This is a genomic window from Pseudomonas sp. Root329, assembly GCF_001424925.1.
Lineage (GTDB): Bacteria > Pseudomonadota > Gammaproteobacteria > Pseudomonadales > Pseudomonadaceae > Aquipseudomonas > Aquipseudomonas arabinosi.
The window spans coordinates 55,354-110,810 of record NZ_LMCV01000004.1; the positions used below are offsets into that span (position 1 = coordinate 55,354).

53 protein-coding genes and 3 tRNA genes (1 of these 56 running past the window's edge) are annotated in these 55,457 nt (G+C 59.3%); 31 read left to right on the plus strand and 25 right to left on the minus strand.

Going from position 1 to position 55,457, the window contains the following annotated elements:
* Positions 1-52: 52 nt before the first annotated feature.
* Complete coding sequence (locus ASC74_RS06370; protein ID WP_056740212.1) at positions 53-418, minus strand: hypothetical protein; 366 nt, start codon at positions 416-418, stop codon at positions 53-55.
* A gap of 245 nt (positions 419-663) precedes the next feature.
* On the opposite strand from ASC74_RS06370, the gene ASC74_RS06375 reads away from it, so the two are divergent.
* Both ASC74_RS06375 and ASC74_RS06380 read left to right on the plus strand, forming a co-directional pair.
* Complete coding sequence (locus tag ASC74_RS06375; RefSeq protein WP_056740214.1) at positions 664-1,515, plus strand: shikimate 5-dehydrogenase; 852 nt, start codon at positions 664-666, stop codon at positions 1,513-1,515.
* A 12-nt stretch (positions 1,516-1,527) separates the two neighbouring features.
* On the plus strand, positions 1,528-2,046 hold the full coding sequence (locus tag ASC74_RS06380; protein ID WP_033057334.1) for a cupin domain-containing protein: 519 nt from the start codon (positions 1,528-1,530) through the stop codon (positions 2,044-2,046).
* An 11-nt stretch (positions 2,047-2,057) separates the two neighbouring features.
* Here the strand turns inward: ASC74_RS06380 and ASC74_RS06385 are convergent, their stop codons facing one another.
* The gene (locus tag ASC74_RS06385) at positions 2,058-2,705 is read right to left on the minus strand and encodes a YceH family protein (RefSeq protein ID WP_056740216.1); all 648 of its coding nucleotides are present in this window, start codon (positions 2,703-2,705) and stop codon (positions 2,058-2,060) included.
* A 307-nt stretch (positions 2,706-3,012) separates the two neighbouring features.
* Here ASC74_RS06385 and ASC74_RS06390 point away from each other — a divergent pair, with 307 nt between their 5' ends.
* From ASC74_RS06390 to ASC74_RS06415, 6 genes are all read left to right on the plus strand, one after another.
* Positions 3,013-3,990 (plus strand): NAD-dependent epimerase, encoded by a 978-nt coding sequence (locus tag ASC74_RS06390; protein ID WP_056740453.1) that lies wholly within the window; start codon positions 3,013-3,015, stop codon positions 3,988-3,990.
* A gap of 48 nt (positions 3,991-4,038) precedes the next feature.
* The gene (locus ASC74_RS06395; protein WP_056740218.1) at positions 4,039-4,779 is read left to right on the plus strand and encodes a glycosyltransferase family 2 protein; all 741 of its coding nucleotides are present in this window, start codon (positions 4,039-4,041) and stop codon (positions 4,777-4,779) included.
* Positions 4,776-5,054, plus strand: a complete 279-nt coding sequence (locus ASC74_RS06400) for a lipid-A-disaccharide synthase N-terminal domain-containing protein (RefSeq protein WP_008148397.1) — start codon at positions 4,776-4,778, stop codon at positions 5,052-5,054. The genes ASC74_RS06395 and ASC74_RS06400 overlap by 4 nt, the downstream gene beginning before the upstream one ends.
* A 3-nt stretch (positions 5,055-5,057) precedes the next feature.
* Positions 5,058-6,578 (plus strand): ArnT family glycosyltransferase, encoded by a 1,521-nt coding sequence (locus ASC74_RS06405; RefSeq protein ID WP_056740220.1) that lies wholly within the window; start codon positions 5,058-5,060, stop codon positions 6,576-6,578.
* Positions 6,575-7,513 carry an SdiA-regulated domain-containing protein gene (locus ASC74_RS06410; RefSeq protein ID WP_056740222.1) on the plus strand — a complete coding sequence of 313 codons (939 nt, stop codon included), beginning with the start codon at positions 6,575-6,577 and terminating at the stop codon, positions 7,511-7,513. Before ASC74_RS06405 ends, ASC74_RS06410 begins: the two co-directional genes overlap by 4 nt.
* Positions 7,514-7,667: 154 nt before the next feature.
* Positions 7,668-8,177, plus strand: coding sequence for a DUF1993 domain-containing protein (locus ASC74_RS06415; RefSeq protein WP_008148402.1), 510 nt, complete (start codon positions 7,668-7,670; stop codon positions 8,175-8,177).
* Between the two features lie 74 nt (positions 8,178-8,251).
* Here the strand turns inward: ASC74_RS06415 and sstT are convergent, their stop codons facing one another.
* Entirely contained in the window at positions 8,252-9,484 is a 1,233-nt protein-coding gene (gene sstT / locus ASC74_RS06420; protein ID WP_056740223.1) for a serine/threonine transporter SstT, read from the minus strand.
* A gap of 281 nt (positions 9,485-9,765) precedes the next feature.
* On the opposite strand from sstT, the gene ASC74_RS06425 reads away from it, so the two are divergent.
* A complete protein-coding gene (locus tag ASC74_RS06425; protein ID WP_056740225.1) occupies positions 9,766-10,920 on the plus strand; it encodes an MFS transporter in 1,155 nt (384 codons plus the stop codon).
* 4 nt (positions 10,921-10,924) lie between these two features.
* Here the strand turns inward: ASC74_RS06425 and nhaR are convergent, their stop codons facing one another.
* Positions 10,925-11,824, minus strand: coding sequence for a transcriptional activator NhaR (gene nhaR, locus ASC74_RS06430; protein WP_008148408.1), 900 nt, complete (start codon positions 11,822-11,824; stop codon positions 10,925-10,927).
* Positions 11,825-11,958: 134 nt separating this feature from the next.
* On the opposite strand from nhaR, the gene ASC74_RS06435 reads away from it, so the two are divergent.
* A complete protein-coding gene (locus ASC74_RS06435) occupies positions 11,959-12,201 on the plus strand; it encodes a hypothetical protein (RefSeq protein ID WP_056740227.1) in 243 nt (80 codons plus the stop codon).
* A gap of 28 nt (positions 12,202-12,229) precedes the next feature.
* Positions 12,230-12,979, plus strand: coding sequence for a TerC family protein (locus tag ASC74_RS06440; RefSeq protein WP_046054156.1), 750 nt, complete (start codon positions 12,230-12,232; stop codon positions 12,977-12,979).
* 77 nt (positions 12,980-13,056) lie between these two features.
* Here ASC74_RS06440 and ASC74_RS31815 read toward each other — a convergent pair whose 3' ends face one another.
* Positions 13,057-13,224: a hypothetical protein gene (locus ASC74_RS31815; protein ID WP_177338836.1), complete on the minus strand. Its 168-nt coding sequence runs from the start codon at positions 13,222-13,224 to the stop codon at positions 13,057-13,059.
* A 224-nt stretch (positions 13,225-13,448) separates the two neighbouring features.
* Here ASC74_RS31815 and ASC74_RS06445 point away from each other — a divergent pair, with 224 nt between their 5' ends.
* The 3 genes from ASC74_RS06445 (at position 13,449) to ASC74_RS06455 (ending at position 14,651) form a co-directional block, all read left to right on the plus strand.
* Positions 13,449-14,117, plus strand: coding sequence for a hypothetical protein (locus ASC74_RS06445; RefSeq protein ID WP_056740229.1), 669 nt, complete (start codon positions 13,449-13,451; stop codon positions 14,115-14,117).
* Between the two features lie 94 nt (positions 14,118-14,211).
* The gene (locus ASC74_RS06450) at positions 14,212-14,418 is read left to right on the plus strand and encodes a DUF6021 family protein (protein ID WP_056740231.1); all 207 of its coding nucleotides are present in this window, start codon (positions 14,212-14,214) and stop codon (positions 14,416-14,418) included.
* Positions 14,419-14,435: 17 nt separating this feature from the next.
* Positions 14,436-14,651 carry a hypothetical protein gene (locus ASC74_RS06455; RefSeq protein ID WP_056740233.1) on the plus strand — a complete coding sequence of 72 codons (216 nt, stop codon included), beginning with the start codon at positions 14,436-14,438 and terminating at the stop codon, positions 14,649-14,651.
* Positions 14,652-14,706: 55 nt separating this feature from the next.
* On the opposite strand, the gene pbpG is transcribed toward ASC74_RS06455, so the two are convergent.
* From pbpG to folD, 3 genes are all read right to left on the minus strand, one after another.
* On the minus strand, positions 14,707-15,645 hold the full coding sequence (gene pbpG, locus ASC74_RS06460; protein ID WP_056740235.1) for a D-alanyl-D-alanine endopeptidase: 939 nt from the start codon (positions 15,643-15,645) through the stop codon (positions 14,707-14,709).
* Between the two features lie 175 nt (positions 15,646-15,820).
* A complete protein-coding gene (gene mddA / locus ASC74_RS06465; RefSeq protein WP_056740237.1) occupies positions 15,821-16,621 on the minus strand; it encodes a methanethiol S-methyltransferase in 801 nt (266 codons plus the stop codon).
* Positions 16,622-16,825: 204 nt separating this feature from the next.
* The gene (gene folD, locus ASC74_RS06470; RefSeq protein WP_008148421.1) at positions 16,826-17,680 is read right to left on the minus strand and encodes a bifunctional methylenetetrahydrofolate dehydrogenase/methenyltetrahydrofolate cyclohydrolase FolD; all 855 of its coding nucleotides are present in this window, start codon (positions 17,678-17,680) and stop codon (positions 16,826-16,828) included.
* Positions 17,681-17,959: 279 nt separating this feature from the next.
* Between folD and ASC74_RS06475 the strand changes: the two genes are divergently transcribed.
* The 10 genes from ASC74_RS06475 to ASC74_RS06520 all read left to right on the plus strand — a co-directional run bounded on the left by ASC74_RS06475 (position 17,960) and on the right by ASC74_RS06520 (position 28,289).
* Positions 17,960-18,036 (plus strand) — tRNA-Arg (locus ASC74_RS06475).
* Positions 18,037-18,076: 40 nt separating this feature from the next.
* Positions 18,077-18,152 (plus strand) — tRNA-His (locus ASC74_RS06480).
* Between the two features lie 54 nt (positions 18,153-18,206).
* Positions 18,207-18,291 (plus strand) — tRNA-Leu (locus ASC74_RS06485).
* Between the two features lie 422 nt (positions 18,292-18,713).
* A complete protein-coding gene (gene tig, locus ASC74_RS06490) occupies positions 18,714-20,024 on the plus strand; it encodes a trigger factor (protein ID WP_056740239.1) in 1,311 nt (436 codons plus the stop codon).
* 92 nt (positions 20,025-20,116) lie between these two features.
* On the plus strand, positions 20,117-20,752 hold the full coding sequence (gene clpP / locus ASC74_RS06495) for an ATP-dependent Clp endopeptidase proteolytic subunit ClpP (protein WP_056740241.1): 636 nt from the start codon (positions 20,117-20,119) through the stop codon (positions 20,750-20,752).
* 112 nt (positions 20,753-20,864) lie between these two features.
* Positions 20,865-22,148, plus strand: a complete 1,284-nt coding sequence (clpX, locus tag ASC74_RS06500) for an ATP-dependent Clp protease ATP-binding subunit ClpX (RefSeq protein WP_007946893.1) — start codon at positions 20,865-20,867, stop codon at positions 22,146-22,148.
* A gap of 161 nt (positions 22,149-22,309) precedes the next feature.
* The gene (gene lon / locus ASC74_RS06505; RefSeq protein ID WP_027926069.1) at positions 22,310-24,706 is read left to right on the plus strand and encodes an endopeptidase La; all 2,397 of its coding nucleotides are present in this window, start codon (positions 22,310-22,312) and stop codon (positions 24,704-24,706) included.
* Between the two features lie 148 nt (positions 24,707-24,854).
* Positions 24,855-25,127: an HU family DNA-binding protein gene (locus ASC74_RS06510; protein ID WP_002552737.1), complete on the plus strand. Its 273-nt coding sequence runs from the start codon at positions 24,855-24,857 to the stop codon at positions 25,125-25,127.
* A gap of 233 nt (positions 25,128-25,360) precedes the next feature.
* On the plus strand, positions 25,361-27,232 hold the full coding sequence (locus ASC74_RS06515; protein WP_056740243.1) for a SurA N-terminal domain-containing protein: 1,872 nt from the start codon (positions 25,361-25,363) through the stop codon (positions 27,230-27,232).
* Between the two features lie 229 nt (positions 27,233-27,461).
* Positions 27,462-28,289: a DUF2242 domain-containing protein gene (locus tag ASC74_RS06520; protein WP_056740245.1), complete on the plus strand. Its 828-nt coding sequence runs from the start codon at positions 27,462-27,464 to the stop codon at positions 28,287-28,289.
* Positions 28,290-28,639: 350 nt separating this feature from the next.
* Here the strand turns inward: ASC74_RS06520 and ASC74_RS06525 are convergent, their stop codons facing one another.
* Together ASC74_RS06525 and ASC74_RS06530 are read right to left on the minus strand one after the other, a co-directional pair.
* Positions 28,640-29,680 (minus strand): AraC family transcriptional regulator, encoded by a 1,041-nt coding sequence (locus tag ASC74_RS06525; RefSeq protein ID WP_056740246.1) that lies wholly within the window; start codon positions 29,678-29,680, stop codon positions 28,640-28,642.
* Between the two features lie 3 nt (positions 29,681-29,683).
* Positions 29,684-30,814, minus strand: a complete 1,131-nt coding sequence (locus ASC74_RS06530) for a carbon-nitrogen hydrolase family protein (protein ID WP_056740248.1) — start codon at positions 30,812-30,814, stop codon at positions 29,684-29,686.
* Between the two features lie 209 nt (positions 30,815-31,023).
* Between ASC74_RS06530 and ASC74_RS06535 the strand changes: the two genes are divergently transcribed.
* Together ASC74_RS06535 and ASC74_RS06540 are read left to right on the plus strand one after the other, a co-directional pair.
* On the plus strand, positions 31,024-33,063 hold the full coding sequence (locus ASC74_RS06535) for an oxidoreductase (RefSeq protein ID WP_056740250.1): 2,040 nt from the start codon (positions 31,024-31,026) through the stop codon (positions 33,061-33,063).
* A gap of 156 nt (positions 33,064-33,219) precedes the next feature.
* A complete protein-coding gene (locus tag ASC74_RS06540; protein WP_056740455.1) occupies positions 33,220-34,137 on the plus strand; it encodes a 1-aminocyclopropane-1-carboxylate deaminase/D-cysteine desulfhydrase in 918 nt (305 codons plus the stop codon).
* A 10-nt stretch (positions 34,138-34,147) separates the two neighbouring features.
* Here the strand turns inward: ASC74_RS06540 and ASC74_RS06545 are convergent, their stop codons facing one another.
* From ASC74_RS06545 to ASC74_RS06555, 3 genes are all read right to left on the minus strand, one after another.
* A complete protein-coding gene (locus ASC74_RS06545; protein ID WP_056740251.1) occupies positions 34,148-34,696 on the minus strand; it encodes a cytochrome b in 549 nt (182 codons plus the stop codon).
* Between the two features lie 186 nt (positions 34,697-34,882).
* On the minus strand, positions 34,883-35,710 hold the full coding sequence (gene phnX / locus ASC74_RS06550) for a phosphonoacetaldehyde hydrolase (RefSeq protein ID WP_056740253.1): 828 nt from the start codon (positions 35,708-35,710) through the stop codon (positions 34,883-34,885).
* Between the two features lie 150 nt (positions 35,711-35,860).
* On the minus strand, positions 35,861-36,970 hold the full coding sequence (locus tag ASC74_RS06555) for a 2-aminoethylphosphonate--pyruvate transaminase (protein WP_056740255.1): 1,110 nt from the start codon (positions 36,968-36,970) through the stop codon (positions 35,861-35,863).
* 109 nt (positions 36,971-37,079) lie between these two features.
* Between ASC74_RS06555 and ASC74_RS06560 the strand changes: the two genes are divergently transcribed.
* Complete coding sequence (locus ASC74_RS06560) at positions 37,080-37,943, plus strand: LysR substrate-binding domain-containing protein (protein WP_056740257.1); 864 nt, start codon at positions 37,080-37,082, stop codon at positions 37,941-37,943.
* Positions 37,944-38,054: 111 nt separating this feature from the next.
* Here the strand turns inward: ASC74_RS06560 and ASC74_RS06565 are convergent, their stop codons facing one another.
* On the minus strand, positions 38,055-38,927 hold the full coding sequence (locus ASC74_RS06565; protein ID WP_056740259.1) for a LysR family transcriptional regulator: 873 nt from the start codon (positions 38,925-38,927) through the stop codon (positions 38,055-38,057).
* 268 nt (positions 38,928-39,195) lie between these two features.
* Here ASC74_RS06565 and ASC74_RS06570 point away from each other — a divergent pair, with 268 nt between their 5' ends.
* Both ASC74_RS06570 and ASC74_RS06575 read left to right on the plus strand, forming a co-directional pair.
* Positions 39,196-40,521 (plus strand): MFS transporter, encoded by a 1,326-nt coding sequence (locus ASC74_RS06570; RefSeq protein WP_056740261.1) that lies wholly within the window; start codon positions 39,196-39,198, stop codon positions 40,519-40,521.
* Between the two features lie 10 nt (positions 40,522-40,531).
* Positions 40,532-41,923 (plus strand): FAD-dependent oxidoreductase, encoded by a 1,392-nt coding sequence (locus ASC74_RS06575; protein ID WP_056740263.1) that lies wholly within the window; start codon positions 40,532-40,534, stop codon positions 41,921-41,923.
* A gap of 3 nt (positions 41,924-41,926) precedes the next feature.
* Here ASC74_RS06575 and ASC74_RS06580 read toward each other — a convergent pair whose 3' ends face one another.
* Positions 41,927-43,351 (minus strand): type VI secretion system Vgr family protein, encoded by a 1,425-nt coding sequence (locus tag ASC74_RS06580; RefSeq protein WP_056740458.1) that lies wholly within the window; start codon positions 43,349-43,351, stop codon positions 41,927-41,929.
* A gap of 232 nt (positions 43,352-43,583) precedes the next feature.
* Between ASC74_RS06580 and ASC74_RS06585 the strand changes: the two genes are divergently transcribed.
* The gene (locus ASC74_RS06585; protein ID WP_046032546.1) at positions 43,584-44,291 is read left to right on the plus strand and encodes a YebC/PmpR family DNA-binding transcriptional regulator; all 708 of its coding nucleotides are present in this window, start codon (positions 43,584-43,586) and stop codon (positions 44,289-44,291) included.
* A gap of 27 nt (positions 44,292-44,318) precedes the next feature.
* On the opposite strand, the gene ASC74_RS06590 is transcribed toward ASC74_RS06585, so the two are convergent.
* The 9 genes from ASC74_RS06590 to ASC74_RS06630 all read right to left on the minus strand — a co-directional run bounded on the left by ASC74_RS06590 (position 44,319) and on the right by ASC74_RS06630 (position 53,886).
* Positions 44,319-45,632, minus strand: a complete 1,314-nt coding sequence (locus tag ASC74_RS06590; protein ID WP_056740266.1) for a leucine-rich repeat-containing protein kinase family protein — start codon at positions 45,630-45,632, stop codon at positions 44,319-44,321.
* 195 nt (positions 45,633-45,827) lie between these two features.
* Positions 45,828-46,958, minus strand: a complete 1,131-nt coding sequence (zapE, locus tag ASC74_RS06595) for a cell division protein ZapE (RefSeq protein ID WP_056740268.1) — start codon at positions 46,956-46,958, stop codon at positions 45,828-45,830.
* Between the two features lie 277 nt (positions 46,959-47,235).
* Positions 47,236-48,282 carry an ABC transporter substrate-binding protein gene (locus ASC74_RS06600; protein WP_056740270.1) on the minus strand — a complete coding sequence of 349 codons (1,047 nt, stop codon included), beginning with the start codon at positions 48,280-48,282 and terminating at the stop codon, positions 47,236-47,238.
* 18 nt (positions 48,283-48,300) lie between these two features.
* Positions 48,301-49,416, minus strand: a complete 1,116-nt coding sequence (locus ASC74_RS06605; RefSeq protein WP_056740271.1) for an NAD(P)/FAD-dependent oxidoreductase — start codon at positions 49,414-49,416, stop codon at positions 48,301-48,303.
* A complete protein-coding gene (locus ASC74_RS06610) occupies positions 49,413-50,768 on the minus strand; it encodes an FAD/NAD(P)-dependent oxidoreductase (RefSeq protein ID WP_056740273.1) in 1,356 nt (451 codons plus the stop codon). The genes ASC74_RS06605 and ASC74_RS06610 overlap by 4 nt, the downstream gene beginning before the upstream one ends.
* 133 nt (positions 50,769-50,901) lie before the next feature.
* Positions 50,902-51,192 (minus strand): (2Fe-2S)-binding protein, encoded by a 291-nt coding sequence (locus ASC74_RS06615; protein WP_056740276.1) that lies wholly within the window; start codon positions 51,190-51,192, stop codon positions 50,902-50,904.
* A 7-nt stretch (positions 51,193-51,199) separates the two neighbouring features.
* Positions 51,200-51,994, minus strand: coding sequence for an ABC transporter permease (locus ASC74_RS06620; RefSeq protein WP_056740278.1), 795 nt, complete (start codon positions 51,992-51,994; stop codon positions 51,200-51,202).
* Positions 51,995-52,000: 6 nt separating this feature from the next.
* The gene (locus tag ASC74_RS06625; RefSeq protein ID WP_056740280.1) at positions 52,001-52,870 is read right to left on the minus strand and encodes an ABC transporter permease; all 870 of its coding nucleotides are present in this window, start codon (positions 52,868-52,870) and stop codon (positions 52,001-52,003) included.
* Entirely contained in the window at positions 52,867-53,886 is a 1,020-nt protein-coding gene (locus ASC74_RS06630; protein WP_056740282.1) for an ABC transporter ATP-binding protein, read from the minus strand. Before ASC74_RS06630 ends, ASC74_RS06625 begins: the two co-directional genes overlap by 4 nt.
* Before the next feature lie 244 nt (positions 53,887-54,130).
* Here ASC74_RS06630 and ASC74_RS06635 point away from each other — a divergent pair, with 244 nt between their 5' ends.
* Entirely contained in the window at positions 54,131-54,967 is an 837-nt protein-coding gene (locus tag ASC74_RS06635; RefSeq protein WP_008148459.1) for an IclR family transcriptional regulator, read from the plus strand.
* 34 nt (positions 54,968-55,001) lie between these two features.
* On the opposite strand, the gene ASC74_RS06640 is transcribed toward ASC74_RS06635, so the two are convergent.
* Positions 55,002-55,457, minus strand: partial view of an anti-sigma factor family protein gene (locus ASC74_RS06640; protein WP_056740284.1) — the 3' portion only. Its footprint extends 297 nt past the window's final position; only the last 456 of its 753 coding nucleotides appear in the window; its start codon lies off the right edge, out of view — the gene reads right to left on this strand; the stop codon is at positions 55,002-55,004.

Genomic DNA, 55,457 nt, shown 5'->3' on the forward strand with positions numbered 1-55,457 from the left:
ACGGACGGTCACAAAAAAGGCCCCGCTGTTGAGGCGGGGCCTGATGATTCCGTTACCAGCGGCCATAGCCGTGGGGAGGGCCGTAGTAACCGCGCGGTGGACCGTAATAACCACGTGGCGGGCCGTAATAAACCGGCGGCGGGCCGTAATAGACCGGTTGTTGCACGTAGACCGGTGCCGGCTGGTAATAAACCGGTGGGGGTTGTTGCACATAAACCGGTTGTGGCTGAGCGTAAACCGGTTGCTCTACATAGACCGGGCGGTTGCTGTTGATGATGGCCGAACCGACGATGGCCGAGCCAACGATCGCGCCAAATACCGCTGGACCTTGCCAACCGCCACCGCCATGCGCTTCTGCCTGCCCTGCGATAGCAAGAGCACCGATCAGCAAGGCTACTGTGGGGATTTTACGGATCATGATAGTTCCTCGGTTCTTCGACCCGGCGCTTGTGTCTGCAATAGACCCAAGGATTGTCGCGGGGATACTTCTAAGACAGCGTTTTTTTCAAAATCAGCACAGCCGTTGGGTAAATTTTGTGTAAGGTCTGTACTGGCTTCTTTACAGTTCAGTGAGGCCGCGTGCAGACACACCGTTATGATCGATCAGACCCGATGGATTGGCTAATCCCGTCCATCTGAAAGTGCTATTCAAGGAGATTTTTCATGCAGATGAACCCCGACAGAGACACCCAGCTGTGCATGTCGCTTTCCGCACGTCCCGGGAACTTCGGTTTGCGGTTTCACAATCATCTGTATGAGCAATTGGAGCTGAATTTTTACTACAAGGCCTTCAGCAGTCAGGATCTGCCAGGCGCCGTTGGCGGTATTCGTGCCTTGGGGATTCGTGGTTGCGGCGTGTCGATGCCGTTCAAGGAGGCCTGCATTGCCCTGGTCGATGAACTGGACGCCTCCGCTGCGGCTATTCAATCGATCAACACCATCGTTAACACTAACGGCCATCTCAAGGCTTACAACACCGACTACATCGCGATCGCCCAGTTGCTTGACACCCACCAGGTGCCGAAGGAATTGACCTTTGCCCTGCGCGGCAGCGGCGGCATGGCCAAGGCTGTGGCCAGCGCCTTGCGCGATGGTGGCTACAAAAATGGCCTGATCGTCGCCCGTAACGAGCGTGCCGGACGGGCGTTGGCCGACTCGCTGGGCTATCGATGGCAAGCGGAGCTGGGCTCAGAGCGGCCGCAGATGCTGATCAACGTCACACCGATCGGCATGAACGGCCCTGAGGCCGATCAGCTGGCGTTCGATGCTGAAACCATCGCTGCTGCCGAGATTGTCTTCGATGTCGTGGCAGTCCCCTCGGAAACACCGTTGATTGTGCGCGCTCGTGCTGAAGGCAAGCGAGTGATCACCGGGCTGGAAGTGATCGCGATCCAGGCGCTGGAGCAGTTCGTGCTGTACACCGGCGTACGGCCGACCGATGAGCAGTTTCACAAAGCCGTGGAATTTGCCCGCAATGGCCTTGGCTATTCTGGTGCCCGGCAAGCGAAACCGTGACTGAGGTGACTCATGCATCCTGCCATTCTTAATCTGGATCAGGCCGAGCTTGAACCGCTGCCCGAAGCGTTTGCCCCGACGGGAGACACCGCCGACCGCTATCGGCAACGACAGGCGCGCATCGGCCAGCAACTGGGTGCGCAGAAGCTGGGTTATCGCCTGTACGCGCTGGAACCGGGGATGCGAGGCAGCCCGTTTCACAGTCATCGGGTCAACGAGGAGATGTTTTACATCGTGGCCGGGGAAGGGGAGATTCGCTTGGGCGCCGAGCGCTTTCCCGTTCGCGCCGGTGATGTCATTGCCTGCCCGCCGGGCGGCCCTGAAGCCGCGCACCAGATCATCAACACCAGCAACGCTGAGCTGCGCTACCTGGCGGTCAGCACCCAACAATCACCCGAGATTTGCGAGTACCCGGATTCCGGCAAGTACGCGGTGATGGACGACTTCAAGGTCGACGCCGAGGGCAATGCCTCGGGCTTCGTCGCCGTCGCCAGGCCGGCCGACGGCGTGGATTATTGGGACGGCGAATAATCGCGCGTTGTTTATTCGAGGCGGGCCAGACGCTCTTCCAGCGCCGCAATTCGCGCCTCCAGCTCTTCGATCCGCTCAACCGATACGCCGCCACCCGCGCCACGCTCGGTCGGGTTCTGCCGTGCTGCCAGGATCACTTCGATGTCCGTCGGGTCGCCCAAGGCGTGCATGTAGCGGTCTTCACGCTGACCGGCCTGGCGCGGAATCAACAGCGCCAGACCGCGAGCGATCAAGCGTTCCAGTTGATGCACCACCTGTTCGGCATCTTCGAAGTCATGCATGCGGCCGCTGCGGGTCAGCAGTTCATTGACCGTTTGCGGACCGCGCAGGAACAGCAGCCCCGCAAGAATGACCTGAGCCGGCACCAGTTCCAGTGCCTTGTCGACTTTGTGTTCCCAGCGATCCGCACGGCTGCCCATCACCAGTTTGGTGAAGCCGCGTCCTTCGAGGGCGCGCAGGCTCTGGCCGACCTGACCCTGGGTCAGGTTCATCACCGGCTCGCGGCTGGTTTTCTGGTTGCAGGCAATCACCAGCGCATTGAGCGTCAGCGGATAGGTTTCCGGGCTGGTGGCCTGTTTCTCGATCAACGAGCCCAGTATGCGGATTTCCGTGCTGTTAAGCCGCGGCTCGTCTAAGGTCATCTCTTGCTCAGTACTCATGGTTCTTTATCCTTCCCGGAGGCAATTTTTGCTCCTGCTGGCATGCACTTTAGATTGACGTGTGTCAATGGCAACTGAATTCGTCACGCCTTCTTGGCAATCATCACAAAACCTAAATGAATAATTAACGCTATTTTTACAATCCGACGAGCAACGTATGCAGGGCCGAGAACTGGCGGACCTCATTGTGGGCATCCGGTAGTTCTCCCATCGACGATATAAGCCTTATTGACTGGACTATGGAGCAAAGCATGAAGCTGACGTGGGTATTGGCCAAAAACAGTGCGCTGACCGGCGCGTACTCCTGATGACCGTTCTGGTCACTGGCGCTGCCGGTTTCATCGGGTATCACACTGTTAAGCGTTTGTGCCTGGAAGGCCTTGAAGTCATCGGAATCGACAACCTCAACGACTATTACAGCGTTGAGCTTAAACGCGCACGGCTCAACGAGCTTGCATCCTTGCCAGGCTTTCGTTTTCAGACCCTGGATATCGTCGACAAACCGGCACTGATGGCGTTGTTCAAAGAACATCGTTTTACCGAGGTTGTGCACCTGGCGGCCCAGGCGGGAGTTCGCTATTCACTGGATAACCCGGACGTCTACGCGCAATCGAACCTGGTGGGTTTTCTGAATGTGCTGGAAGCGTGCCGTCACTATCGCCCCGAGCACCTGATCTATGCATCAAGCAGCTCGGTGTACGGTACCAACAGCAAAATGCCGTTCAGTGTTGAAGACGCTGTCGATCATCCCATTTCACTGTACGCGGCCAGCAAACGTGCCAATGAGTTGCTGGCTCACAGCTACTGTCATTTGTATGGGCTGAAGGCCAGCGGCCTACGCTTTTTTACCGTTTACGGACCTTGGGGGCGCCCCGACATGGCGCTGTTCAAGTTCACCGAAGGGATCCTCAACGGCTTGCCGATCGATATCTATAATCACGGCCAGATGGCGCGCGACTTCACTTACATCGATGACATTGTCGAAAGTGTCGCCCGTTTGCGCCCACGGCCGCCGATCCCGGACGGGGAGGGCGACGGCGTTAACCGGATTTTCAATATCGGGCGTGGCATGCCGGTAGCACTGCTGGAGTTCGTCGATTGTCTGGAATCGGCGCTGGGGATCAAAGCGCAGCGCAACTTTTTACCCTTACAGCCTGGTGATGTGGTCAAGACCTGGGCTGACGTGTCGGCATTGACCCAATGGGTCGACTTCCACCCTCAGGTGACGGTGGAAGAGGGTGTAGCGGAATTTGTGAAATGGTATCGCCACTTTTATCAGAGATGAAATGTTCGCCCTTGATAATAAGAAACCAAGGATTAAAGGGGGGACCCTATGAGTCATGAAATTTTTGTATCTGTACTGATTCCGGCAAAAAATGAAGCAAACAACCTAAAGCCCTTGATTGAAGAAGTGCGCATGGCCTTGGCCGATGAGGCGTACGAAATCATCGTCGTGGACGATGGCAGTACCGATGCCACTTTGCACGAACTGCGGCAGATCAAAAACAACGGCCTGAGCACGCTGCGTATCCTGCGTCATGAGCGTTCGCTTGGGCAAAGTACCTCGCTTTACCATGCGGCAATTGCTGCCAAGGGGCAGTGGCTGGCCACGCTCGATGGCGACGGCCAGAACGATCCTGCGGACATCCCCGGGATGTTGGCGTTGGTGCGCGGTGAACAGGGGCTGGCCGGCATTCAGTTGGTGGCCGGACACCGGGTTAATCGTCGAGACAACGCGAGCAAGCGCTGGGCTTCGCGTTTTGCCAACGGGTTGCGCAGCCGCATGCTCAAGGACGCAACTCCGGACACCGGCTGCGGGCTGAAACTGATCGAGCGGGCGGCGTTTCTGCGACTGCCGTACTTCGACCATATGCACCGGTACATTCCGGCGCTGATCCAGCGCCACAACGGCCGAATGATCACCCATCCGGTCAACCACAGGCACCGCACAGCCGGGGTCTCCAAATACGGCAACCTCGACCGTGCCCTGGTGGGCATTCTCGACCTGATCGGCGTCTGGTGGCTGATCCGGCGCACGCGCCTGAACGCCAATGCGCAGGAAATCGAAGGATGAATCTCTCCCGTGAAACCCTGTGGCTGGTGGTCGGCTTCGCCGGCCAGATAGCCTTTACCGGTCGCTTCGTCCTGCAGTGGCTGTACAGCGAATACAAGAAACGCAGCGTGATTCCAGTGAGTTTCTGGTACCTGAGCATCGTCGGTAGCGCCCTGCTGCTCGCTTATGCCATTTACCGGGAGGACCCGGTGTTCATTGCCGGTCAAGCCTTTGGCTCGATCGTTTATCTGCGCAATTTGCAGTTGATTGCCCGCAGCAAACACTTAAAGGACTGAGTCATGCGCAGAACGTTATCACCCCGGGTCGAATGCCTGGGTTTGATGTTGCTCGCCCTGGTTTTGATCGGTGCCGGGCTGGGGCTACGTCAGCCGCAGAATGTCGACGAGGAGCGATTCCTTGGCGTTGCGCTCGAGATGCTGCAGCACGGCTCGTGGCTGATTCCGCACCGTGCGGCAGAGATCTATGGCGACAAACCGCCGATTTTCATGTGGACCGTGGCGTTCTTCGCCTGGCTCACCGGTAAACCCTCCATCGCCCTGTACCTGCCGGGGCTTCTATCGGCCGTGACGGTCACCGCAGTGGTCTATGACCTGGGCCGCCGGTTATGGAATCAACGTGTCGGCCGGATGGCGGCGCTCTTGTACCTGGCGACATATCAGACGTACAGCATCCTGCAGACCGGCCAGATCGACAGCTTTTTGATTCTGTTCACCTCCGTGGGCATGTACGGCCTGGCGCGGCACCTGTTGCTCGGGCCGGCCTGGCGCTGGTTCTACCTGGGTTGCGCCGCCATGGGTATTGGTGTGATCACCAAAGGGGTTGGTTTCGTCCCGGCCCTGATGCTGATTCCGTATGCCTACGCGGTACGCAAAGGTTGGCCCGGTGTGGTGGCCATGCCGGGCGAGGCGCGCAAGTGGCTGCTGGGTCTGTTGGTCATGCTGGGTGCCATCGCGATCTGGTTACTGCCCTTGGCCTTGTCCATCGCGCTCAATGGCACTGCTGACGAGATCGCCTATGCGCGAGAAATTCTGCTGCGCCAGACCGCCGGACGCTATGCGGCCGCCTGGGACCATCGCGAACCGTTCTGGTATTTCTTCGTTCACGTGATCCCGCAATATTGGCTGCCGCTGGTACTCGCGTTGCCATGGCTGGTGCCCGCTTGGCGCCGGCAACTGCACAAGCGCGACGGCCGAGTGCTGGTGCTGCTGGGCTGGGTCGTGCTGGTGGTGCTGTTTTTCTGTATCAGCAGCGGTAAGCGCAAGTTGTACATCTACCCGGCGCTGCCTGGGCTGGTGCTGGTGGCTGCACCGCTGATTCCCTGGCTGCTCAAGCGCTGGTTCAGTCAGCGTCCGCGGGGTCGGCGAGTATTCCAGGCGCTGGTCGTGACCTGGTTTGCGCTTTGGATTGCCCGCGGTTTCATCGAGCCGATCAAGGACGGTCCCAACCCTCATGAGGCGCTCATGGCGCAGGCGGCGACCATGACTCAAGGCGCCGACCTGGTGTTGGTCAATTGGCGCGAGGGCCATTGGCTGTTCGCGCGACAACCGATCGTGCACTTCGGGATGGTCGGCTCCACGGTCGAGCAGGCGGCTCTGTGGCTGCGCGAACACCCTCAGGCGTACGCCTTGGTCCCCGACGAACTGTTGAGCCAGTGTTTCAATCCCCAGGCCGCGCGTGAGTTGGGCGAAACCTCCCGTGCACAGTGGTCGATCGTCGGTGCCGATGCCGATAACGGCCAATGTCATCCGGCAAAACCCGTCAATGTCTATCGATTTACTTGGGATCGGAAAAAAGCATGAGCAAAACAGGGAAGGTTGGAGTTCTGCTGATCGCCGTGCTGGTCGGCGTTAGCGTGGCTTCCGTTCATTTTAGCTGGCACGGGCAGTTGTACGCGCACTGGCATAACAGCTGGTATGGCAATCAGGCGCCCGACAAAAATATCTGGCTGCCAGACTACAAGGTCGCGATCGAAGGCAAACCGATCCCGGGCATCACCGATTTGTCCGGTCTCGCCTATGACCCTGATCACGACCGCTTGTTGGGTATCACCAATGGTGTGCCTATGGAAATTCTGGCGCTGACCCGTGACGGCGATTTGATCGAACGCTACCCATTGATCGGTTTCGAGGACACCGAAGGCATTGCTTACATGGGCAAAGGGCGGGTGGTCATCGTTGATGAACGAAAGCAGCGGCTGCACATTTTTACCCTTCCGGACACCGCTGGACCCATCCGTGAAGAGCAAACCGAATCACTCGCCATTGAGATCAACCTGAGCCAGCATAACAAGGGGTTTGAAGGTGTGACCTATGACCCGGCCAATGACCGCATCTTCGCCATCAAGGAGCGTGATCCGCGGCAACTGTACTCAATCACCGGCATGCTCGGCTCCATCGGCAGCCGAATGCAGATCCGTATCAAGGACTTGACGACCTGGGTCGACCGCGGCGTTTTCAGCAAAGACCTTTCCGAGGGTTACTACGATCCTCGGACCGGCCACTTACTGTTGCTAAGCGAAGAGTCCAGCAACCTGACCGAACTGGACCAGCAGGGTAACTTCGTCAGTATTCTCTCCCTGCGCGCCTTGGCGGGTGACCTCAAGCATACGCCGCCGCAAGCCGAAGGCATGACCATGGACAACGCAGGCGAGCTTTACATTGTGAGCGAGCCCAATCTGTTTTACCGGTTCACTCGATCGAAGGCCGGTCTGTCGGCGAGTGCAGAAAAACACTGATGAAGTTGAAGTTTTCATGCCGGCAAGGGGCTAACGTGCGCAGATCGTTCAGAGGTGCGCTGCGTTTCCCCACCGGATAAAAGACCCGCCGCAGGGGGGCCGCGCATGGCTATAATCGCCCCACGTTTCCCTCCTGTCACAACACGAGACTGCCATGACTATTTCCCTGTACGCCGCTTCCGTTCCGGTTTTCAAACAAATGCTCAACGCCCTGAGCGACGTTTTGAACAAGGCCGAAGCCCACGCCACCGCCAAGAACATCGATCCAAATGCTTTCCTGCAAGCCCGTCTGTACCCGGACATGTTCCCGTTGGTTCGTCAGGTGCAGATCGCCGTTGATTTCGCCAAGGGCGTTTCCGCGCGTCTGGCCGAAGTTGAACTGCCGAAGTACGACGACACCGAAACCACCTTCGCCGAGCTGCAAGCGCTGATCGCCAAAGTGCTGGCCTTCATCGGCGAGATCAAACCAGAACAGATCGACGGCAAGGAAGGCATCGAAATCATCACCCGTCAGGGCACGCCGAAAGAGAAGCGCTTCACTGGCCAGGCTTATCTGCTGAGCTACGGTCTGCCGCAATTCTTCTTCCACGTCACCACCACCTACGCACTGCTGCGTCACAACGGTGTGGAAGTGGGCAAGCGCGATTACATGGGCGCGTTCTAAGCCGCCCGGATATACAAAAGCCCGCCAAGGTTCGCACCTTGGCGGGCTTTTTTGGGTGAGTCTTTTGATCTTTGTTACGCCAGACGTTGGGCTTTCTCGTCTTCACCCAGGCACGCCGCCGCGGTGAACAGTACGTCGGTGGAGGAATTCAGTGCGGTTTCCGCCGAGTCCTGCAACACCCCAATAATGAAACCGACCGCCACCACCTGCATGGCGATTTCACTGGGGATGCCAAACAGGCTGCACGCCAGTGGAATCAACAGCAACGAGCCGCCAGCCACGCCCGAGGCCCCACAGGCACAGATCGCCGCGACGACGCTCAGCAGGATGGCCGTCGGAATGTCCACGGCGATGCCCAGCGTATGCACGGCCGCCAGGGTCAGCACGGTAATGGTGATCGCCGCGCCGGCCATGTTGATGGTCGCGCCCAACGGGATCGAGACCGAGTAGGTGTCTTCGTGCAGGCCCAGGCGCTTGCTCAATTCCAGGTTGACCGGAATGTTCGCCGCCGAGCTGCGGGTGAAAAACGCAGTGATACCGCTTTCGCGCAAGCACATGATCACCAGTGGATACGGGTTGCGGCGCAGCTTCCAGAACACGATGACCGGGTTCATCACCAGCGCTACAAACAGCATGCAGCCCAGCAACACCGCCAGCAGATGCACGTAGCCGATCAAGGCACCGAAACCGGAGGTGGCGAGGGTCGACGCCACCAGGCCGAAAATGCCCAGCGGCGCAAAACGAATCACCAATCGCACGATCAAGGTCACGCCATTGGACAGGTCACCCAGCACCTCGCGAGTGGTGTCACCGGCATGGCGAATGGCAACGCCCATCCCGATCGCCCACGCCAGAATGCCGATGAAATTGGCATTCATCAGCGCGCTGACCGGGTTGTCGACCACGCTCAGCAGCAGACTTTGCAGCACTTCACTGATCCCGCCCGGCGCAGTGACCGCAACGTCGTGAGTGGCCAATACCAGGCTCGACGGGAACAACGTACTGGCGACAACGGCCACCACCGCCGCCGCAAACGTTCCCAGCAGATACAGAAACAGAATCGGCCGGATGTGGGTTTCCTGGCCGTGCTTATGGTTGGCAATCGAGGCCATGACCAGCACGAACACCAGAATCGGCGCGACAGCTTTAAGCGCCGATACGAAGACTTTGCCGATAAACGCGGTGGACTTCGCCACCTCCGGCGCGAACAGGGCCAGGGCAATCCCGGCGATCAGGCCAATGATGATTTGTGTGACCAGGCTTAAGCGTTTCAGGCGTAACCATAGCGAAGGGGATGAAGCGGTCATAAAACGGCATCTCTGATTTTTTTAGGTGCGGGGGTATCGCGACATCAATGCCAATCAATGGCCGATGAATAAGGTGTACATATCGCAGGGCGCGGACTTTATCACAGCGTGGTCTTCATCCTTCAGACCTGTGACGATCTGCCACCCGCGGGGTCAACGAGATCGGCAGGTTCGTGCAACCCTGATCGGAAACACTCTGTTAAGATTCGCCATCCTCATTTTCAAGTCATGCCAGTGGGCCTTCGGGCTAGCGCTGGTGTCGTCGTTTTCTGGAGTTCTGCATGCTGTTGCCCATCCTTCTGTTGTCTGCTGCCGGTTTCACGGTGCTGACCACGGAATTCATCATCGTCGGCCTGTTGCCGGCGATCGCTCGAGACCTTGAAGTCAGCATCCCCCAGGCGGGTTTGCTGGTGACCTTGTTCGCCTTCACGGTCGCCGCATTCGGGCCGTTCCTGACCGCCTATTTCGCAAGGTTCGAGCGCCGCAAATTGTTTATCTCGGTGCTGATCATGTTCGGCCTGGCCAACACCCTTGCGGCGTTTGCCCCGAACATCTGGGTGATGTCCGTCGCCCGGTTGATCCCCGCGTTGGGGTTGCCAGTGTTCTGGGCGCTGGCCAGTGAAACCGCGGTGGACATTGTCGGCCCGGACTACGCGGGTCGCGCCATCGCCAAGATTGGTTTCGGCATTGTCTGCGCCACGGTGTTTGGCATTCCGGTGGGCACACTGATCTCCGATGCGTTCGGCTGGCGCAGTGCCTTCGGCATTCTGGCGGTGATCGCGTTTGCCAAGGCGTTGCTGCTGTTTATCTACCTGCCGAAAACCAATCTGCATCAGCATCAGGTGAGCTTTCGCTCGCAGTTCAGAATCCTGCGCAGCCCGCTGATGGTGGGGCATGTGCTGCTGTCGATCCTGGTGTTCAGCGGCATGTTCACCGCTTACACCTATCTGGCGGACATTCTTGAACGCCTGGCCGGTTTCAACGGCACGGTGGTCGGTTGGTGCCTGATGGGCTTCGGCGCGGTCGGGCTGATCGGCAACTCACTGGGCGGCCGCGCGGTGGATCGTCATCCGTTGATCGCCTCGATGATGTTCTGCGCGTTCATGATCGCCGGCCTGGTGGCGTTGGTGCCGAACATTCATTCGCCGCTGGGTCTGGCTGCGGCGATGGGGATTTGGGGCGTGACTCAGGCGGCGTTGTTCCTGGTCAGCCATGTGCGATTGATGAAGGCTGCACCCGAAGCACCGGCGTTCGCGGCATCGCTGAACATTGCCGGGGCTAACCTCGGGATAGGCCTGGGCGCCATGATCGGCGGTAGGGTCATCGACGGTGTAGGCCTGCAAGGTCTTGGTTTCGCGGCGGCCGCTTTTATCCTCGCCTCGATCCTCTTGGCCATCGCGCTGATGACCTTCAAGCCCCGCGAAGTCTGCGCCTGACACCTCACATCTCGGTGAATAGCTCGCGTCGGGCACCTTCGGTAATCGCGACAATGCCGGGGTGCTTGACCTTGCGTTCCACCGAAATGGCGTAGAACGACTCGGTCACCGCGTCGGTCTGGCCAATCAACTCCACGCCGTATTGGCGTATCACTTCATCGGCAATCACACTCGGGCCGATGAAGATCCCGCTGCCGGATTGGCCGAACGCCTGCATCAAGGCGCTGTCATCGAACTCGCCGACGATGCGCGGCTGGATCTGCTGCTCGGCAAACCAGCGCTGCAAGCGACTGCGCACCACGGTCTCCGGCCCTGGAATCAGCAGCGGTGCGCCGTGCAGGCTGCGGGGGAAATCCTGACCGTACTGCGCCGCCAGTTCAGCCGTGGCGAAGAAACTGATCCCGCATTCCCCGAGTTTCTGGCTGTAGCCCTTGATGTCCAGGTGCGAGGGCATCGGGCTGTCGGAGATCACCAGATCGAGCCGCTGGATCGCCAGGTCGGCGAGCAGGCGTTCCAGTTTGTCTTCGCGACAGGTGATGCGCAGCGGCTCGCTCAATTCCATGGTCGGCGCAATCAGGCGGTAGACGATGGATTTGGGCACCACATCGGCCACCCCTACCCGAAACAGAATCTGCTGTTCGTTGGGCTGTGCTCGCAGCATTAGCTCCAGTTCGCCGCCGAGCTGAAACATTTGCTCGGCGTAGGGCAGGGTCTGACGCCCGGCTTCGGTGAGTTCCAGCTGCCGGCCGACCCGGCGAAACAGCTCGATGCCATAGGTTTGTTCGAGCAGGGAAATCTGCCCGCTGATGGTCTGCGGCGTCAGGTTCAGCTGCTCGCAGGCGCGCACGATGCTGCCGGTCTTGGCCACCACCCAGAAGTAATGCAGCTGTCGATAGTTGAGCATGGCGACCTACAGTTCGTTAAAACCGAAGTATAACCGCTAAAAATACGAATTTTCCTGAAGTGTTTGCCTCCTTAGAATGCCCAGCTATCGACGGGTGGCCTTTTCGCCCTGTCTGTTCTATCGAGGAAAGCATCATGAAGCTTAAAACCACGGCACTGTTGATCACGTCTTTACTGGTATTGGCCGGTTGTGACCAGGCCGAAAAAAGCGCTCAGCAACTGATGGGCAAGGCTGCCGAAACCGCCAAGCAAGCGATCGACGACACCCACAAAGCCGCAGAGCAGGCAATCAGTGATGCCGCGGGCGGGCTGATCAGCAAGAAAGAACAACCGGCCAAAGAAACGGACAAAACCGAATCTACGTCCCAGGAAATCTAAACCGTCTTAAAAGAGTCAGGACTGACCCATGGAATACCTTTTAGAACTTGCTGCAAGCCCCACCGCCTGGGTTGCCCTGGCCACGTTGATCGTCATGGAAATCGTACTCGGCATCGATAACCTGATCTTCATTTCGATCCTGACCAATAAACTGCCCGAGCAGCACCGGCAGAAGGCGCGGCGCATTGGTATCGGCATGGCGCTGATCCTGCGACTGGCGCTGTTGAGCACCATCGCGTTCATCGTCCAGTTGACTGAGCCTGTGATCGATATCTTCGGCCAGACGTTCTCCTGGAAGGACATGATCCTGATCGCCGGCGGCCTGTTCCTGTTGTGGAAGGCGACCACCGAGATCCATCACAGCATGGACCCGGCACCGGATGATCCGACGTCGGCCACCTCGACCGTGACCCTGGGCTTTGCCGCCGCGATCGGTCAGATCCTGCTGCTGGACATGGTGTTCTCCATCGACAGCATCATTACCGCTGTCGGCATGACCGAACATTTGCCGATCATGATCATCGCGGTGGTGGTGTCGGTACTGGTGATGTTGCTGGCGGCTGATCCTCTGGCCAAGTTCATCAACGACAACCCGACGGTGGTGATGCTGGCGCTGGGCTTCCTGATCATGATCGGCATGACGCTGATCGCCGAAGGTTTCGGCGCCCATGTACCGAAAGGCTACGTGTATGCGGCCATGGCGTTCTCGGCGACGATCGAGGGTTTGAACATGATGTCGCGACGGGCAAAGCAGAAGCGTATCGCCGCTGAAGCATAACCTGCGTTAAACGAAACGGCCGCCTGCGCTCGAAAGAGCCAGGCGGCCGTTTTTGTTTGAATACATAAGGGTGTCGGTCAGTGCGCGGTAGCGTGCTGTTCAGCGGTTTTATCGGGTTTCGCCACCGGCGTCGACTGAGCCGGATGATGGTGCCGGCGAGTAATGCGCAGGACTCCCCATAACATGGCGGTGGCAACGGCCAGCCAGCCAGAAATCAACATCACAATGGTCATTGTCAGGCTCATCAGTGCCTCCTCTTCGCCCTGCTGCGGGCACACACTCTTTGCACATGACAGTCTAGTCGCTGCTGTGTTTCAGGCTATTGACCAAAAGTCAGCTGTCACCAATCAGTTCGCTCTATCGAATCCCGTCATCTGCCGGTTAAGGCTATACCGCTGCCGCGCGGCGTCCTATGATCGACGGCCAAGCCGGGAGCCGAATGCCTGGCGTCTAGATCAAGAGAGTGATGATGGTGCGGGTATTTTCTCGAATTCGATCGTTAGTGCTGGTCGTTGGCTGCGTGGCAGGTCTGGCTGGCTGCGCGGGTGTGGCGCCTGAAATCAAACGCCTGCCGGAGCGTGTCGAGCTCAGTGGCACGTTCTACCGTGGCGTGGCGAATCAGAGTGGGCCGCAAGTGCTGGCCAGCATGTTGTCCCAGCAAGGCATTGTGATTACGCCAGGTTTGCTCGAAAAACCGTTGCATTTGCCGGGTGCCGAAGCCCAGTTGCAGCAGAACATGCAGAACCTCGCTCGCGAGTACGGCATGGTCGTCTATCCCCTCGACAGCAATCTGCCTGCACTGTTGACCCAGGTGGCGGCCGGTTACCCGGTAATGGTGCGTTTCACGGAAGGCTCGGCGTTCTGGGCTGAACCGCGTTACGCCATTCTTGCCGGGTACAACCGCCAGAAGCAGACGGTGCTGCTGCGCTCGGGCATGAATCGTCGGGAGTTGATGGGCTTCGGTTCGTTTGAATCGGCGCTCAAGGATGCCGGTGGCTGGGCCGTGCTGATCCAGAAGCCGAATCAACTGCCGGCCAATGTCGATCAACAACGATGGCTCAAGGCAGCGAGCGACCTTGCTCAGGCAGGTCAGGAGCAGGCGGCTGCCAGGGCGACGAAAGCGCTGAACGCACAATAAGTCCGTTCGTCATCTGTCGGGCACCCCTGGACTTTGCCGACCTCTAATGAAGTAGGGCCCGGATTTCTCCGGGCCAGATTCAAAGGAGGCGCCCATGGCACATTCCACTACCCCCGTCGGCCCGCACTCGTCGGAGCATTCTTCGGGTGATGAGTTGGGTTTCGATCCCGATTCACCGGACCTCGCCGATCCTCAGGTCGACCCCATCGGACCTGCCAAGGCGCCCAGGGATGTGAAGCCGGGCGACAATTTCAAGGCTCCCGCGAAGCCTTACGATCCACTCGCCGATCTGAAACCCTGAGCCTGAGTGAGGTGCGTATGTCTACTGATTCGAGTTTCAACGACAAACGTCCGGACAGCGTTCCAACCACCCCGGAAAAGGACATCGATCCCGTGATGGATCCGAACGATCCGTTAAGGGATCCCTTGGCGCGTCCGATGGTAGTGCCAACGGAACATCCCTACGGCACGAGAGATCCGAGTGCCGGGGATGGCATTCCAGATGACGACCAGATGCCGTTGCCCAATGACTGACGCCGGACGAAAAAAAGCCCCGAATATTCGGGGCTTTCTTTTATCCGTCGTTTAGTTATTTCGACGCTTCAACCACGCCGCTCTGACGATGCTTGAGGTTCTTGTCGGACTTGTACTGCAAGGCTACAGACGGCACTTTCGTGCCTTGGCCGGTTTCCACCCAGCTGCGAATACGGCTGGCATCGGCAAAGTGCGTGTACTTGCCAAAGGCGTCGAGGATGACCAGCGCAACCGGGCGATTGCCCATGCTGGTGACCAGCACCAGGCAGTGACCGGCCTCGTTGGTGAAGCCGGTTTTCGTCAGCTTGATGTCCCAGTTCGGCTTGTTGACCAAATGGTCGGTATTACGGAAACCCAGGCTGTAGTTGGGTTTACGGAACGAGACGGTTTTTTCCTTGGTGGTACTTAGCTCAGTCAACAGTGGGTACTTGTGCGCAGCGATCAGCAGTTTGCTCAGGTCGCGAGCCGTGGACACGTTGCGAGGGGAGAGACCGGTGGGTTCGACGAAGTGCGTGCTGGTCATGCCCAGTGCTTTCGCTTTGGCATTCATTGCGGCAATGAACGCGACGTAGCCACCCGGATAGTGATGGGCCAGGCTTGCGGCAGCGCGGTTTTCCGAGGACATCAGGGCAATCAGCAGCATTTCCTTGCGCGGCATTTCGCTGTTGAGTTTCACCCGGGAAAACACACCTTTCATTTCCGGGGTGTCACTGATGTTGATGTTGATGTATTCGTCCATGTTCTGTCTGGCTTCAACCACGACCAGGCCGGTCATCAGCTTGCTGACGGAAGCGATCGGTACAACCACGTCAGGATTGCTGGCATAGATGACTTTGTTGGTCTGCAGATCCATCAGCAATGCGCTGCCGGAAGCGATCTTCAGTGTTGACGTATCTCGCGGCGCCGAAGTGGTGTCGGCAGCGTTGACCATTGGCGTGGTGAAAGTCCCTGTAAATGCAAAAAAAAGGCTCAGGATGGAAAGACGGATTTTCACGCTGGCGAACTCATAAGGGTGGATATGCCGTTTTGTTACGGGCTGTTTCTTAAAAACGACGCATTTTAGGAGTATGAGCCACGAAAGCGCTAGGCGCCTGTATGGCGATTGCATTATATGAAAAAAAATTTAAAGTTTTTGCTGTCTGCCCTTGGTGAGCAGGCGCCGGATTGACTTACTTTTGATCGTTGCGCCGTGGGTCGGGTTTGCGTTTGGTCAGAGGCACCAGCATTGCGACGTTCTGCTGATAGCGTCGGTATTGCTCCCCAAACAGATCCACCAGATCTTTCTCTTCAAAATGCACCCCAATCAGGATGTAGAGAGTGTTGAGCAGCGCAAACAGTAGATGTCCGGCTGTCATGTCGGGTGTCGCCCAGAACACCATCACAAACCCCAAGTACATCGGGTGGCGAACCAGCTTGTAGAGTAATGGGGTTTTAAAGGCGGGGTTCTCGGGGCTGGCGGGGTAAAAGGCGTTGAGTGCCTGCTTTATGCCGAACAGTTCGAAATGGCTGATCAGGAACGTCGCCAGCACGACCACGCCCAGGCCCAGCCAAAATAAAGCCATGAGTAATCCGTAGCCCCATACAGACGTTAGGCGCCAGATGGACGTTTCCATGGGTTGCCATAGCCAGAACAGCAGCGCGAGCGGCAGGCACGTCGACAATACGTAGGTCGCGCGCTCGATGGGGGGCGGGACGAACCGGGTCCACCAGCGCTTGAAGCGTTTTCGCGCCATGCCGCTGTGCTGTACGGCAAACAGCGTAATCAGCAAGGTGTCGACGAGGGCAGCCACGGGCCAGTCGAGGCTGGAGCCGGAGTTAATGTCTTTGGGCACTCCGATGCCTGAGAGAAAACCCGTCAGGTAAAGCGCGGTGAGCAGAAAACACAGGTAACAGAAGAGGCTGTAAAGCAGGCCAGCGAGTTTTCCAGTGAAAACGAAAAAGCGATGTTGAGTCAGGCCGCGGGGGTTCATAAATGATGCCTTTTCAGCGTCGCGCGTACTTCCCGATTCGCGTCTACGGTTTATGGGATGTTTCGATAGTCAGTCTAGGACGATTTACGGTTTTCGCCGTTGCCCTGTCTGGCAGTCCTTCAGGGGTATTACTTGTTCCATGGCTGAAAACAAGAAACCCCGCCAGCGGCAGGGTTTCTTGTTTGTTCGGCGTAGCCGGTGGAATCAGCTGTGCAGTGTTTCGGCTGCGTACAGCGTGTTTTCCAGCAGGCAAGCACGGGTCATCGGGCCAACGCCACCCGGGACTGGAGTGATCCAGCCGGCGCGGGGCAGGGCGGTGTCGTAGATCACGTCACCGACCAGTTTGCCGTCTTCCTGGCGGTTGATGCCGACGTCGATCACGATCGCGCCTTCCTTGATCCACTCACCCTTTACCAGCCCCGGCTTGCCGGCGGCGACCACCACCAGATCGGCGCGACCGACGTGGCCTGCCAGATCCTTGGTGAAGCGGTGGGTGACGGTCACGGTGCAGCCGGCCAACAGTAATTCCATCGCCATCGGGCGGCCAACAATGTTGGAAGCCCCGACAACCACTGCGTCCATTCCGTAGAGATCGACACCGGTGCTTTCCAGCAACGTCATGATGCCTTTAGGCGTGCACGGACGCAGCAGCGGAATACGCTGAGCGAGGCGGCCGACGTTATAAGGGTGGAAACCGTCGACGTCCTTGTCTGGACGAATGCGCTCCAGCAATTTGGAGGCGTCCAGGTGTTCAGGTAAAGGAAGCTGAAGCAGAACGCCATCAATCGCCGGGTCGTCGTTCAGGCGATCGATCAGATCGGTCAGCGCTTCTTGAGTGGTTTCGGAAGGCAGGTCGTAGGCTTGGGAAATGAAGCCGACCTCTTCACAGTCTTTACGCTTGTGCGAGACATAAACCTGAGAGGCAGGATCGCTGCCGACCAGGATCACCGCGAGGCCGGGCGTGCGCAGACCTTGCTGGCGACGCTCGTTGACGCGTTTGGCGATCTGCTGGCGCAGGCTGGCGGCGATCGATTTGCCGTCGATTAGTTGTGCAGTCATTGCGCGTGATTAACCATCGAGAGGGGAAAAAAAGAGAACGCATTCTCGCATGTCATGAGGTGAGGGCAAAGGCGCTTGGTCTGCAAATTCCCCTAACCCCTTTAATTAAATGAATTTTTTTTAAAAAAGAGTTGACGACCTTCAGGGTCACCTATAACATTCGTCGCACTTGTCGGGCACAGCCTAGCACTGGTTAAGAAGGTCGAGCAGAGTTGATGTTTAATTCGGTGAGACTGAAAGCACTTAGTTTGTAATCGTCCAAGAATACAGATTAACAAGGCGCCCGTAGCTCAGCTGGATAGAGCATCCGCCTTCTAAGCGGATGGTCGCAGGTTCGAGTCCTGCCGGGTGCGCCATTAGGCAGCTTTGGCACAAGTAACGCAACATGGCAATATGGTGGGCGTAGCTCAGTTGGTAGAGCACGGGATTGTGACTCCCGTTGTCGAGGGTTCGATCCCCTTCGTCCACCCCATATTTAGAAAGGCGCCAGATTAACAGTCTGGCGCCTTTGCTTTAAAAGCTTGATGCGGATGTGGTGGAATTGGTAGACACACTGGATTTAGGTTCCAGCGCCGCAAGGTGTGAGAGTTCGAGTCTCTCCGTCCGCACCATTACAAACAGCTATTTAATAGCAGAAAACGGCGCAGCACCTGAAAAGGGCTGCGCCGTTTTTGTTTTAGAAGTCTGAATTTTCAAAGCGGCCGCAGGTTCTGGGTCGAGAGGGTGGCTCGGATCGTCGGATTTATGTTTCTCGATGATGCTGGCTCGCCCGTTGGTCCCCTCGTGGGGTCGACTGTCAGGGATGGATTGCCGATGCCTTCTATATATAGAAGGATTGGTGCAGAGCCCTGGCATGATTGGCTGTATTTGCTAACAGGGCGAGGCACAACCGTTTGTCCCCGCCTATAAATTGCCTGCTGCTTTTTTACCCGTTTTCAGTAGGGTGACTTCTTGAGTTTGACCCACTAGAATGCATGCCCTTGATTCTGGGGTCGGAAACGGCCGGCTAACGTCTGTGCAACGAGGAATATCCATGCAAGTTTCTGTTGAAAATACTTCTGCTCTTGAGCGCCGCATGAGCATCACCGTGCCGGCTGAGCGCATCGAGACTCAGGTCAACAAGCGTCTGCAGCAGACTGCCCAAAAGGCCAAGATTGCTGGCTTCCGTCCAGGCAAAGTGCCAATGAGTGAAATCAAGCGCCGTTTCGGTGCTGATGCACGTCAGGAAGCTGTTGGCGACGTGATCCAGTCTTCTTTCTACGAAGCTGTTGTTGAACAAAAGCTGAACCCGGCTGGCGCTCCTTCGATCGAGCCGAAATCGCTGGAAGCTGGCAAAGACCTGGAATACGTCGCGATTTTCGAAGTGTTCCCTGAGTTCACCGTTGCCGGTTTCGAAGGTATCGCGGTTGAGCGCCTGAGCGCTGACGTGGCTGATGCCGATCTGGACAAAATGCTGGAAGTGCTGCGCAAGCAGAACACCCGTTTCGAAGTGGCCGATCGCGCTGCTCAAAACGAAGACCAGCTGAACATCGATTTCGTTGGCAAGGTCGACGGTGAAGTGTTCGCTGGCGGTTCCGCCAAAGGTACTCAGCTGGTTCTGGGTTCCGGCCGCATGATCCCTGGCTTTGAAGGCGGTCTGGTTGGCGCTAAAGCCGGCGAAGAGCGCGTTCTGAACCTGACCTTCCCAGAGGACTATCAGAACCTCGACCTGGCAGGCAAAACTGCTGAGTTCACCGTGACCGTGAACACTGTTTCCGAGCCAAAACTGCCAGAACTGACCGAAGAATTCTTCGCTCAATTCGGCATCAAGGAAACGGGTCTGGAAGGCTTCCGCACCGAAGTTCGCAAGAACATGGAGCGTGAACTGCGTCAGGCGATCAAATCCAAGGTCAAGAATCAGGTAATGGATGGTCTGCTGGCCACCAACCCGATCGAAGTGCCTAAGGCTCTGCTGTCCAACGAAGTTGACCGTCTGCGCGTGCAGGCTGTTCAGCAGTTCGGTGGCAACATCAAGCCTGAGCAACTGCCGGCCGAGCTGTTCGAAGAGCAAGCCAAGCGCCGCGTTGTGCTGGGTCTGATCGTGGCTGAAGTGGTCAAGCAATTCGACCTCAAGCCTGACGAAGCCCGCGTTCGTGAAATGATTCAGGAAATGGCTTCGGCTTACCAGGAGCCTGAGCAGGTTGTGTCTTGGTACTACAAGAACGACCAGCAACTGAACGAAGTTCGTTCTGTTGTGCTGGAAGAACAAGTTGTGGATACTGTTCTGCAGAAAGCTAGCGTGACCGACAAATCGGTCTCTTACGAAGAAGCAGTCAAGCCGGTAGAAGCTCCACAAGCCGACTGATCGTTTTTGCGGTAAGAAGTACACACATAAGCCAGCCTTCGTGCTGGCTTATGCGTATTCAAGACATAACTATTTGGGAGTGACTGCAGAGCATGTTCCGTAATTCGTATATTCAGCAGAACTCTGATATCGAGGCCGCAGGCGGCTTGGTCCCGATGGTTGTCGAGCAGTCTGCTCGTGGCGAGCGCGCCTATGACATCTACTCGCGCCTTCTCAAGGAGCGAGTGATCTTTCTGGTTGGTCCGGTAGAGGACTACATGGCCAACCTGATCTGTGCGCAACTGCTGTTCCTTGAAGCGGAAAACCCGGACAAGGACATCCATCTCTATATCAACTCCCCGGGTGGTTCGGTGACGGCGGGCATGTCGATCTATGACACCATGCAGTTCATCAAGCCAAACGTGTCGACCACCTGTATCGGTCAAGCGTGCAGCATGGGTGCGTTTCTATTGACGGCCGGTGCCGCTGGCAAGCGTTACTGCCTGCCGAACTCACGTGTGATGATTCACCAGCCACTGGGCGGTTTCCAGGGCCAGGCTTCGGATATCGAAATCCATGCCAAGGAAATCCTCTTCATTCGTGAGCGTCTCAACACGCTGATGGCCAAGCATAGCGGGCACACTCTTGAAGAAATCGAGCGCGATACCAACCGCGATAATTTCATGAGTGCAGAAGCAGCGCGTGAATACGGGTTGATCGATGAAGTGATCAGCCAGCGCCCCGCTTAAATTAAGCAGCTCAAAATAAGGTTGGTCGGCGCGTCCGATCACTAGCGGGCTTGAAAAAGCCCGCAATAGCCTTCATCTTGTGTTGCAAGCCTATCGGATTTGGATCGAACGAATGACTGACACCCGCAACGGCGAGGACAACGGCAAGCTGCTCTATTGCTCCTTCTGTGGCAAAAGCCAGCATGAAGTGCGCAAATTGATTGCCGGCCCCTCGGTCTTTATCTGCGACGAGTGCGTCGACCTGTGCAATGACATCATCCGTGAGGAGGTGCAGGAAGCCCAGGCCGAAAGCAGCGCGCATAAATTGCCTTCGCCTAAAGAAATCAGCGGCATCCTTGATCAGTACGTGATTGGTCAGGAGCGTGCGAAAAAGGTCCTGGCCGTAGCGGTGTACAACCACTACAAGCGCCTGAACCAGCGTGACAAAAAGAATGACGATGTCGAACTCGGCAAGAGCAACATCTTGCTGATCGGCCCGACAGGCTCGGGTAAGACCCTGCTTGCCGAAACACTGGCCCGCTTGCTGAACGTTCCGTTCACCATCGCCGACGCAACCACCCTCACCGAGGCAGGTTACGTGGGTGAAGATGTCGAAAACATCATTCAGAAGCTGCTGCAGAAGTGCGATTACGACGTAGAAAAGGCCCAAATGGGCATTGTCTACATCGATGAGATCGACAAGATCTCGCGCAAATCTGACAACCCGTCGATCACCCGGGACGTTTCCGGTGAAGGCGTGCAGCAGGCCCTGCTCAAGTTGATCGAAGGCACGGTCGCTTCCGTTCCGCCACAAGGTGGTCGCAAGCATCCGCAGCAGGAATTCCTTCAGGTCGACACCCGTAACATCCTGTTCATCTGCGGTGGTGCGTTCTCCGGTCTGGAAAAGGTTATTCAAAACCGTTCCACCAAGGGCGGCATCGGTTTCAACGCGGAAGTGCGCAGCAAGGAAGAAGGCAAGAAAGTCGGTGAGTCCCTGCGTGAAGTCGAGCCTGACGATCTGGTCAAGTTCGGTCTGATCCCGGAATTCGTCGGTCGTCTGCCGGTACTTGCCACGCTGGACGAGCTTGATGAAGCTGCGCTGATGCAGATTCTCACCGAGCCGAAAAATGCTCTGACCAAACAGTATGCCAAGCTGTTCGAGATGGAAGGTGTGGACCTGGAATTCCGGGCCGACGCTCTGAAATCGGTCGCCAAACGTGCCCTGGAACGCAAAACCGGTGCCCGTGGACTGCGTTCGATTCTCGAAGGTGTATTGCTCGACACTATGTATGAAATCCCCTCGCAGTCCGAGGTGAGTAAAGTAGTGATCGACGAAAGCGTTATAGAAGGCAAGTCCAAGCCACTGTATATCTACGAAAACAGTGAGCCGGCTGCCAAGGCAGCGCCAGACGCCTAAGCGTCACGCTGTTGGAATAAAGAAGGGGCCTTCGGGCCCCTTTGCTTTTTGCGCGTTTTAACACCTTCTTTAAGCTTGTTTTTTTTGAAGGTAGCCCCCATCTTGGTTTCAAGCTCACTTCCATCTGTTTACGGCCTTATGGCCGCCGTAGAGGCGAAATCATGAAGACAACCATCGAATTGCCTCTCCTGCCATTGCGTGATGTTGTGGTTTATCCGCACATGGTTATCCCGCTGTTCGTGGGGCGCGAGAAATCCATCGAAGCCCTCGAGGCAGCGATGACGGGCGACAAGCAGATCCTTCTGCTGGCTCAGAGAAACCCTGCTGACGACGATCCCGGTGAAGATGCACTTTATCGCGTAGGTACCATTGCTACCGTTCTGCAGCTGCTCAAGCTGCCTGACGGCACGGTCAAGGTTTTGGTCGAAGGTGAGCAGCGGGGCGCCGTTGAGCGTTTCAGCGAAGTGGACGGCCACTGCCGTGCCGAAGTCTCATTGATCGACGAAGTCGACGCGCCAGAGCGCGAGTCGGAAGTATTCGTACGCAGCCTGCTGGCTCAGTTCGAACAATATGTGCAGCTGGGCAAGAAAGTCCCGGCTGAAGTCCTGTCGTCGCTCAACAGCATCGACGAACCAGGCCGCCTGGTCGACACCATGGCCGCACACATGGCCCTGAAGATCGAGCAGAAGCAGGAAATCCTCGAAATCATTGATTTGTCGGCCCGTGTCGAGCACGTTCTGGCGTTGCTGGATGCCGAGATCGACCTGCTGCAAGTCGAAAAACGCATTCGCGGTCGCGTCAAAAAACAAATGGAGCGCAGCCAGCGCGAGTACTACCTGAATGAGCAGATGAAGGCCATTCAGAAAGAGCTCGGCGACAGCGACGAAGGCCATAACGAAATCGAAGAGCTGAAAAAGCGCATCGATGCCGCCGGTCTGCCGAAAGACGCCTTGGCCAAAGCCCAGGGCGAACTGAACAAGTTAAAACAAATGTCGCCAATGTCTGCGGAAGCGACCGTGGTGCGCTCGTATATTGACTGGCTGGTTCAGGTGCCGTGGAAGGCGCAGAGCAAAGTGCGTCTGGACCTGGCGCGCGCTGAAGACATTCTCGATGCAGACCACTATGGTCTGGAAGAAGTCAAAGAGCGGATCCTCGAATACCTCGCCGTGCAGAAGCGAGTGAAGAAAATTCGTGGTCCGGTGTTGTGCCTGGTCGGTCCTCCTGGGGTGGGTAAAACCTCTCTGGCGGAGTCGATTGCTCACGCCACTAACCGCAAATTCGTGCGCATGGCCCTCGGTGGTGTGCGTGATGAAGCGGAAATTCGTGGTCATCGCCGTACTTATATCGGTTCGATGCCAGGAAGATTGATTCAAAAGATGACAAAAGTGGGTGTCCGCAACCCGCTGTTCCTGCTCGATGAAATCGACAAAATGGGCAGCGACATGCGTGGCGATCCGGCGTCGGCGTTGCTGGAAGTGCTCGACCCTGAGCAGAACCACAACTTCAACGATCACTATCTGGAAGTCGACTACGACCTGTCCGATGTGATGTTCCTTTGCACCTCGAACTCCATGAACATTCCACCAGCCTTGCTGGACCGGATGGAAGTGATTCGCCTGCCGGGTTACACCGAAGACGAAAAGATCAACATCGCCGTCAAATACCTTTCGCCAAAGCAGATTACGGCTAACGGCTTGAAAAAAGGCGAGCTGGAATTCGACGCCGAAGCGATCCGTGACATCATCCGCTACTACACCCGCGAAGCCGGTGTACGTGGGCTGGAGCGCCAGATTGCCAAGGTTTGCCGCAAGGCGGTCAAAGAGCATGCAATGGAAAAACGCTTCTCGGTGAAGGTCACTGCCGAGATGCTGGAACACTTCCTGGGCGTGCGCAAATTCCGCTACGGTCTGGCTGAATCGCAGGATCAGATCGGTCAGGTCACCGGGCTGGCGTGGACTCAAGTGGGCGGCGAATTGCTGACCATCGAAGCCGCCGTCGTACCGGGTAAAGGCCAGTTGATCAAGACCGGTTCTTTGGGTGACGTCATGGTCGAATCGATCACGGCGGCCCTGACTGTTGTTCGCAGTCGCGCGAAGAGCCTGGGGATTCCCCTGGACTTCCACGAGAAGCGCGACACGCACATCCACATGCCGGAAGGGGCGACCCCGAAGGACGGCCCTAGCGCCGGTGTGGGCATGTGCACGGCTCTGGTGTCGGCATTGACCGGGATCCCTGTGCGTGCGGACGTTGCGATGACTGGCGAAATTACGCTGCGTGGTCAGGTGCTGGCGATTGGCGGTTTGAAAGAAAAACTGCTCGCTGCTCACCGTGGTGGAATCAAGACGGTGATCATTCCTGAAGAGAACGTACGCGATCTGAAGGAAATTCCTGACAATATCAAGCAAGATCTGCAGATTAAACCGGTTAAATGGATTGACGAGGTCCTGCAAATTGCGCTGCAATACGCGCCGGAGCCCTTGCCAGATGTAGCTCCAGAGATAGTTGCAAAGGATGAAAAACGCGAGTCTGACTCTAAGGAAAGAATTAGCACGCATTAGTACGCATTTGCCTGGGTGGCTTGTTGACAGCTTTTTAGAGCCCTTGTTATAAAGCGGCTCTTAAGTGTCTGTAGGCCATTCAGCACTCGTTTTTGCTTTCACCAAAAAACTTAGAATCATACTCAAAATAGATATAAGGGGACTTAGAGTGAACAAGTCGGAACTGATTGATGCTATCGCTGCATCCGCTGATATCCCGAAAGCTGCTGCTGGCCGTGCGCTGGACGCTGTAATCGAATCCGTCACTGGCGCTCTCAAGGCCGGCGACTCTGTTGTTCTGGTTGGTTTCGGTACTTTCTCCGTAACTGATCGTCCAGCTCGCATTGGTCGTAACCCACAGACCGGTAAGACGCTGGAAATCGCAGCTGCTAAAAAACCAGGTTTCAAAGCCGGTAAAGCACTGAAAGAAGCTGTCAACTAAGTTCGATTCAGGTTTTTGCCTATCCGGGTCGGGGTCATGCCTGACCTGGCAGCGGAGCGGTAGTCCAGTCGGCGAGTCGCCGATCCGAGACACCGAGGCTCGCAAGTTCGAGTCATCGGTCCGCTCCGCCAGTTACGAGAAGGCGCATCCTCGGATGCGCCTTTCTTCTATCCGGATTCTACCCACGCTCCACGGTTGCCTAATTTTGAAGTTCAACCGTTTCTGGGGGACGCATGCTGCAGAATATCAGGGACAATTCACAAGGCTGGATTGCCAAGACCATTATCGGGGTCATCGTTGCACTGATGGCTTTGACCGGTTTCGACGCCATTTTTAAGGCCACTACGCATCGTAATGATGCGGCCAAGGTCAATGGTGAAGAAATCAGCCAGAACGAGCTGAGCCAGGCGGTCGATATGCAACGCCGTCAGCTCATGCAACAGCTGGGCAAGGATTTCGATGCTTCCTTACTCGACGAAAAAATGCTGCGCGAATCGGCCCTCAAAGGCCTGATCGATCGCAAGCTGCTGCTGCAAGGCGCAGAAAACTCGAAGTTCGCTTTTTCCGAAGCTGCTTTGGACCAGGTGATCCTGCAAACGCCTGAATTCCAGGTTGATGGCAAGTTCAGCCCTGAGCGTTTCGACCAGGTTATTCGCCAACTCGGCTACAGCCGCATGCAATTCCGCCAGATGCTGGCTCAGGAAATGCTGATCGGTCAGCTGCGCGCTGGTCTGGCAGGTAGCGGTTTCGTCACCGACGCACAGGTTCTGGCATTCGCCCGTCTGGAAAAACAGACCCGCGATTTCGCTTCCTTGAACGTCAAGGTCGACCCGGCGGCTGTGAAGCTGACCGACGATGAAGTCAAAGCCTACTACGACGAACACGCCAAGGAATTCATGACGCCGGATCAGGTGGTCATTGATTACCTGGAGTTGAAGAAGGCTTCCTTCTTTGATCAGGTCAGCGTCAAGGACGAAGACCTGCAAGCGGCGTATCAGAAAGAAACCGCGAACCTGTCGGAACAACGCCGGGCCGCGCACATTCTGATCGAAGTGAACGACAAGGCGACCGAAGCGCAAGCCAAGGCCAAGATCGAAGAGATCCAGGCACGCCTGGCAAAAGGTGAGAAGTTCGAAGCTCTGGCCAAGGAGTTCTCCCAGGATCCTGGTTCGGCGAACAACGGCGGTGACCTTGGCTATGCCGGTCCTGGTGTCTACGATCCAGCCTTCGAAACAGCGCTGTATGCGTTGGCCAAGGATCAGGTCTCGGCGCCGGTTCGCACCGACTTCGGTTTCCACCTGATCAAGCTGTTGGGTGTCGAAGCGCCTGAAGTGCCGACGCTCGCCAGCCTGAAAGACAAGCTGACCCGTGAGCTGAAAACCCAGCAGGTCGAGCAGCGTTTCGTCGAGGCGACCAAGCAACTGGAAGACTCGTCGTTCGAAGCCTCCGATCTGGCTCAGCCGGCGCAGGACCTGAAGCTCACTGTTCATACGTCCAAACCGTTCGGCCGTGAAGGTGGCGACGGTGTTGCGGCCAACCGTGCCGTGGTCACTGCAGCGTTCAGCCCTGAAGTGCTGGATGAGGGTGCCAACAGCACCGCTATCGAGCTCGATCCGGAAACCGTGATCGTGTTGCGCGCCAAGGAACACCTGAAGCCTGCGCAACTGCCGCTGGAAAGCGTGGCTGCCAGTATTCGCGTGCAATTGGCCAAGGAGCACGCCAGCTCTGCCGCCAAGACCAAGGCTGAAGAGCTGATTGTCAGCCTGCGCGATGGCAAGACTGCGCTGGACAAGGCGATCGACGGTCAGAGCTGGAAAGTGACCCAGGCAGCCACTCGTGGCCAGGAAGGGGTTGACCCAACCGTGCTGCAGGCGCTGTTCCGCATGCCCAAGCCTGTCGCCAAGGACAAGCCGACCTTCAGCAGCGTGACCCTGGCCGATGGTAGCCTGGTGATTGTGCGTCTGAACGGCGTGAACGAAGCTGCTGCGCCTACCGAAGAAGAGAAGGCTCAATACCGTCGATTCCTCGCTTCGCGCATTGGCCAGCAAGACTTTGCGGCCTACCGCAAACAGCTGGAAAGCCAGGCTGAGATCAAACGTTTCTGATGCCTGACTGAGTGTTGCGCTACACAAAGACCCCGGCCGAAAGGCTGGGGTTTTTTATGGGCGAAACAAAAGCAGCGCGGGTTACCCGTCGCCTGAGTGTTTATCGAGCGACTTTTTCCTGTAAATGACAGTCAGTAGACTTGTAACTGTTTTAAGACACTAATCGATACTCCGCTAAGCATCGATCTGTTGCACAATACGCCCCGGACCGTTTTCCTCAGGATGTTCAATGTTTAAATCATTTCCCATGCGTGTTGCAGGGCTGGCGTTGGTGCTGGCCGCCGCGGCCGGCTGCTCGTCGAAGAAAGCCCCGATCTACGAGCATGAGAACTTCGATGACTCCGGAACGTTTTCGCGCAGCTACCCGGTGACGGATGCGCAGACATGCGAAGCCGCCCGTCGGGCGTTGCTCAGTCAGGGCTACATCATCACCAGCTCCGACCCGAAACTGGTCAGCGGACACAAAAGCTTCCAGCAGACCGGCGAGAGCCACATGGAGATCAGCTTCAGTGTGGTCTGTGCCGATGATGGCAGTGAGGGGCTCCACGCGACCATGTTCGCCAACGCCCTGCAGGACCGTTATGCGCTGAAGAAGACCAACAACTCCGCCAGCGTTGGTGTAGGCGTGTTGGGTTCTGTGTCGATGCCGATTGGCTCGTCCGACGACTCGATGGTCAAGGTCGCCAGTGAAACCGTATCGTCGCCCAAGTTCTACGAGCGGTTCTTCACCCTGGTCGAGTTGTTCCTGCCGCCGGAAGCGAAAAAGGCCGCGCATATCAAGGATAAGCCGAAACCCGATCTCGGCGTGCCTGAAGCCAAGCCCGCACCGGCTGCGTTGGCGCCGACCCCGGCACCTGCGGCAGAACCTGCGCCGGCACCTGCCGAAGCTGCTCCAGCAGCCTCTGAGCCGGTTGCGCCGCCGCCTGAAGCCGCTCCGATTGCTCCGGCCGGGAATACCGAGCCGGCATCGACCACGGAAACCGTCACTCCGCCGCCCCAATCAAGCCTGCCTCCACCTACCGAGCCTATTTCGGCCATTCCTGTATCTGGCCAGTAATCGTGCTCTGACGCTGCGGGATCGGGTCAGACGACACCAATCCCGCAGCGGCTTTTAAATTGATCCGCGTCAACCCAGGCCGTTGTCCTACGGCCTCTATCGAAAAAATCCTGTGATAAATTCCTGACGGCCTGCTACGTTTTATTAAGTAGCCGCTGAGCGGCGTACCCGCGTCATTTTTCTTTCACGTGGGCACTTTATGCTCGGGGCGCTGGTCATTTATTCAGGCGTTTTTTTCAACGAGCTGTGGGGGATTCAAAATGGACGATTATCAAGAAGAGCTGCTCGAGTATCAGGCGTTTGAACTGGACCCGCTGGAACCGGCCGAAGACGCTACCGAGCTGTAAGCGTCAAGCGGATTGGCGATGACTGCGGCGAAACTCGCCGGGAGTCTGGCCGCTCCAGCGTTTGAAGGCCCTTTGAAAGGCTTCGGCTGAGGCAAAGCCCAGCAGGTAGGCGATTTCTCCGAACGCCAGTTCGGTATCGCGGATGTAGGTCATGGCCAGGTCGCGACGTGTGTCATTGAGGATCGCGCGAAATTGCGTGCCTTCCTCGGCGAGTTTGCGGCGCAAGGTCCAGGTTGGCAGCTTCAGGCGTGCCGCCACTTCTTCCAGGTCGGGTTCCCGGCCACCATTGAGCAATGGCCCCAGTAACTGAGTGATGCGTTCACGCAGGCTGCGGGTGCGTGTCAGTTGCTCCAGCTCCCGTTCACACAGTTGCAGCAAGTGTCGCCAGGTGCTCGGGCAGTGTTCCGGGTTGCGCTGGGCGAGGCTGGCAAGGCTCAAGCGCAGTTGATTGTGCTCGCCGCCAAACTGGATCGGGCAGTCGCCCAGCACCTCATAAGCCGTGCGGTAATCCGGCTCATCAAACTCGATCTCGATGCGTTCGGCCCGCAACGGGGCAGGGCTGATGCTGGACAATTGCTGCAACCAGCCCGCGATGATCGAATCCACCACGAAGCGGTTGTAGGCGTTGTAAGGGCTGATGGAATAAAACCGCAGCCAGGCGCCTTGGGCGTCTTCGTGAAAGCTCGATTGACCGCGATAGTTGGAGCCATACAAGGCTTCGAAGCGAATCAGGCACCGCGCAGCTTCTCGCACCGTTGGCGCCTGAGCGGCCGTGACCCCGGCCAGGCCGACCTGGCTCAGGCGACTGAGCTGACCCATGCGCAAGCCAAGTGCCGGGTTGTCGGTCAGTTGAATGGCGCTGTGGCCCAGGCGCATGTAGCGCGGGATCGAGAGCCGGGCGCTCGCTTCGCTCAGGCGAGCCGCGTCGAGGCCGTATTGTTCGAGCAACGGCTGAGGGTCTACACCGTGGCTGCGCACGGCGTCGGCCAGGCTATGAACAAAGCCGACCGACAGATCGCCGAGGCGCATCGGCAACGGTTTCATCGGTTACAACCAGAGGTTCAGCAATCGCGCGCCACGGGCATTGCCGTCGGCGAACTGCTGCCCGTTGCTGCTGAGAAAACTTTGACCGGCGCTGCCCTGATCCCAGAACTGACCGCGCAGGAACACGCTCATGCCGGCGATTGCCTGGCTGCTGGGCGGTTGAGCGGTGAGTGTCAGACGATGCCAGGCCTGGCCTTCGCTGAGCTCCCCGGCCTTGAGACTGACGGAGTCAGGCGTCGACAGACCCTTGTAACCGCCCCACGGTTTGTCCCAGGTGCCGCGCCCGATCACAAACGCCGGGACCGCGACGAACTGCGCTCCCTGGTCGTCGAGCTTGCGGTAATTGTCCGGGTACCAGCTGTCGCTGCCGATCAACACGCCCAGGCGTCCGGCCGGGGTGTCGACGACGTTGAGCGTATGCTCGCCGTTGGCGGCGATGACTTCATGTTCATCGAAAATCGGGTGCATCTGGCGCTGGGGTTGGCCGATCGGCAAGCCATCGCGACCGAATACCACGCTGCTGTTGTACAACGCGCCGCGGCCGATTTTCAGGGTGCCGTCGATGATGCTGGGCTCGGGTAGCACGATGGAGCCCGCCACCAACGTCACGTGGAATTCTTTCGCCAGACCACCAAACAGTGACTGGTAGTCCTTGGCCATGCCTTTGGCCTTCATGCGCAGGTGCGCGTCGTCCAGACGTTTGTCGCCCTTGGCGCTGATCAGTGCGCGGACGAACTTCAGTGGGTTACTGACCGCCAGCCAGTTCATGGCTTCCTTGAGCGTGGTCGCCTGGTACAGCTCATCTTTCTCCCCGCTGACCATCAACCAGGTGCCGACATGTTCGGGCAGGACGACGATGGTTTTTTCGTTCAGCAGGCCCTGGTCCTGGGCCTTCTGCAAATAGGCCGCCAGCTTGCGGTGCAGGCGCTCGGGGCTTTGATAGTCGGTGGGAAACAGCTCGGGCTGGATGCCCAGCAAATTGCCGCGATCAGCGGGTGTGCCTTGGTCGACCGCGAGGTTGATGCGCAGGTCCGACAGATAATGACCCACCGGACGGTCCGCGGCCCACATGGCGTAGGTCGTAAGGGCGGCAATCAATGCCATGGAGAAGGTCAGGTACAGAAGTTTGCGCATGGGTAAACAGTCAACGACCGTGTGCAGGATTCGCGACTAGGGTAGGGCGCATGCCGGCACTTGCCAAGGGGCGCTGCACATTTGGATCAATAAGTTGTCAGTTACGGTCATTGAGTGACAGCGGCGCGACTCTTAGTCTGTCCAACATGACTGACGGGGGCCGCAGAGCTCCTGCACTTTTTCCGTGATCGCTCGATGTGGAGTTACCGATGGCCGCCGCTCATTACCCGCACCTGTTGGCCCCGCTGGACCTGGGTTTTACCACGCTGCGCAACCGTACCCTGATGGGTTCGATGCACACCGGTCTTGAGGAAAAGCCCGGCGGTTTCGAGCGCATGGCGGCGTACTTCGCCGAACGTGCCCGTGGCGGCGTTGGCCTGATGGTCACCGGCGGTATTGGCCCGAACGACGAGGGTGGGGTGTACTCCGGCGCGGCCAAACTGACCACCGAGGAAGAAGCGCTCAAACACCGCATCGTCACCCGCGCGGTGCACGAGGCGGGCGGCAAGATCTGCATGCAGATCCTTCACGCCGGGCGTTATGCCTACAGCCCGAAACAGGTCGCGCCGAGCGCCATTCAGGCGCCGATCAACCCGTTCAAGCCTAAAGAGCTGGACGAGGAAGGCATCGAGAAGCAGATCAGCGATTTCGTCACCTGCTCGACCCTGGCGCAACAGGCCGAGTACGACGGCGTCGAAATCATGGGCTCCGAAGGTTATTTCATTAACCAATTCCTCGCCGCCCACACCAACCACCGCACCGACCGTTGGGGTGGAAGCTATGAAAACCGCATGCGCCTGCCGGTGGAAATCGTCCGCCGGGTGCGCGAAGCGGTAGGCCCGAACTTCATTATTATCTTCCGCCTGTCGATGCTCGATCTCGTGGAAGGCGGTAGCAGCTGGGAAGAAATCGTGACGCTGGCCAAGGCCATCGAGCAGGCCGGTGCGACCATCATCAACACCGGCATCGGCTGGCACGAAGCGCGGATCCCGACCATCGCCACCAAAGTGCCGCGCGGCGCGTTCAGCAAGGTCACGGCCAAGCTGCGCGGTTCGGTGAGCATTCCGCTGATCACCACCAACCGTATCAACACCCCGGAAGTGGCCGAGCAGATTCTGGCCGAAGGCGATGCCGACATGGTCTCCATGGCGCGGCCGTTCCTCGCCGACCCGGACTTCGTCAACAAGGCCGCTGAAGGTCGTGCCGATGAAATCAACACCTGCATCGGTTGCAACCAGGCCTGTCTGGACCACACCTTCGGCGGCAAGTTGACCAGTTGCCTGGTGAACCCGCGCGCCTGTCATGAAACCGAACTCAATTACCTGCCGGTGCAGCAGATCAAGAAAATCGCTGTGGTCGGTGCCGGTCCTGCGGGTCTGTCCGCGGCGACCGTGGCCGCCGAGCGTGGCCATCAGGTGACGCTGTTCGATTCGGCCAGCGAAATCGGTGGCCAGTTCAACATCGCCAAGCGTGTGCCGGGCAAGGAAGAGTTCTTCGAAACCCTGCGCTACTTCAACCGCAAACTGCAGACCACCCACGTTGAGGTGTGCCTGAACACCCGCGTCGACGTCGCACAGCTGGTCGAAGGCGGTTACGACGAGATCATTCTCGCCACCGGCATTGCTCCAAGAACCCCGGCGATTCCGGGTGTCGAGAACGCCAAGGTGCTGAGCTACCTGGACGTGATCCTTGAGCGCAAACCGGTGGGCAAACGCGTCGCGGTGATTGGTGCCGGTGGTATCGGATTTGATGTGTCGGAGTTCCTGGTTCACCAGGGCGTGGCCACCAGCCAAAATCGCGAGGCGTTCTGGAAGGAGTGGGGCATCGATACGCATCTGGAAGCGCGCGGCGGTGTCGCCGGCATCAAGGCTGAACCCCATGCACCGGCACGTGAAGTGTTCCTGCTGCAGCGCAAGAAATCCAAGGTCGGCGATGGCCTGGGTAAAACCACCGGCTGGATTCACCGCACCGGTCTGAAAAACAAGCAGGTGCAGATGCTCAACAGCGTTGAGTACCTGAAGATCGACGACGAAGGTTTGCACATCCGCATCGGCGAAACCGGCGAGCCACAAGTGCTGCCGGTGGACAACATCGTGATCTGCGCCGGGCAGGATCCGCTGCGTGAATTGCAGGAGGGGCTGGTGGCGGCCGGGCAGAACGTGCATTTGATTGGCGGCGCGGATGTGGCGGCAGAATTGGATGCCAAGCGGGCGATCAACCAGGGTTCGCGTCTGGCTGCCGAGTTGTAATACGCAGGTCGAGCGCGCCAATGGCCATCGCGAGCAAGCTCGCTCCCACAGTAGATCTTCGGTGCGACATGGATCGAGTGTGGGAGCGAGCTTGCTCGCGATGGCTGACTTTGAGCGACTAGAATGCTGGATCTATCCGAGCACAATCAGGCGCCAATGCTTTCCCCTCCAACCGATTGGCTACCCCAGGCCCTCCTCGAACCCCTTCATCTTGATTGGCTCACCCGATCAAGCATCGAAGTCGCGATCCTGCGCCTCGACCAGATCGACCCACTGATCAGCGGCAACAAGTGGTTCAAACTCGTTGAGCACCTGAAAGCCGCTGACCAGATCGGTGCCAAAGGCATCATCAGTCCGGGCGGTGCCCACTCCAATCATCTGCATGCACTGGCGGCAGCGGGTAAACGTTTCGGTTTTCGCACCGTTGGCCTGCTGCGCGGTCATCCGCAAGAAACGCCAACGGTAAAAGACTTGCAGGCGTTCGGTATGCAGCTGCATTGGCTCGGTTATGGCGGTTATCGAGCGCGGCACGAGCCGGGTTTCTGGCTGCCATGGCAAGCGCAGTATTCGGATCTGCATCCGGTGCCGGAAGGTGGCGGCGGTTTGCAGGGAGCCAAGGGTTGCATACCGCTGAGGACAATGGTCAGCGAGCAACTCAACGGTCTTGGCTGGAGCGACTACCACGGCTGGTGGCTGGCCTGCGGAACGGGCACCACCCTGGCCGGTCTGGTGCTGGCCGAGGCGGGCGAACACCCGGTGTATGGCGCGCTGGCGGTGCCCGACGATCATGGTGTGGCGCAGCAAGTCGAATCAATTGTGCAAGAGGCTGGTTTACACCATCGCGCTTATGAATTGTTCGACGCCAGCCGTGGCGGCTTTGCCAAAGTCGATCCGCTGTTGCTCGAGTTCATTGATCAGACCGAACAGGCCTGCGGCATTCCCCTCGAACCGCTGTACACCGGCAAAGCCCTGTTGGCGCTCAAGCAGCAAGTCGAAGCGGGAAGATTCGAAAAGGGCACGCGCCTGATCTTCATCCATACCGGCGGTTTGCAGGGCCGCCGGGGTTTCCAGTGAGCGGCGGGATTCACCCGCGCTTGGGCATCATCCGCAGCAAGGTGTTATCACCCACTACATAGTGGTGATAAATCCCCGCCACGGCGTGCAGGCCGATCAGCCAGTAACCGATGGTGCCGCCGAGTTCATGCCAGCCCTGGAGTTCTTTGGCGAACTCCTTGTTTTCGGCAATCAGCAACGGCAGATCAATGCCGTAAAACATCACTTGATTGCCCTTGGCGCTGGTCACCAGCCAACCCAGAATCGGCATGGCGATCATGAAAATGTACAGCGCCCAGTGCATCAGCCTGGCCAGCACGGTCTGCCAGTGAGGCGAGGCCGGGAAGATCTGTGGTGCCGGGCCGAGGCTGCGGGCGAACAGCCGCAGCCAGACCAGCACGAACACGGTCAGGCCGAGCATGAAGTGTGATTCGACGATCAGTGTTCGCGCGCCACTGCCTTTGGGAAAGATCCCGCGAAACTCGATAGACGCGTAAACCAGCGCCAGCAGGACCAGCATCAACCAATGCAGCGCGATCGATACGGTGCTGTAGCGTGAGTCAGAGTTCTTCCAGGGCATACGGTGTTCCTCACAGGTCAGGTCGAGCCACCGTTCTTGTTCGACGGTGTGCTTTAACTGTAATCCGCTTTGGTGGATTTGCCTGTGGCTATTTGGGCGTTCAATGCTCTGGATCAAGTGGTTGGCCACAAAAAAGCGCCAGTTCCGTTAAAGAACTGGCGCTTTTTTATGCTGTGGCAGGCGCAATCAGTTGGTTTGCGGCATCTCGCCCTTGGCCAGGCGCTTATTGATATCGGCAATCACTTCCGGCAAATCGGTGATGGTGTCGATCATGTAGTGCGGCCGTGAACCTTCGAACATCCCGTGGATGCGCTTGCGTTCGCTGTCCAGTTGGTCGCTGCCGAGGGCGCGGTAACCTTCGTAGTCCAGGCCCAGCGCGTTACCCGAGCAAATCAGCGCCACGGTCCACATGCCGGCACGACGACCTTCGAGAATGCCCGGCACGGTGTCGTCGATCTTCACGCAGGCTGCGACATCATCGATGCCCAACGCAATCACGTTGGCCAGTGCCTGGGCCGGCCATGGGCGGCCGTTGGGCACTTCGTCGGTGGCGACCACGTGATCGGCGACGTAGCCGTTGGTGGCGGCCAGTTCGACCACCTTGTCCATGACCTGTTTCGGGTAGCCGGAGCAGGAACCGATCTTGATCCCTTGCTGGCGAAGATTGGCGATGGTGTCCAGCGCGCCCGGAATCAGCGCCGAGTGCTCGGCGATTTTCTCGATTTGCAGCGGCATGAAGCGTTTGTAGATGGCGGTGACGTCATCGTCGGTCGGCGTACGGCCGAACACGGCGCGATAACGTTCGGCCACTTGCGGCTGATCGCACAGGGTGCGGATGTGGTCCCACTTGCCCATGCCCATCGGCCCGCGGGCTTCTTCGATGGACACCTGGACGTCGAACTCGGCGAAGGCTTCGACAAAAATCTGAGTTGGCGCGAAAGAGCCGAAGTCGACCACGGTGCCGGCCCAGTCGAGGATGGCGGCTTGCAGCTTGGTTGGGTTGCTGTAGTTCATGGTGATCAAATCCTGTAGGCGGGAAATGGTGATCTCTGTAGGAGCTGTCGAGTGAAACGAGGCTGCGATCTTTTGACGTTGCCTTTGTAAAAACAGGATCACAAGATCGCAGCCTCGTTTCACTCGACAGCTCCTACAGATCGTGGTGAGTCAGATATCGAGGACTTCCATCTCGCGCAGCACTTCGGCGATCGCCGCCACGGCCGCGTGCATCTCGTCCTGGTTGACGTGGCCAATGCAGCCGACGCGGAAGGTTTCGACCTGGGTCAATTTGCCGGGGTAGAGGATGAAACCCTTGGCCTTGACGCGTTCGTAGAATTCCTTGAACTGGTAGCGCGGATCTTTCGGTGCATGAAAGGTGACGATGATCGGCGCCTGAATCTCGGCGGGCAGGAAGCTGCGCAGCCCCAGTTTGGCCATGTCATCGAGCAGCACTTTGCAGTTGTTGGCATAGCGCTGATGCCGGGCGGGCAAGCCACCTTCTTCGTTGTATTGCAGCAGGGCTTCGTGCAGCGCGGCGACCACGTGGGTCGGCGGGGTGAAGCGCCACTGGCCGGTCTTGGCCATGTAGGTGTGCTGGTCGAAAAGGTCCATCGCCAGCGAGTGCGAGTTACCGGCGGCATTGGCCAGCGCTTCTTTGCGAGCGAAGACAAAGCCCATTCCCGGCACGCCTTCCAGGCATTTACCCGAGGCGGCGATCAGCGCGTCGAACGGTACCTGTTGCGCGTCAATCGGCAGCGCGCCGAAGGAGCTCATGGCGTCGATGATCAGGCGTTTGCCGTGTTGCGCGATGACGTGGGCGATTTCCGGCAGCGGATTGAGGATCCCGGTGCTGGTTTCGCAGTGAATCAGCGCGATGTGGGTGATGCTGGCGTCGGCGCGCAGCAGGCGGTCGACGTCGGCGGCGGTGGTCGGCTCGTCTTCGGCGGTTTCAAAGGTACTGAAGGAGCGGCCGAGCACTTCGCAGATCTTCGCCAGGCGTTTGCCATAGGCGCCGTTGATCAGCACCAGGACTTTGCCGTCGCGAGGTACCAGTGTGCCGATCGCCGCTTCGACCGCGAAGGTTCCGCTGCCTTGCAGGGGCACGCAGTGGTGGCTGTCGCCGCCGTTGATGATCGCCAGCAGTTGTTCGCACAGGCTGGCGGTCAGTTGATTGAAGCGGTCATCCCATGAACCCCAGTCGACCATCATCGCCTGACGGGTGCGGGCCGATGTGGTCAGTGGGCCGGGGGTGAGCAGGATGGGTTCGGCAGTACTCATTCTCGTGTCCTCGCAATCGATGGGATGAAGCTACGGGGCTTAAATTGCAATTTGCCGTGCTATCAATCAAATTGTTTGTTGTTATGCCAGCCATCAGTGAGGGTTATTCATGAACCTGTTCCAGCTCCGCGCATTCGACGCGGTGGCCCGCGAGGGCAGCTTCACCCGGGCCGCCGCGCGACTGTTCATCAGCCAACCGGCGGTCACCGGGCACATCAAGGCGCTGGAGGAGCATTACCAGATCACCCTGTTGCGGCGCACCGCACGAAGGGTGGAGCTGACGGAGGAGGGCACCAAACTGGCTGCGATCACCCGGGCGATGTTCGGTCTGGCCGAAGAGGCGCAGGTGATGCTCGAGGCCAACCGGCAGTTGCTGACCGGGCGTCTGGAGGTTGCGGCGGACGGGCCGCACATGGTCATGCCGATGCTCGCCAGCCTGCGCGCGCGGTATCCCGGCATTACCGTGAACCTGCGGCTGGGCAATGCTCAGGAAACCTTGGCGGCGTTGTTGTCGGAGCATGCCGACGTGGCGGTGCTGACCGAGGTCGAACCGCGCAAGGGGCTGCATTTGCAAGACTTAAGCGAATCACGGATTTGTGCGCTGGTGCCCGACGGTCATCCCTGGGCGCAGATGTCCAAGGGCGTGCCGCTCAAGGCGCTGGATCAGGTGATCATGGTGTTGCGCGAGCCAAGTTCGATCACCCGGCGCACCTTCGACGAGGCGTGCGCGGCGGCGTTGGTCAGTCCACGGGTGTTGCTGGAGCTGGACAGTCGCGAGGCGGTGACCGAAGCCGTCGCCGCAGAGTTGGGGGTTGGCGTGGTGTCGTCGGTGGAAGTTAGTCACGACCCGCGGGTGGCGGCGGTGCCGATACTTGGCGAAGGGTTGGTCAATCGGCACATGATTGGCTGCATGGAGCGGCGACGGGATTTGCGCTTGATACAGGCGTTTTTCGATTTGGCGCCATCCAGTTGAACCGCGGCGCGGCCTTCGCGAGCAAGCCCGCTCCCACATTTGACCGAGTTCTTCCTGGAGAAATGCGATCAAATGTGGGAGCGGGCTTGCTCGCGAAGGGGACGGACCTGCCTACACCAGACTCTCGCGAACCATCTCCAGAAACGTCGCCACCACCCGCCGCGAACTCTGCTCGCGCAAGCACACCAGCGTTTCCGTCAGCCGTCGTTTGCAGTCGGTAATCGGCAACGCGCACACCCGCGAATCTGCACCGAACTCGGCGGCCGACACCACACCAACGCCAATCCCCACGACCACCGCTTCACGCGCCGCTTCCCGACCTTCAACCTGAATCGCTGGCCGAATGCGAAAGCCTGCCTGGGCCATTTCTTCTTCCAGCGTTTGCCGCGTCACCGAGCCGATTTCCCGCAACACCAACGGCGTGTCATCCAGATCCGCGAGGCAAATCGACTCACGGTCGGCCCACGGATGATTGCGCGAAACGAACGCCACCATCGGGTCGTTGCGTAGCGGCAGCGAGATCAGACGTTCGTCACTCACCTCCCGGCCAAGCAACGCCAGGTCGGCCTGGTAGTTGAACAGCCGAAACAGCGATTCATCGGTGTTGCCGGTTTCGATCTTCACGCTGATGCCGGGGTAGCGCTCGCAGAACCGCGCGATCTGCGGCAACACGTGCACTGGCGCATCCACCGCGAGAATCAGGCTACCGGTCTGCAAGGCCCTGGAGTCATGCAAGAGCTCCTGCGCCTCGGCCTCGATAACGAACAATCGCTGGGTAATGCTCAGCAAGCGCTCGCCCAGATCGGTCAGGCGTACCGAGCGTTTGTTGCGGTGGAACAGCAGCACACCGAAACGCTCTTCGAGTTTGCGCACTTGGTCGGAAATCGCCGGTTGCGTGAGGAATAGCCGCTCGGCGGCTTTGGTAAAGCTTCCGTGCACGGCCACGGCGTGGAAGGCTTTGAGCTGGGCGTGGGAAACCGACATCGAAACCTCCAGTAACAAGCTGAGCTTATATTGGAAATACGATAAATCGATTTCACTTATTAATCAGTAATTGTTTTTATCCACCTCAGCCCCGGTGACTGGTCAGTCGAACAGTGTCGGCGGCCATGAGCCTGTGCGTGCAACAGCAGGACTCATCTGACCGATATCGCCTCAGGGAAGCTGCGATATCGAAGTGCTCAACAATAAAAAAACAGGCGTTATTTCTCAATTTCTGCCGGCACACTCACACCCTGAGGTCAGAACCACCATGAACAAGCACATCGGCACTATCAAGCGTTGGCGCGTGCAGATCTTCGCGATCACCTGGCTCGCTTACGCCGCTTTCTACTTCACCCGCAAAGCTTTTTCCGTGGCAAAACTGGGGATCGCCGAAGACCCCACCTTCATGCTCGACAAAATGGCCATGGCCAACCTCGACGCCATCTACCTCACGGCTTACGCCATCGGGCAATTCACCTGGGGCATCCTGGCCGACCGCTTTGGCCCAAGGGTCGTAGTGTTAGGCGGGTTGCTGATTTCAGCGGCGGCAGCCTTGGTGATGGGCAGTTTCGCGACGTTACCAATCTTCGCTACCTGCATGCTGATTCAAGGGTTTGCCCAGTCCACCGGCTGGTCCGGGCTGTGCAAGAACCTCGGCAGTTTCTTTCCCGCCGAACAGCGCGGGCGGGTGCTGGGGTTGTGGAGTTCCTGCTACGCCTTTGGTGGGTTGGTGGCTTCGCCGTTTGCTGGCTGGTGGGCGTATACGCTGATCGGCACTTGGCATGCGGCGTTCTTTTCCAGTGCGGCGGTGGTTGGGCTGGTCGCCGTGCTGTTTTTTATTTTTCAACGCAACAAACCGGAAGATGTTGGCTTGCCGGCGGTGGAACCGGAACCGCAACTGACGGCGCAAGAGGCCGACGCGCAAAGCAAGATCAGCATGCTGGAACCGTTAAAAGAAATTCTGCGCAACCGCACCGTGCTGGTGCTGGGTCTGGCGTACTTTCTGCTGAAACCGGCGCGCTACGCGATTCTGCTCTGGGGGCCGGTAATCGTCTTCGAGCAGATGCCCTCAGTGGGCAAGGTCGGCGCGGCAATCATTCCGACTGCGTTTGAACTGGCCGGGTTGCTCGGGCCGATTCTGCTGGGCCTGGCTTCGGACAAAGTGTTCGGCGCCCGACGCATGCCGGCGTGTGTGCTCAGCCTGTTGGCGCTGACCGTGACCCTGGCCTTGTTCATGGGTGCCCTGCATACCGGCAGCGTGATGCTGGTGGTGGCGCTGCTGTTCGTCATGGGCCTGACCCTGTACGGACCGGACTCGATGATCAGCGGCGCGGCCGCGATCGATTTCGGTACCGCCAAGGCGGGCGCCACAGCGGCCGGCTTCGTCAACGGTTGCGGCTCGGTCGGGGCGATTCTCGGCGGCTTGCTGCCGGGCTACTTCGACTCGGTCACCGTGTTCATCGTCTTCGCCGGCTGCGCGTTGTTTTCGGCCCTGGTGCTGATCCCGCACTGGAACAGCCGCCCGGCTGGCCTGCGTGCCGAAAGCGTTTTCGTGCCTAACCAACCGATCACCGTAAAACCTCTGCGTACTTAAGGATTGACCCATGAGACCTTTCTGGCTGGAACAGGCGCTGGCGGCCGAGTCCTGCGCGCCGTGCGAACCCTTGGCGGGTGACACTCGCGCCGATGTCTGCATCGTCGGCGGCGGCTACACCGGGTTGTGGACCGCGATCATGCTCAAGGAACAGAACCCCGAGCTGGATGTGCTGCTGATCGAGGCTGATATCTGCGGCGCCGGTGCCAGTGGCCGAAACGGTGGTTGTGCACTGTCGTGGTCGGCCAAGTACTTCACCCTTGAACGGCTGTTCGGCGTCGAAGAAGCCGTGCGACTGGTCAAGGAATCGGAGCGCAGCATCCATGCCATCGGCGCCTTTTGCGAGCAGTACGCGGTGGACGCCGATTACCGCCTCGACGGTACGCTCTACACTGCCACCAACCGTGCCCAATGCGGCTCGACCGACGCCGTGATCGCGGCGCTGGAGCGCAATGGCATCAACTCTTTCACCCAACGGCCGGTGGCCGATGTGCAACGCATGGCCGGTTCCAGCAAACATCTGGAAGGCTGGTTTTCCCCGGCGGCGGCCAGTGTGCAGCCGGGCAAACTGGTGCGCGGTTTGCGCCGGGTCGCCTTGCAACTCGGCGTGAGGATTCACGAGCACACCGCCATGACCGGGTTGCAGGAGGGCAAGCCAGCGGGGATACAAACCCCGAACGGCACCGTTCGCGCTGATCGCGTGGTACTGGCGATGAACGCCTGGATGGCCCGGGCATTTCCACAGTTCGAGCGCAGTGTGGCGATTGTTTCCAGCGACATGCTGATCACCGAACCGCGACCCGATCTGCTCAACGAGATCGGTTTGACCAGCGGCGTCACCGTGCTCGATTCGCGGATTTTCGTGCACTACTACCACAACACCCCGGACGGCCGAATCATGCTCGGCAAGGGCGGCAACACCTTTGCTTACGGCGGGCGAGTGTTGCCGGTGTTCGATCAGCCATCGCCCTATGCCGGTTTGTTGCAACACAGCCTGAGCGAGTTCTTTCCGGCGTTTGCCCAGGTCAAGGTCGAGGCGACCTGGAACGGTCCGTCTGATCGCTCGGTCACCGGTTTGCCGTTCTTCGGTCAGATGAGCGCCAGTGGCAACGTGTTTTATGGTTTCGGATATTCCGGCAGCGGGGTTGGCCCGTGTCATATGGGCGGGCAGATTCTCGCCTCGATGGTCCAGGGGCTGGACAACGCCTGGACCCGTTCGCCGCTGGTCAACGGCCCGTTGGGCTTGTTTCCGCCGGAACCGATTCGTTACCTCGGCTCATTGATGGTGCGCAACGCCATCCGCCGCAAGGAGCGCGCCGAAGATCACGGGCGCCGGCCACGGCATCTGGATGTGCGTCTGGCGAAGTTCGCGGCGGCGGCCGGCAAGGCAGACAAGGGCTGAGTGTCAGGGCGTGAGGTCCGAGCGATTGACCAGCCAATCGAGTAGCAAGTGGCTATCGCGGCGTGGCGCGGGAACAGGCCGAGTGCGCGGGTGATGGCCCATGCCGACGCACAGCACCGGCCGGTCCGGGTCACTGTCGAGAAAACTGATCAGGACGTCGCTGCTGGCCTTTGGCAGGCTGGACGGGTCAATCCGACCGTCCGGCGTTGCAAGGGCTACCGGTAACCAGAGACCGGCAGACTCAAGCGGATCCGCTTCCGCTGTTGGCCACAGCCTGACCTGTATTCGACCTCGATCATCCAGCACAGCCGGCTGCCCGGCCGGGCCCAGCACCCGGGCGGTTTGATAACCCGGGATGCTCGGCCTGGTCTGTCTGAGCGCCGGCCTGAAGACCGTTGACCAGGGAATGGCGGTGAACTGATTGCGGTAATGGCGGACAGTGACAGGTTTGTCGGTGGCAAGAATCGAAGGTTGTTGCCCCTGATGTCGGGTTTCGGTGAGCAGCCACTGATCGTTGAAATTCGGCAGTGGATGTTCTGACACTTGCACTATCCGTGCGCTGCGCAGTGCGCTCTGGTTGCTTTGACCGTGGATCTGCAGGTGCTGGCAACGCAGACGTTCCAGGTGTCGTCGGCTCAACTGATCGCGATGGATGTGCTCGGGCGCGGGGCGGACCATCACGGGCAATGGTTTGCTGAACGCATGGTTGGCCGCGCCGTCGTCGGGGCTTTGCGAGCCTCGGTTCCTGGCCTCCAGTCGCGAGGGAAAGGGCGGCGAGTCATGGCGCTGGAACAGCTCATTGATCACCGGCACGTCACTGTCTTCGGGCGCGTTGCCCTGGAAAGGCGTAAGGACGGGTTCCTGGGGGAAACTCAGGCTGTCATCCGCCAGGACCAGCACATGCCCGTCGCGCTGATGTTCGAAGTGATAGTGAATGCCTTCTTCTTCGCACAGCCGTTGCAGCAATGCCAGATCGCTCTCCTCGTACTGAATGCAAAAAGACCGGACAGGATAGTGTCCGTTGGACAATTCGAAGCGATAGCTACCCTCGGGCACATCATGTTCCTCCAGCAGTTGGCGCAGGATCATCGGTACGCTGAGGTGATGAAAGACGCGGCGTGAACGCTGCCGGTCGAGCCATTGAAGGTAGGGCACCAGCACCAGTTTGTAGCCGATCCGGTGGGGGCCGCGATGCTCGCGACTGGCACTGTGAAGGACGCCGTGAATACCCTGGCCCTCCATCAGGCTGAGGAACACCGGCTGTTGCAGCAGTCGGTCGAGGTTCATGGCCGGTGCGAGACCGATGACTTCGATGTCGAATCGATAGGGCTGGTTGAGGGCTTCTCGGCCACTGAACTGCAACACCTGCAAACTCAAATCGCCGTCGAGGAGTGTCAGGGTGAAGGGACTTTCCTTGTCGTTGTGCATCGAACGCGCTTCTGCCATGGAATTCGGGCGCAGAGGGTACGAAACCACAGCCCTTTATGGTCACCGCAAATCGAAGTTTCAGAATCGCCCTACAACTGCCGGTGAAGATGTCGATTGGTCATGCGGGTGAACAGGGTGGATTTTTTGGTCGATTGCCAACTTTAGGGCGTATAAACTTGCGCCATGCGTCGGCCAATAGATGTCTCGGCGCCACAGATCAAGAGAGTGAGTAATGGGCGCACAGTGGAAGGTTAAACACAAAGAAGCGGCATCTAACGCCAAGGGCAAGATCTTCGGCAAACTGGTAAAAGAAATCACCATTGCTGCCCGCAACGGTGCCGATACTGCCACCAACGCACACCTGCGTCTGGTGGTCGAGCAGGCCAAGAAAGCCTCGATGCCCAAGGAAACCCTGGATCGCGCGATCAAGAAAGGCGCGGGCCTGTTGGGCGAAACCGTGCAATACCATCGCGTGACCTATGAAGGCTTCGCACCGCACCAGGTGCCGCTGATCGTTGAATGCGTGACCGACAACATCAACCGCACCGTCGCTGAAATCCGTGTTGCGTTCCGCAAGGGCCAATTGGGCGCTTCCGGTTCGGTAGCGTGGGACTTCAACCATGTCGGCATGATCGAGGCGTCCCCGGACAGCCCTGACGCCGATCCGGAAATGGCCGCGATCGAAGCTGGCGCCCAGGATTTCGAGCCGGGCGAAGAAGAGGGCACGACCCTGTTCCTGACCGAGCCTGCGGATCTGGACGCCGTGCAGAAAGCCCTGCCTGAGCAAGGGTTCACCGTGTTGTCGGCCAAGCTGGGTTATCAGCCGAAAAATCCGGTCAGTGGTCTGAGCGATGAGCAGATGGCTGAAGTCGAAGCCTTCCTCGAAGGCCTCGATAACCACGATGACGTGCAGGACATGTTTGTTGGTTTGGCGGGTTAAACCGTTTCTTCGGTGACCGCTTTGCGGTCACCGATTCTCCAAGGCTCGCACAATCTCGCCGAACCCCGGCCGCGCCAGCACCTGCGGCTGACAGCAGCGCTGCCGTAATGCCTCCAGCAGCACCCGACCCTCATCGCTCAACCCCGAGTCGATCCGCTCCAACAATTCCCCCAGCAAAATACCAAACGCCCGCACTTCGATCCGTTGCAGCGCACGGCTTTCAAGGCTGTCCGAGGTGGCATGGAAAGACGCCGCGCCGAAATCCCCCAGCAGGCAATCACCGTGCTCGTTCCACAGAATATTGTGGCCGTAGAGGTCGCCGTGGGTGATGCCATGCTGGTGCAAATGCTCGGCTGCCGAGGCGATGCCACAGGCGATGCGCAATGCCACACCCGCGCTGAACCGGGTGTCATTGGCGTAAACGTCGCGGGTACATGACGCCAGGCTCGGCAGCCCGGCCAGATTGCGATAGCTCGGATCGATCAGCTGCATCACCAGCCCGGCCTGAGCTTCTGGATGCCCGACGACGCGCCCTTCAACCCGGATCAGGTTGGGATGACTACCGGCGGTGATGCAGGCGTTCATTTCGTGCAACGGCGAGCCATCGCTGGTCATTTCGCCTTTGTAGAGTTTGACCGCGACCTGTGTGGCCGGTTGGTCCTGTCGATCCCAATTAGCCCGATGAATCACCCCCGACGCGCCTTCGCCCAGTTTCTGCTCCAGACGCAGTTCGGACCAGGGAATACGGGGCGTGGCTTCGAGGGCGGCCGCATCGGCTTCGGTCTCCAGCGGGTTGCCGGCGTACGCCAGCCAGGCCAGGCTCGGCAGGGACAGCAGCCACTCGGGTAACTCGCTCAACTGGTTGGCGGCGATGCGGATCAGTTCGAGTTGATGGCAATGACGCAAGCTCTCCGGCAAACGTTGCAAGTGGTTGCCGGCGAGCATGAGTTTTTGCAGGTGGGGGCGTTCACCCAGCTCGGCCGGCAACTCAGTGATGCAGTTATCGGTCAGGATCAGCCAGCGCAGCAACGGTGGCAGCGCGGCGCCGGGCACGCGTTCGATGCGGTTGGCCTTGAAGCTGACCATCGTCAGTGCGGCGCAGTGGCCCAGGCAGTCGGGCAGTTCGGTGAACAGATTGTCCGCGCAGAACAGCACGCGCAAACGGGGCAGGCGGTGCAAGTCATCCGGCAGGCTGCTCAAGGCATTGCCGCTGAGGTTGAGGACTTCCAGCGAGTCCGCCAGGTCGAAGATTTCTCGCGGAAACTCCGTCAGGCCACAGCCGAGGTCCAGGCGGGTAATGCCCGACAGTTGGCCGGCGCGTAGTTGGGCAAGGGTATCCATGAACAGATTCACTATTGATCAAAGGGAAGGCGCGGGGCCTTGAAATGGGCGACATGATACCGGCAAAGGTGCGGTGTCTGTCAGGCCGCCTTCGCGAGCAAGCCCGCTCCCACATTGGATCGGTGTACAACACAACACTAGTGTGGGAGCGGGCTTGCTCGCGAAGAGGCCAGCAGCCGCACCGAAGAATATTGATCAGACCGCTCCCTTCATTTCCACCAACTGCCCCAACCGGCTGCGCGTGCGCGCCAGATCGATGGCATCGCCGCCCAGGCTTTCGCGCAAAGACTGCTGCCCGAGCAGAATCAGGTGCTTGTCCTGGTCGTACAGGACGTCGACCAGGTTGATGAAACGCTGTTGGGCGGCGATGGAACAATCGGCGAGGTTGGGCAGTTCATCGATGAACCAGTGATCGAAACGTCGGCACAGCTCCAGGTAATCCATCACCGCAGTCGGTTGGTCGCACAGATCGCCGAAGGTGAAACCGATGGTTCGCCCTTCGCAGTGTCGGGCCTGAAGGTTGCGTGTCCCGACGGGCAGCTGAATGGCCGGCGCGTCGCGTTCGGGCAGGTTCAACGATTGACGCTGCGCCAGCGTGGCCGGCCAGACGTACCGTCCCTGGGTAAACAACTGCTGGGCATGGGTTCTGACCTGACTGCGGTAGTCGTGGGGGCCGCCGACCTCCATGACCTGCATGCGTGCGTTGATCAGGTCGATCACCGGTTTGAAGCGCGCGTGGTACAGCGGGTTGGGTAGCAGTCCTTCCGGTGGGTAGTTGGAAGTGACCAGCAGCAGGATGCCTCGGCGGAACAATGCCTTGAACAGCCGGGTGATGAGCATCGCGTCGCCGATGTCATGGACGTGAAACTCGTCGAAACACAGCACCCGGCAATCGCGCAGCTGTTCGTCGAGGGTGGTTTCCAGCGCATCGGGCTGATCGCGATGACTGAACATCCCTTGATGAAGGTGCGCAAAAAACTCATGAAAATGCAGGCGCTTTTTTTCCGCGATGGGAATGGCCTGGAAAAAACCGTCGAGCAGCCAGCTCTTGCCGCGACCCACGGCGCCGTGCAGGTATAGGCCGGGGAGCGTTTTTGCCGAGGTGCCCGCCAGCGCAGCGGCGTGTTGCGCCATGCAGTCGATGACACGCAGTTGGCTATGGCTGAGGGTGTAGCCCTGGGAGTGGGCCTTGCGGTGGAAGTAGTCGTGGATGACTCGACCGGTCGCGCTGTTACCGGCGGATGCAGCCGATGACTTGCCGAACAAGCGGCGTAGCGCAGGCCAGCGTGGTGCGAGTCGCGAACGGTTGGGCGGTCGAACGGCCACTGTGATTTCACCCCGTAATCTTCATGCCGGCTCCCAGAGCGGCGGCATAGTGTAACCAGAGGGGGAATTTTCATTCCAGTAGTGTCGGCCTGTAGCAGCTGCCGAGCTTGCGAGGCTGCGTTCGGCTGCGCAGCAGTCGTAAAACCAAGCACCGCGGTCATTCAGGTAAACCGCTGGGAATGGATTGGCGACTGCTTCGCAGCCGAACGCAGCCTCGCAAGCTCGGCAGCTGCTACATCGATTGCGTTCCTGCTGACAGCTATGGGGTATTTGTCAGTTACCGCTCGATACTGCGATTCCACCGCGCATTCCAAGCCGGGCGCTGTTCGTTGACCTGATCCCAATCGATCGCAATGGCCGTGGTCAGGTACTGCTTCATCGCCTCGACCTGGCCGCGGGTCTTGTCAGTGGTCGGGGTATTGGGGTTGGACGGGATCTGGTCGCCGTCTTCAAGTGCGGCGGCCTGCGCTTCCGGCGTCAGCAAGAAGGCGGCGAGTTTCTGCGCCAGTTCCGGCTGAGTGTTGTTGGCGATGGCACATTCGGCCACGTTGAGCACCACGGCGCCTTCCTTCGGTTGCGCATACTCCACCGGCATGCCCTTGAGTTTCAGGGCGGTGACCTGGGTCGGCGTCAGTGGGAACAGCGCGGCTTCGTCGGTCTGAAGCATTTCGGAAATCTTCGCCGAACTCGGAATGTACTCCAGCACGTTGCGCCCGACGGTGTTCGGCCACGCCTTGAAGCCCGGCTCGACGTCGGTTTCGCTGCCGCCCTGAATCCGGTTGAACATCAGGAAGCCATGTAGGCCGAAGGTCGAGGACGCCATCGACTGGAACACCAGTTTGTCCTTGAAGCGCGGGTCGGCCATGTCCATCCACGAGGTCGGTGCGGTCCAGCCTTTCTCCTTGAACAGACGCGTGTTGTACGCCAGCCCGGTCACGCCGAGGCTGACTGCCACGGCTTGATCCTTGATGCGGCCCTTGGCCGGAATCTGCGCCAGCGGTGCGCTGTCTTCGAGTTTGTCGCACAGCCCCATGGCGATGGCGCGGTACATGATGCCGTCGTCGAGGAACATCACGTGCATCTGCGGGTTGCCTTTGCTGGCCTGGACCTTGGCCAGAATATCGGCGGAGGTGCCGGGCACAATCACCACTTTGACGTTATTGGCCTTCTCGAAAACCGGCAGCACCTTATCGGCGTAGAGCCGCTCCATGGTCCCGCCGTTCATGCCCAGGTAAAGCGTCGGTTCGGCCTGGGCCTGGGCGGTGGCGAGCAGGGCGCTCATGCAGGAGATACCGAGCAGTGCAGTGCGTTTGACGTTATTCATTGGCGCGACCTTCCTCTATCAAGCAACGGAGATGGAGTGAAACCGGGTGATGGAAAACGCATCCAGTGGCGTCTTTGAGGCGCCGCTGCAGATGATTTCGGTGAGCGCCTGGCCCACCGCGGGACCGATTTGAAAGCCCGCGCCGGCAAAGCCGAACGCGTGCAGCAGACCGGGTTGAGTGCCACTGTGGCCGATCACCGGTTGGCGATCGGGCAGGTAACCTTCGGTGCCGCTCCAGGTACGAATCGCCTGGGCGCCTTCAAGAAACGGATAGAGCTCGACCGCTTGACGCAGGATCTCGATCACCGCGTGCTGACCGGGCCGGGCGCGGGCGCCGTCGAGGGCAAAACCCTGACCGCCACCCAACACGCAATTGCCGCGCGCGACCTGACGCGCATAGATACCGCCGCCCTCGACCCCGGTGCTGGCATTCATCACCAGCGGCAAGGGCTCGGTGACCAGCATCGCCGGGTGCCCGGCGTGCATCGGCACGCCCTCACCGAATTGTTTTGCCAGAGTGTCGGCCCAGGCGCCGGCGCAATTCAGCAGCCAGGGCGCCTGCAGCTCCAGACCGGTTTGCGTGCTGATGCGAAAGCGCTGACCGTCGTGTTCCACCGCCGTCACCGGGCATTGTTCATGGACTTGCGCACCATGTCGCCGCGCCGCCCGGGCAAACGCCGGGGAGACCAGTCGCGGGTTGGCATGACCGTCATCGGGGCAAAACGAGGCACCGACCGCCACCTCGCCGACCCACGGAAAACGGGCACGCAATTCACTGCGCTCGAGTACCTGCAAATCGAGGCCAAAGCCACGACTGCTGGCGGCATAGTCTTGCAAGGCGTGCAGGTCGCTGAGGCTGCGGGCCAGTTTCAGGTGGCCGCTGCGCTGATACTCACCGTCGATGCCAATCAGCTGCGGCAGTTGCCCCCATATGTCGTGGGCCCGTTGCGACAGCGGCAGTTGCGACAGCGGTCGCCCCTGACGCCGCACGCCGCCGTAGTTCACGCCGCTGGAGTGCGAACCACAGAAGTCCCGCTCCAGCAGCGCCACGCGACGCCCGGCCTTGCTCAGAAAAAGCGCGGCGGAGGCGCCGACAATTCCGCCGCCAATGATGACGGCATCGACTTCGATCATGACTCGACCTCCAGACCAAACGGCAGGGGTTTGATGGGGGCCTGAGCCCGAAGCCTGCCGATGTCGGACACGCAGCGCTGGCTTTCGCAGGCAATGATTTCCGCAGCGGCGGCGCCACACATCCGGCCTTGACAGCGCCCCATGCCGACCCGGCAATGCGCCTTGACCCGGTTGATCTCCCAATGGCCCTCGCGTACGACCTGACGGATGTCGCCGGCCCGCACTTCTTCGCAGCGGCAGATCATCACGTCATTCGGGGCATCGGCGGCCCATTGCTCGGGAAAGATGAAGGCCCGCTCCAGACCTTGGCGGAAGGTATCGATCCGCCCCAGCGCCTGTTCCAATTGCGCCCCACGTTGCGGCGGGATCAGGTAACCGATGTCTTCGAGCAACGCCAGGGCCGCGCGTTCGCCGGCCATTTCCGCCGCGTCGGCGCCCATGATGCCGGCGCCGTCACCGGCCAGGTAAACCTCGGCGACACTGCTACGACCGGCGCTGTCACGTTGCGGCAGCCAGGCGCGGTTGAGCGGGTTCCAGGCGAATTCACAGCCGAGCAGGTCGGCCAGTTGGGTTTCACTGCGCAGGCCGTGGGCGAAGGCGACGGCGTCGCAATCGAGTGGCTGTTCACCCTTTGAGTTGGACCAGTTCAGCGATTGCACACGTTGTTCGCCATTGATGCGTTTCAGGCTGGCACCCTGGTGTACCGGGATGCCATGGGCGGTCAGCCAGCTGCGGTAATAGATGCCTTTGGCCAGGGTGGCCGGTTGCGAGAGCAGGCCGGGCAGGGCGCGGGCCTGAGCGCTGAAAGGCGAACTGTCGAGCACAGCGACCACCTTTGCGCCGGCCTTGGCGTATTGATACGCCACCAGGTACAGCAACGGACCACTGCCGGCGAACACCACGCGTTCACCGATGGCGCAGCCTTGAAATTTGAGGGCGATCTGCGCTGCGCCGAGGCTGTAGACCCCCGGAAGGGTCCAGCCCGGTACCGGCAGAATCCGGTCGGTGGCGCCCGTGGCGACGATCACCCGGGAGAACGCCAGCCGCGCGGCGCGGCCTTCATGCAAGGTGTCGAGCGCACCGTCCTCGGCGTTCCACACCAGGGTTTCAGGACGGTAGTCGAGTTGCTCGCGCAGCACGTCGATCGTCTGATGCAACGCGTTGGCCTTGCCGGCTTCGAAGCCATACAGCTTGACCGGCGAACGCTTGAAGTTGGCCGGTTGGCGACGATAAATCTGCCCGCCACCGCGTGCTGCTTCGTCCAGCAGCACCGGGCGAACGCCGTGGGCGACCAGGGTTTGTGCGGCACGTATACCGGCCGGACCGGCACCGATGATGACTACAGGCTTCATACCCAACCCCCTGTGGGAGCGAGCTTGCTCGCGAAGAGGGCGGCACATTCAATAGGTGTGGTGGCTGACACGACGCTTTCGCGAGCAAGCCCGCTCCCACAGGGAATCCGGTTTGTGCAGGTAGATTGGGTGTTCATATCGTGCGTCCCGGTTCGCGGCTGATTCGCTGCCCGGCTTCGAGCAGCGTTGAGCAGGCCCGCACGCGTCGACCATCGCCCAATCGAACCCAGCAGTCCTGACAGGCTCCCATCATGCAAAACCCGGCGCGGGGTTCGGCGCTGAAGTCGCTGCCGCGCAAGTGTTCGCTGCAGGTCAGCACCGCCGTCAGCAAGGTGTCGCCGAGCAGGCCGGTGGCCGGTTGGCCGTCGAGGGTAAAGTCCAGGGCCGGGCGGTCGCCTTCGGCCAGTCGTTTCAGCAGAGCCATGGCGCCCTCATTGTTTGCCCACCAGAACCCGATCGAGGCCGTAGACCCGGTCGAGCAAAATCATCGTCAGCGCGGTCAGCGCAATCACCAGTGCCGACACCGCCGCCATCATCGGATCGATGGATTCGGTGGCGTACACGTACATCCGCACCGGCAAGGTTTGCGTGGCTGGCGAGGTGACGAAAATCGACAGCGTGACCTCGTCAAAACTGTTGATGAACGCCAGCAGCCAGCCACCGGCCACTCCCGGCAGAATCATCGGCAAGGTGATTTCCCTGAACAGCGTGAAGCGCCCGGCACCGAGCGATTGCGCGGCGTGTTCGGCGCTGCGATCCAGGCCGATGGCCGACGCCAGCACCAGTCGCAGTACGTACGGTGTGATCACCAGCACGTGGGCGAAGATCAGCCAGGCGAAGCTGCCGTTGACGCCCATCAGCGCAAACAAGCGCAGCAATGCGACACCCAACACCAAGTGCGGAATGATGATCGGCGACAGGAACAAACCATTGAAAAAGTCGCGGCCGGGGAACTCGAAGCGCGTGATCGCCAGCGCCGCCGGCACCGCAATCAACGTCGCCAGACTGGCGGCGCAGAACGCCAGGATCAGGCTGTTGTAGAACGCATCGACAAAGTCAGCACGCTCGAACACTGCGCGGAACCAGCGCAGGGAAAACTCCGTGGTCGGCAGGCTCAGGGTGTTTTCCGGGGTGAAGGCCACGAGGCAGACCACCACCAGCGGCGCCAGCATGAACAGCACCACCAGGGTATGGAACAGCAGGGCGAAAGGACCGTTCTTGGACATGACGAGTTATCCCAATGACTTCTTGTAGCGGCCTTCGATCATCCGGTTCCACGACAGCATGATCAGCAGGTTGAGCAACAGCAGGGCCACGGCGATGGCCGCGCCCATCGGCCAGTTGAGCTCCGACAGGTACTGGTCGTAGATCAGCGTGGCGACCATTTTTATCCGGCGTCCGCCGAGCAGGCCGGGAATCGCGAAGGAGCTGGCTGCGAGGCCGAACACGATTAAGGTGCCCGAGAGCACGCCGGGCATGATTTGCGGCAGCACCACTTGGCGCATCACGGTGAAGTGGCTGGCACCGAGGGACATCGCGGCCTGCTCGGCGGCCGGGTCGAGTTTTTGCAGCGAGGTCCAGACCGGAATGATCATGAACGGCAGCATCACGTGGACCAGCGCAATCACCACCGCGAACGGCGTGTAGAGCAGCTTCATCGGCGAGCCACCGAAGGCTTGCAGGGTCTGGTTAACCAGGCCGTCGGCACCCAGCAGCAGGCTCCAGCCGAAGGCGCGCACCACCACCGAAATCAGCAACGGGGTGAGGATCAGAATCAGGAAAATCGAGCGCCAAGGCGTGCCCATGCGGCTGAGGATGTAGGCCTCGGGCACGCCGATCACCACGCAGAGGAGGGTGGTCAGGGCGCTGATCCACATCGTGCGCAGAAAGATTTCGTAGAAGTACGAATCGCCGAGCAGGCTGCTGTAGTGACCGAGGGTGTAGGCGTCGCTGTTGATCCCCGAGCTGTAGTCGAAGACGTTGAACGACAGCACCAAGGTCAGCAGCAGCGGGATAACCAGCAGGCTCAGGTATAAGGCCAGGGCCGGTGCCGACAGCCAATAACCCTGGCGTCCCTGGCGAATGGCGACAAGCGTACTCATGCCGGCACCTCGTCGACACTCAGCACCCGCAGCAACGTTGCGTCCCAGTCGAGGCCGACCGCCGTGCCTTCGGTCAGCGGTGCCGAACCGTCATTGCGGCGAACCACGCTGAGTTCGCCCAGGGTCGTCGATACGCCGTACAGCCATTGGCTGCCGAGAAAGAAGCGGCTGACGATGTTGCCTTGCAGACGGCCCTGACCTTTGTCCCGCAGATCGATTTTTTCCGGGCGCAGACTCAGGGTCAGTTCGCCGCCACTGCTCACTTGGACGGTGCCGGTACTGTCCCGATCGCCGGGCAGCAAATTGGCCTTGCCAACGAACCCGGAAATGAACTCGGTGCGCGGATGTTCGTAGAGGGTGTAGGGCGCGTCGATTTGGGTGATGCGCCCGGCTTGCATCACCACTACCCGGTCGCTGATGGACAGCGCTTCGGACTGGTCATGGGTGACCATCAGCGTGGTGATCCCGACTTCACGCTGGATGCGGCGGATCTCGAATTGCATCTCTTCGCGCAGGTTGGCGTCGAGGTTGGACAGCGGCTCATCGAGCAACAGGACCGGCGGCTCGATCACCAAGGCCCGAGCCAATGCAACGCGTTGACGCTGGCCGCCGGAGAGCTCCCGGGGATAACGCTCGGCATGCTGGTTCAGGCGTACCAGTTTCAGCACCCGGTCCACTCGCTGCTGCAACTCGCCGTTGGCCACTTTGCGCATGCGCAGGCCGAAGGCGACGTTGTCTTTCACGGTCATGTGCGGGAACAGCGCGTAACTCTGGAACACCACGCCCAGACCGCGGCTGGCGGGTTTGGCGTGGGTGATGTCGCGACCGTCCAGAACAATGCGTCCGCTCGTGACTTCGACGAAGCCGGCGATCATTTGCAGGGTGGTGGTTTTGCCGCATCCGGAGGGGCCGAGCAGCGAGACAAACTCGCCTTTTTCGACCGAGAGGTTAGTAGCAACGACGGCGTCGATCTCGCCGTAACGTTTACCGAGTCCTTCAAGTTGCACAAAAGCCATAACTGCGCTCCACCTGAGATTGTTATGCGTCGCCCGAAGGCGCGCTTTTTTGTATGGGCAGATACGAAAAGGTCTTGCTGGGTGCGTTGGCGCTCGACTTCAGTCGGCTGCCGCTGTTGTTCGAATCGCCCCTGTCTGGACGCAGAGTAGGACGAAGAATAGGATGGGCTCAATGGCCTATTTCACTGAAGCGATGACTATTTTCAGTTTCATTCGGTGAGTAAATTAATACTCGAGAAAACCCATGACAGATTCCATTGAGCGGAATGAAAGCAAAAGTGATGTCGGTGTTGGCGCAGTCTCCAGACTGTTTGCCGTGCTGCGCAGTCTGGGTGACACCGTCGAGGGCGGGGAGCGGGTGACGCAACTGGCCCAGCGCATTGGCCTGTCGCAACCGACCACGCACCGCTTGCTGCGCAGCCTGATGGATGAGGGCATGGTCGAGCAGGATGCGCGCAGCAAACGCTATCGCCTGAGCCTGGAGTTCTTTGCCCTGGCGGCCCGCGCCGGGAACACCGGAAACCTGCGCGAACTGGTGCGTCCGGCGCTGCTGCGGCTGTCGGCATCGTTGGGGGATTCGTTGTTTTTGTTGGCGCGCAGTGGGTTTGATGCGATCTGCCTGGATCGCAGTGAAGGGCCGTTTCCGATCCGTACGTTTACCGGTGACATTGGCGGGCGGGTGGCGCTGGGTGTGGGGCAGGGTAGCCTGGCGATTCTTGCGTTTTTGCCGGAAGAAGAGCGCGACACGGTGATTCACTACAACTTGCCGAGGCTCAAGGATTTCCACCTGTACGACGAGGTGTTCCTGCGCTCCGAAGTCGAGAACGTGCGCAAGCTCGGTTATGCCGGGCGCAACACCGGCGTGTTGCAGGGCATGGCCGGGGTGGCGGTGCCGATTCTGGATCGTGAAGGGCGGGCGGTCGCGGCGTTGAGTGTGGCCACCGTCAGTGATCGGCTGGGGCCGGATCGCTTGCCGACGGTGGTCGAAATGCTCAAGCGCGAAGCGGCGCTGATCGGGCCGCGGATCAATCCGTTCGACCCGTTGCTGCGCCGGCCTTCGCAAGTGTTTGGGCAGGGTTGAAACCGCCACAACTCCCCTGTGGGAGCGATGGTGATCAGAACTGCGCGGTTTGCTTAAGCATCTGCGCCGCCGGCGTATCGCTCGGGCTGACCATCGCGTAGTTGTACCCGCCCCCTGACCAGTACTCGGCCTGCAACTCGCCATCGCTGCGACTGCCCCTCGGTAACAGGTAGTTTTTCGGTCCCGGCGGGCGGACGTAGAAGCTGACTTTATGGCCGCTTTGATCCTCGTAGACCACCATCGCCGCCGGCCCTTGCTCGGTGCTCAGTAAGCGTCCGCTGACCGGTTTGAAACCGGCGCCCGAGAGGTCCGGCAAGCGATTGGCCTGAGTGAAATAGCGGTCGAGCCAACCCTGCATGTCACCGTCGTCGCTGACTGTGTAATCGGCCGGCAGGATGCCTTTCTGGGCAATCAGGCGATAGGCCTGCAGGGCATCGGTCATCGGCAGTTGGGTACTGACGAGCGTCATCTCCCGGGCTTGCCAACCGCT

What these genes read in the sequence shown, in the direction of transcription:
- ASC74_RS06370 (WP_056740212.1), bottom strand. Translation starts at nt 418, where the DNA reads ATGATCCGTAAAATCCCCACAGTAGCCTTGCTGATCGGTGCTCTTGCT.
- ASC74_RS06375 (WP_056740214.1), top strand. Translation starts at nt 664, where the DNA reads ATGCAGATGAACCCCGACAGAGACACCCAGCTGTGCATGTCGCTTTCC.
- ASC74_RS06380 (WP_033057334.1), top strand. Translation starts at nt 1,528, where the DNA reads ATGCATCCTGCCATTCTTAATCTGGATCAGGCCGAGCTTGAACCGCTG.
- ASC74_RS06385 (WP_056740216.1), bottom strand. Translation starts at nt 2,705, where the DNA reads ATGAGTACTGAGCAAGAGATGACCTTAGACGAGCCGCGGCTTAACAGC.
- ASC74_RS06390 (WP_056740453.1), top strand. Translation starts at nt 3,013, where the DNA reads ATGACCGTTCTGGTCACTGGCGCTGCCGGTTTCATCGGGTATCACACT.
- ASC74_RS06395 (WP_056740218.1), top strand. Translation starts at nt 4,039, where the DNA reads ATGAGTCATGAAATTTTTGTATCTGTACTGATTCCGGCAAAAAATGAA.
- ASC74_RS06400 (WP_008148397.1), top strand. Translation starts at nt 4,776, where the DNA reads ATGAATCTCTCCCGTGAAACCCTGTGGCTGGTGGTCGGCTTCGCCGGC.
- ASC74_RS06405 (WP_056740220.1), top strand. Translation starts at nt 5,058, where the DNA reads ATGCGCAGAACGTTATCACCCCGGGTCGAATGCCTGGGTTTGATGTTG.
- ASC74_RS06410 (WP_056740222.1), top strand. Translation starts at nt 6,575, where the DNA reads ATGAGCAAAACAGGGAAGGTTGGAGTTCTGCTGATCGCCGTGCTGGTC.
- ASC74_RS06415 (WP_008148402.1), top strand. Translation starts at nt 7,668, where the DNA reads ATGACTATTTCCCTGTACGCCGCTTCCGTTCCGGTTTTCAAACAAATG.
- sstT (WP_056740223.1), bottom strand. Translation starts at nt 9,484, where the DNA reads ATGACCGCTTCATCCCCTTCGCTATGGTTACGCCTGAAACGCTTAAGC.
- ASC74_RS06425 (WP_056740225.1), top strand. Translation starts at nt 9,766, where the DNA reads ATGCTGTTGCCCATCCTTCTGTTGTCTGCTGCCGGTTTCACGGTGCTG.
- nhaR (WP_008148408.1), bottom strand. Translation starts at nt 11,824, where the DNA reads ATGCTCAACTATCGACAGCTGCATTACTTCTGGGTGGTGGCCAAGACC.
- ASC74_RS06435 (WP_056740227.1), top strand. Translation starts at nt 11,959, where the DNA reads ATGAAGCTTAAAACCACGGCACTGTTGATCACGTCTTTACTGGTATTG.
- ASC74_RS06440 (WP_046054156.1), top strand. Translation starts at nt 12,230, where the DNA reads ATGGAATACCTTTTAGAACTTGCTGCAAGCCCCACCGCCTGGGTTGCC.
- ASC74_RS31815 (WP_177338836.1), bottom strand. Translation starts at nt 13,224, where the DNA reads ATGAGCCTGACAATGACCATTGTGATGTTGATTTCTGGCTGGCTGGCC.
- ASC74_RS06445 (WP_056740229.1), top strand. Translation starts at nt 13,449, where the DNA reads ATGGTGCGGGTATTTTCTCGAATTCGATCGTTAGTGCTGGTCGTTGGC.
- ASC74_RS06450 (WP_056740231.1), top strand. Translation starts at nt 14,212, where the DNA reads ATGGCACATTCCACTACCCCCGTCGGCCCGCACTCGTCGGAGCATTCT.
- ASC74_RS06455 (WP_056740233.1), top strand. Translation starts at nt 14,436, where the DNA reads ATGTCTACTGATTCGAGTTTCAACGACAAACGTCCGGACAGCGTTCCA.
- mddA (WP_056740237.1), bottom strand. Translation starts at nt 16,621, where the DNA reads ATGAACCCCCGCGGCCTGACTCAACATCGCTTTTTCGTTTTCACTGGA.
- folD (WP_008148421.1), bottom strand. Translation starts at nt 17,680, where the DNA reads ATGACTGCACAACTAATCGACGGCAAATCGATCGCCGCCAGCCTGCGC.
- tig (WP_056740239.1), top strand. Translation starts at nt 18,714, where the DNA reads ATGCAAGTTTCTGTTGAAAATACTTCTGCTCTTGAGCGCCGCATGAGC.
- clpP (WP_056740241.1), top strand. Translation starts at nt 20,117, where the DNA reads ATGTTCCGTAATTCGTATATTCAGCAGAACTCTGATATCGAGGCCGCA.
- clpX (WP_007946893.1), top strand. Translation starts at nt 20,865, where the DNA reads ATGACTGACACCCGCAACGGCGAGGACAACGGCAAGCTGCTCTATTGC.
- lon (WP_027926069.1), top strand. Translation starts at nt 22,310, where the DNA reads ATGAAGACAACCATCGAATTGCCTCTCCTGCCATTGCGTGATGTTGTG.
- ASC74_RS06515 (WP_056740243.1), top strand. Translation starts at nt 25,361, where the DNA reads ATGCTGCAGAATATCAGGGACAATTCACAAGGCTGGATTGCCAAGACC.
- ASC74_RS06520 (WP_056740245.1), top strand. Translation starts at nt 27,462, where the DNA reads ATGTTTAAATCATTTCCCATGCGTGTTGCAGGGCTGGCGTTGGTGCTG.
- ASC74_RS06525 (WP_056740246.1), bottom strand. Translation starts at nt 29,680, where the DNA reads ATGAAACCGTTGCCGATGCGCCTCGGCGATCTGTCGGTCGGCTTTGTT.
- ASC74_RS06530 (WP_056740248.1), bottom strand. Translation starts at nt 30,814, where the DNA reads ATGCGCAAACTTCTGTACCTGACCTTCTCCATGGCATTGATTGCCGCC.
- ASC74_RS06535 (WP_056740250.1), top strand. Translation starts at nt 31,024, where the DNA reads ATGGCCGCCGCTCATTACCCGCACCTGTTGGCCCCGCTGGACCTGGGT.
- ASC74_RS06540 (WP_056740455.1), top strand. Translation starts at nt 33,220, where the DNA reads ATGCTTTCCCCTCCAACCGATTGGCTACCCCAGGCCCTCCTCGAACCC.
- ASC74_RS06545 (WP_056740251.1), bottom strand. Translation starts at nt 34,696, where the DNA reads ATGCCCTGGAAGAACTCTGACTCACGCTACAGCACCGTATCGATCGCG.
- phnX (WP_056740253.1), bottom strand. Translation starts at nt 35,710, where the DNA reads ATGAACTACAGCAACCCAACCAAGCTGCAAGCCGCCATCCTCGACTGG.
- ASC74_RS06555 (WP_056740255.1), bottom strand. Translation starts at nt 36,970, where the DNA reads ATGAGTACTGCCGAACCCATCCTGCTCACCCCCGGCCCACTGACCACA.
- ASC74_RS06560 (WP_056740257.1), top strand. Translation starts at nt 37,080, where the DNA reads ATGAACCTGTTCCAGCTCCGCGCATTCGACGCGGTGGCCCGCGAGGGC.
- ASC74_RS06565 (WP_056740259.1), bottom strand. Translation starts at nt 38,927, where the DNA reads ATGTCGGTTTCCCACGCCCAGCTCAAAGCCTTCCACGCCGTGGCCGTG.
- ASC74_RS06570 (WP_056740261.1), top strand. Translation starts at nt 39,196, where the DNA reads ATGAACAAGCACATCGGCACTATCAAGCGTTGGCGCGTGCAGATCTTC.
- ASC74_RS06575 (WP_056740263.1), top strand. Translation starts at nt 40,532, where the DNA reads ATGAGACCTTTCTGGCTGGAACAGGCGCTGGCGGCCGAGTCCTGCGCG.
- ASC74_RS06580 (WP_056740458.1), bottom strand. Translation starts at nt 43,351, where the DNA reads ATGCACAACGACAAGGAAAGTCCCTTCACCCTGACACTCCTCGACGGC.
- ASC74_RS06585 (WP_046032546.1), top strand. Translation starts at nt 43,584, where the DNA reads ATGGGCGCACAGTGGAAGGTTAAACACAAAGAAGCGGCATCTAACGCC.
- ASC74_RS06590 (WP_056740266.1), bottom strand. Translation starts at nt 45,632, where the DNA reads ATGGATACCCTTGCCCAACTACGCGCCGGCCAACTGTCGGGCATTACC.
- ASC74_RS06600 (WP_056740270.1), bottom strand. Translation starts at nt 48,282, where the DNA reads ATGAATAACGTCAAACGCACTGCACTGCTCGGTATCTCCTGCATGAGC.
- ASC74_RS06605 (WP_056740271.1), bottom strand. Translation starts at nt 49,416, where the DNA reads ATGATCGAAGTCGATGCCGTCATCATTGGCGGCGGAATTGTCGGCGCC.
- ASC74_RS06610 (WP_056740273.1), bottom strand. Translation starts at nt 50,768, where the DNA reads ATGAAGCCTGTAGTCATCATCGGTGCCGGTCCGGCCGGTATACGTGCC.
- ASC74_RS06615 (WP_056740276.1), bottom strand. Translation starts at nt 51,192, where the DNA reads ATGGCTCTGCTGAAACGACTGGCCGAAGGCGACCGCCCGGCCCTGGAC.
- ASC74_RS06620 (WP_056740278.1), bottom strand. Translation starts at nt 51,994, where the DNA reads ATGTCCAAGAACGGTCCTTTCGCCCTGCTGTTCCATACCCTGGTGGTG.
- ASC74_RS06625 (WP_056740280.1), bottom strand. Translation starts at nt 52,870, where the DNA reads ATGAGTACGCTTGTCGCCATTCGCCAGGGACGCCAGGGTTATTGGCTG.
- ASC74_RS06630 (WP_056740282.1), bottom strand. Translation starts at nt 53,886, where the DNA reads ATGGCTTTTGTGCAACTTGAAGGACTCGGTAAACGTTACGGCGAGATC.
- ASC74_RS06635 (WP_008148459.1), top strand. Translation starts at nt 54,131, where the DNA reads ATGACAGATTCCATTGAGCGGAATGAAAGCAAAAGTGATGTCGGTGTT.